The organism is Streptomyces sp. NPDC026672, from assembly GCF_040638185.1.
GTDB lineage: Bacteria > Actinomycetota > Actinomycetes > Streptomycetales > Streptomycetaceae > Streptomyces.
In genome coordinates this window covers 1-55,106 of sequence record NZ_JBEZXS010000052.1, presented here as the reverse complement: position 1 = coordinate 55,106, position 55,106 = coordinate 1, and the positions used below count along the sequence as shown (strand labels likewise).

General features: G+C 69.0%; 52 protein-coding genes and 6 pseudogenes. 28 read left to right on the top strand and 30 right to left on the bottom strand.

Going from position 1 to position 55,106, the window contains the following annotated elements:
• Both AB0F77_RS37515 and AB0F77_RS37510 read left to right on the top strand, forming a co-directional pair.
• Window positions 1–932: pseudogene (locus AB0F77_RS37515) on the top strand (ATP-binding protein); the annotation flags it as partial.
• Between the two features lie 38 nt (window positions 933–970).
• Window positions 971–1,696: an SDR family oxidoreductase gene (locus AB0F77_RS37510; RefSeq protein WP_361957458.1), complete on the top strand. Its 726-nt coding sequence runs from the start codon at window positions 971–973 to the stop codon at window positions 1,694–1,696.
• Window positions 1,697–2,033: 337 nt separating this feature from the next.
• On the opposite strand, the pseudogene AB0F77_RS37505 reads toward AB0F77_RS37510, so the two are convergent.
• From AB0F77_RS37505 to AB0F77_RS37490, 4 genes and pseudogenes are all read right to left on the bottom strand, one after another.
• Window positions 2,034–2,345, bottom strand: a pseudogene (locus tag AB0F77_RS37505) (CBS domain-containing protein); the annotation flags it as partial.
• 63 nt (window positions 2,346–2,408) lie between these two features.
• Window positions 2,409–2,831: an arsenate reductase ArsC gene (locus AB0F77_RS37500; RefSeq protein ID WP_361957455.1), complete on the bottom strand. Its 423-nt coding sequence runs from the start codon at window positions 2,829–2,831 to the stop codon at window positions 2,409–2,411.
• Between the two features lie 31 nt (window positions 2,832–2,862).
• Window positions 2,863–3,597, bottom strand: a complete 735-nt coding sequence (locus AB0F77_RS37495) for an MIP/aquaporin family protein (RefSeq protein WP_361957452.1) — start codon at window positions 3,595–3,597, stop codon at window positions 2,863–2,865.
• Window positions 3,594–3,974: a metalloregulator ArsR/SmtB family transcription factor gene (locus AB0F77_RS37490; protein ID WP_361957449.1), complete on the bottom strand. Its 381-nt coding sequence runs from the start codon at window positions 3,972–3,974 to the stop codon at window positions 3,594–3,596. Before AB0F77_RS37490 ends, AB0F77_RS37495 begins: the two co-directional genes overlap by 4 nt.
• Before the next feature lie 105 nt (window positions 3,975–4,079).
• Here AB0F77_RS37490 and arsM point away from each other — a divergent pair, with 105 nt between their 5' ends.
• Entirely contained in the window at window positions 4,080–4,970 is an 891-nt protein-coding gene (gene arsM, locus AB0F77_RS37485; RefSeq protein WP_361957446.1) for an arsenite methyltransferase, read from the top strand.
• Between the two features lie 30 nt (window positions 4,971–5,000).
• Window positions 5,001–5,127 (top strand): annotated as a pseudogene (locus AB0F77_RS37480) (phosphate transport system regulatory protein PhoU); the annotation flags it as partial.
• A 159-nt stretch (window positions 5,128–5,286) separates the two neighbouring features.
• Here AB0F77_RS37480 and AB0F77_RS37475 read toward each other — a convergent pair.
• Window positions 5,287–5,764, bottom strand: a pseudogene (locus AB0F77_RS37475) (SDR family oxidoreductase).
• 320 nt (window positions 5,765–6,084) lie between these two features.
• On the opposite strand from AB0F77_RS37475, the gene AB0F77_RS37470 reads away from it, so the two are divergent.
• Entirely contained in the window at window positions 6,085–6,912 is an 828-nt protein-coding gene (locus AB0F77_RS37470) for an SDR family NAD(P)-dependent oxidoreductase (protein ID WP_361957443.1), read from the top strand.
• 248 nt (window positions 6,913–7,160) lie between these two features.
• Here the strand turns inward: AB0F77_RS37470 and AB0F77_RS37465 are convergent.
• A pseudogene (locus AB0F77_RS37465) lies at window positions 7,161–7,301 on the bottom strand (IS5/IS1182 family transposase); the annotation flags it as partial.
• Window positions 7,302–7,710: 409 nt separating this feature from the next.
• Here AB0F77_RS37465 and AB0F77_RS37460 point away from each other — a divergent pair.
• The 3 genes from AB0F77_RS37460 to AB0F77_RS37450 all read left to right on the top strand — a co-directional run bounded on the left by AB0F77_RS37460 (window position 7,711) and on the right by AB0F77_RS37450 (window position 9,436).
• Entirely contained in the window at window positions 7,711–8,130 is a 420-nt protein-coding gene (locus AB0F77_RS37460) for a MerR family transcriptional regulator (protein WP_361957440.1), read from the top strand.
• On the top strand, window positions 8,127–8,546 hold the full coding sequence (locus tag AB0F77_RS37455) for a carboxymuconolactone decarboxylase family protein (RefSeq protein ID WP_361957437.1): 420 nt from the start codon (window positions 8,127–8,129) through the stop codon (window positions 8,544–8,546). Before AB0F77_RS37460 ends, AB0F77_RS37455 begins: the two co-directional genes overlap by 4 nt.
• Before the next feature lie 69 nt (window positions 8,547–8,615).
• Window positions 8,616–9,436, top strand: a protein-coding gene (locus tag AB0F77_RS37450) for an IS5 family transposase (protein ID WP_361957468.1) whose coding sequence is annotated in 2 segments (ribosomal slippage) — window positions 8,616–8,955 and window positions 8,955–9,436 — 822 coding nt in all. Because the reading frame shifts where the segments join, the coding sequence is not laid out codon by codon here.
• Window positions 9,437–9,622: 186 nt separating this feature from the next.
• Here the strand turns inward: AB0F77_RS37450 and AB0F77_RS37445 are convergent.
• The 3 genes from AB0F77_RS37445 to AB0F77_RS37435 form a co-directional block, all read right to left on the bottom strand.
• Complete coding sequence (locus tag AB0F77_RS37445) at window positions 9,623–10,138, bottom strand: RICIN domain-containing protein (protein WP_361957434.1); 516 nt, start codon at window positions 10,136–10,138, stop codon at window positions 9,623–9,625.
• Between the two features lie 316 nt (window positions 10,139–10,454).
• Window positions 10,455–11,039, bottom strand: a complete 585-nt coding sequence (locus AB0F77_RS37440; protein ID WP_361957431.1) for a DinB family protein — start codon at window positions 11,037–11,039, stop codon at window positions 10,455–10,457.
• A gap of 67 nt (window positions 11,040–11,106) precedes the next feature.
• Window positions 11,107–11,760: a TetR/AcrR family transcriptional regulator gene (locus tag AB0F77_RS37435; RefSeq protein ID WP_361957428.1), complete on the bottom strand. Its 654-nt coding sequence runs from the start codon at window positions 11,758–11,760 to the stop codon at window positions 11,107–11,109.
• 315 nt (window positions 11,761–12,075) lie between these two features.
• Here AB0F77_RS37435 and AB0F77_RS37430 point away from each other — a divergent pair, with 315 nt between their 5' ends.
• From AB0F77_RS37430 to AB0F77_RS37410, 5 genes are all read left to right on the top strand, one after another.
• Window positions 12,076–13,497, top strand: a complete 1,422-nt coding sequence (locus AB0F77_RS37430) for an aldehyde dehydrogenase family protein (protein WP_361957425.1) — start codon at window positions 12,076–12,078, stop codon at window positions 13,495–13,497.
• The gene (locus tag AB0F77_RS37425; RefSeq protein WP_361957422.1) at window positions 13,497–15,050 is read left to right on the top strand and encodes an MFS transporter; all 1,554 of its coding nucleotides are present in this window, start codon (window positions 13,497–13,499) and stop codon (window positions 15,048–15,050) included. The genes AB0F77_RS37430 and AB0F77_RS37425 overlap by 1 nt, the downstream gene beginning before the upstream one ends.
• 40 nt (window positions 15,051–15,090) lie before the next feature.
• The gene (locus AB0F77_RS37420; protein ID WP_361957419.1) at window positions 15,091–15,642 is read left to right on the top strand and encodes a CGNR zinc finger domain-containing protein; all 552 of its coding nucleotides are present in this window, start codon (window positions 15,091–15,093) and stop codon (window positions 15,640–15,642) included.
• A 204-nt stretch (window positions 15,643–15,846) separates the two neighbouring features.
• A complete protein-coding gene (gene ligD, locus AB0F77_RS37415) occupies window positions 15,847–16,785 on the top strand; it encodes a non-homologous end-joining DNA ligase (protein ID WP_361957416.1) in 939 nt (312 codons plus the stop codon).
• Window positions 16,786–16,834: 49 nt separating this feature from the next.
• Window positions 16,835–17,491 (top strand): endonuclease, encoded by a 657-nt coding sequence (locus AB0F77_RS37410; protein WP_361957413.1) that lies wholly within the window; start codon window positions 16,835–16,837, stop codon window positions 17,489–17,491.
• 153 nt (window positions 17,492–17,644) lie between these two features.
• Here the strand turns inward: AB0F77_RS37410 and AB0F77_RS37405 are convergent, their stop codons facing one another.
• Window positions 17,645–17,863 (bottom strand): hypothetical protein, encoded by a 219-nt coding sequence (locus AB0F77_RS37405; protein WP_361957410.1) that lies wholly within the window; start codon window positions 17,861–17,863, stop codon window positions 17,645–17,647.
• 777 nt (window positions 17,864–18,640) lie between these two features.
• Window positions 18,641–18,943 carry a hypothetical protein gene (locus tag AB0F77_RS37400; protein WP_361957407.1) on the bottom strand — a complete coding sequence of 101 codons (303 nt, stop codon included), beginning with the start codon at window positions 18,941–18,943 and terminating at the stop codon, window positions 18,641–18,643.
• Between the two features lie 609 nt (window positions 18,944–19,552).
• On the opposite strand from AB0F77_RS37400, the gene AB0F77_RS37395 reads away from it, so the two are divergent.
• From AB0F77_RS37395 to AB0F77_RS37380, 4 genes are all read left to right on the top strand, one after another.
• Window positions 19,553–20,002: a cytochrome P450 gene (locus AB0F77_RS37395; RefSeq protein WP_361957404.1), complete on the top strand. Its 450-nt coding sequence runs from the start codon at window positions 19,553–19,555 to the stop codon at window positions 20,000–20,002.
• Between the two features lie 341 nt (window positions 20,003–20,343).
• The gene (locus AB0F77_RS37390; RefSeq protein ID WP_361957401.1) at window positions 20,344–22,023 is read left to right on the top strand and encodes an NAD-dependent malic enzyme; all 1,680 of its coding nucleotides are present in this window, start codon (window positions 20,344–20,346) and stop codon (window positions 22,021–22,023) included.
• Window positions 22,020–23,486 carry a class II fumarate hydratase gene (gene fumC, locus AB0F77_RS37385; protein ID WP_361957398.1) on the top strand — a complete coding sequence of 489 codons (1,467 nt, stop codon included), beginning with the start codon at window positions 22,020–22,022 and terminating at the stop codon, window positions 23,484–23,486. The genes AB0F77_RS37390 and fumC overlap by 4 nt, the downstream gene beginning before the upstream one ends.
• Before the next feature lie 63 nt (window positions 23,487–23,549).
• The gene (locus AB0F77_RS37380) at window positions 23,550–24,251 is read left to right on the top strand and encodes an alpha/beta hydrolase (RefSeq protein ID WP_361957395.1); all 702 of its coding nucleotides are present in this window, start codon (window positions 23,550–23,552) and stop codon (window positions 24,249–24,251) included.
• A gap of 32 nt (window positions 24,252–24,283) precedes the next feature.
• Here the strand turns inward: AB0F77_RS37380 and AB0F77_RS37375 are convergent, their stop codons facing one another.
• From AB0F77_RS37375 to AB0F77_RS37355, 5 genes and pseudogenes are all read right to left on the bottom strand, one after another.
• On the bottom strand, window positions 24,284–24,790 hold the full coding sequence (locus AB0F77_RS37375) for a hypothetical protein (protein WP_361957392.1): 507 nt from the start codon (window positions 24,788–24,790) through the stop codon (window positions 24,284–24,286).
• Window positions 24,791–25,116: 326 nt separating this feature from the next.
• A complete protein-coding gene (locus AB0F77_RS37370; RefSeq protein WP_361957465.1) occupies window positions 25,117–25,626 on the bottom strand; it encodes a hypothetical protein in 510 nt (169 codons plus the stop codon).
• A 176-nt stretch (window positions 25,627–25,802) separates the two neighbouring features.
• A pseudogene (locus AB0F77_RS37365) lies at window positions 25,803–25,925 on the bottom strand (dioxygenase); the annotation flags it as partial.
• A 134-nt stretch (window positions 25,926–26,059) separates the two neighbouring features.
• Window positions 26,060–26,335: a 4-oxalocrotonate tautomerase family protein gene (locus AB0F77_RS37360; protein WP_361957389.1), complete on the bottom strand. Its 276-nt coding sequence runs from the start codon at window positions 26,333–26,335 to the stop codon at window positions 26,060–26,062.
• A 1-nt stretch (window position 26,336) separates the two neighbouring features.
• Window positions 26,337–27,041 carry a 4-oxalocrotonate decarboxylase gene (locus AB0F77_RS37355; RefSeq protein ID WP_361957386.1) on the bottom strand — a complete coding sequence of 235 codons (705 nt, stop codon included), beginning with the start codon at window positions 27,039–27,041 and terminating at the stop codon, window positions 26,337–26,339.
• Window positions 27,042–27,079: 38 nt separating this feature from the next.
• Between AB0F77_RS37355 and AB0F77_RS37350 the strand changes: the two genes are divergently transcribed.
• Window positions 27,080–28,030 carry a VOC family protein gene (locus AB0F77_RS37350; protein WP_361957383.1) on the top strand — a complete coding sequence of 317 codons (951 nt, stop codon included), beginning with the start codon at window positions 27,080–27,082 and terminating at the stop codon, window positions 28,028–28,030.
• A 225-nt stretch (window positions 28,031–28,255) separates the two neighbouring features.
• Here the strand turns inward: AB0F77_RS37350 and AB0F77_RS37345 are convergent, their stop codons facing one another.
• A complete protein-coding gene (locus AB0F77_RS37345) occupies window positions 28,256–29,236 on the bottom strand; it encodes an MBL fold metallo-hydrolase (RefSeq protein WP_361957380.1) in 981 nt (326 codons plus the stop codon).
• A gap of 464 nt (window positions 29,237–29,700) precedes the next feature.
• Between AB0F77_RS37345 and AB0F77_RS37340 the strand changes: the two genes are divergently transcribed.
• From AB0F77_RS37340 to AB0F77_RS37325, 4 genes are all read left to right on the top strand, one after another.
• Window positions 29,701–30,048, top strand: a complete 348-nt coding sequence (locus AB0F77_RS37340; RefSeq protein WP_361957377.1) for a helix-turn-helix domain-containing protein — start codon at window positions 29,701–29,703, stop codon at window positions 30,046–30,048.
• 131 nt (window positions 30,049–30,179) lie between these two features.
• Window positions 30,180–30,959: an alpha/beta hydrolase gene (locus AB0F77_RS37335; RefSeq protein ID WP_361957374.1), complete on the top strand. Its 780-nt coding sequence runs from the start codon at window positions 30,180–30,182 to the stop codon at window positions 30,957–30,959.
• Between the two features lie 150 nt (window positions 30,960–31,109).
• Window positions 31,110–31,955, top strand: a complete 846-nt coding sequence (locus AB0F77_RS37330; protein WP_361957371.1) for a PrsW family glutamic-type intramembrane protease — start codon at window positions 31,110–31,112, stop codon at window positions 31,953–31,955.
• Between the two features lie 2 nt (window positions 31,956–31,957).
• The gene (locus AB0F77_RS37325) at window positions 31,958–32,947 is read left to right on the top strand and encodes an amidohydrolase family protein (protein ID WP_361957368.1); all 990 of its coding nucleotides are present in this window, start codon (window positions 31,958–31,960) and stop codon (window positions 32,945–32,947) included.
• 144 nt (window positions 32,948–33,091) lie between these two features.
• On the opposite strand, the gene AB0F77_RS37320 is transcribed toward AB0F77_RS37325, so the two are convergent.
• Together AB0F77_RS37320 and AB0F77_RS37315 are read right to left on the bottom strand one after the other, a co-directional pair.
• Window positions 33,092–33,382, bottom strand: a complete 291-nt coding sequence (locus tag AB0F77_RS37320) for a transposase (RefSeq protein ID WP_361957365.1) — start codon at window positions 33,380–33,382, stop codon at window positions 33,092–33,094.
• 80 nt (window positions 33,383–33,462) lie between these two features.
• Complete coding sequence (locus AB0F77_RS37315; protein ID WP_361957362.1) at window positions 33,463–34,119, bottom strand: hypothetical protein; 657 nt, start codon at window positions 34,117–34,119, stop codon at window positions 33,463–33,465.
• A gap of 457 nt (window positions 34,120–34,576) precedes the next feature.
• On the opposite strand from AB0F77_RS37315, the gene AB0F77_RS37310 reads away from it, so the two are divergent.
• Window positions 34,577–35,242, top strand: a complete 666-nt coding sequence (locus AB0F77_RS37310) for an HD domain-containing protein (RefSeq protein WP_361957359.1) — start codon at window positions 34,577–34,579, stop codon at window positions 35,240–35,242.
• Window positions 35,243–35,378: 136 nt separating this feature from the next.
• On the opposite strand, the gene AB0F77_RS37305 is transcribed toward AB0F77_RS37310, so the two are convergent.
• The 4 genes from AB0F77_RS37305 to AB0F77_RS37290 are packed head-to-tail and all read right to left on the bottom strand — an operon-like array spanning window position 35,379 to window position 39,307.
• Window positions 35,379–36,002 carry an ATP/GTP-binding protein gene (locus AB0F77_RS37305; RefSeq protein WP_361957356.1) on the bottom strand — a complete coding sequence of 208 codons (624 nt, stop codon included), beginning with the start codon at window positions 36,000–36,002 and terminating at the stop codon, window positions 35,379–35,381.
• Window positions 35,983–36,381: a DUF742 domain-containing protein gene (locus AB0F77_RS37300; RefSeq protein WP_361957353.1), complete on the bottom strand. Its 399-nt coding sequence runs from the start codon at window positions 36,379–36,381 to the stop codon at window positions 35,983–35,985. Before AB0F77_RS37300 ends, AB0F77_RS37305 begins: the two co-directional genes overlap by 20 nt.
• A complete protein-coding gene (locus AB0F77_RS37295; protein ID WP_361957350.1) occupies window positions 36,378–36,803 on the bottom strand; it encodes a roadblock/LC7 domain-containing protein in 426 nt (141 codons plus the stop codon). Before AB0F77_RS37295 ends, AB0F77_RS37300 begins: the two co-directional genes overlap by 4 nt.
• Complete coding sequence (locus tag AB0F77_RS37290) at window positions 36,800–39,307, bottom strand: nitrate- and nitrite sensing domain-containing protein (protein ID WP_361957347.1); 2,508 nt, start codon at window positions 39,305–39,307, stop codon at window positions 36,800–36,802. The genes AB0F77_RS37295 and AB0F77_RS37290 overlap by 4 nt, the downstream gene beginning before the upstream one ends.
• 718 nt (window positions 39,308–40,025) lie before the next feature.
• Between AB0F77_RS37290 and AB0F77_RS37285 the strand changes: the two genes are divergently transcribed.
• Window positions 40,026–41,642 (top strand): metallophosphoesterase family protein, encoded by a 1,617-nt coding sequence (locus tag AB0F77_RS37285; RefSeq protein WP_361957344.1) that lies wholly within the window; start codon window positions 40,026–40,028, stop codon window positions 41,640–41,642.
• A gap of 66 nt (window positions 41,643–41,708) precedes the next feature.
• Here the strand turns inward: AB0F77_RS37285 and AB0F77_RS37280 are convergent, their stop codons facing one another.
• The 4 genes from AB0F77_RS37280 to AB0F77_RS37265 all read right to left on the bottom strand — a co-directional run bounded on the left by AB0F77_RS37280 (window position 41,709) and on the right by AB0F77_RS37265 (window position 48,110).
• On the bottom strand, window positions 41,709–42,950 hold the full coding sequence (locus AB0F77_RS37280) for an MFS transporter (protein WP_361957341.1): 1,242 nt from the start codon (window positions 42,948–42,950) through the stop codon (window positions 41,709–41,711).
• Window positions 42,951–42,992: 42 nt separating this feature from the next.
• Window positions 42,993–43,787 carry an alpha/beta hydrolase gene (locus tag AB0F77_RS37275; RefSeq protein WP_361957338.1) on the bottom strand — a complete coding sequence of 265 codons (795 nt, stop codon included), beginning with the start codon at window positions 43,785–43,787 and terminating at the stop codon, window positions 42,993–42,995.
• Between the two features lie 207 nt (window positions 43,788–43,994).
• A complete protein-coding gene (locus AB0F77_RS37270) occupies window positions 43,995–47,111 on the bottom strand; it encodes an AAA family ATPase (protein WP_361957335.1) in 3,117 nt (1,038 codons plus the stop codon).
• A 345-nt stretch (window positions 47,112–47,456) separates the two neighbouring features.
• Window positions 47,457–48,110: an NAD(P)-binding protein gene (locus tag AB0F77_RS37265; RefSeq protein WP_361957332.1), complete on the bottom strand. Its 654-nt coding sequence runs from the start codon at window positions 48,108–48,110 to the stop codon at window positions 47,457–47,459.
• 219 nt (window positions 48,111–48,329) lie between these two features.
• Here AB0F77_RS37265 and AB0F77_RS37260 point away from each other — a divergent pair, with 219 nt between their 5' ends.
• The 3 genes from AB0F77_RS37260 to AB0F77_RS37250 all read left to right on the top strand — a co-directional run bounded on the left by AB0F77_RS37260 (window position 48,330) and on the right by AB0F77_RS37250 (window position 50,651).
• A complete protein-coding gene (locus AB0F77_RS37260) occupies window positions 48,330–49,052 on the top strand; it encodes an alpha/beta hydrolase (RefSeq protein ID WP_361957329.1) in 723 nt (240 codons plus the stop codon).
• 251 nt (window positions 49,053–49,303) lie between these two features.
• Window positions 49,304–49,708 (top strand): DUF4188 domain-containing protein, encoded by a 405-nt coding sequence (locus AB0F77_RS37255; RefSeq protein ID WP_361957462.1) that lies wholly within the window; start codon window positions 49,304–49,306, stop codon window positions 49,706–49,708.
• A 199-nt stretch (window positions 49,709–49,907) separates the two neighbouring features.
• Window positions 49,908–50,651: a class I SAM-dependent methyltransferase gene (locus AB0F77_RS37250; RefSeq protein WP_361957326.1), complete on the top strand. Its 744-nt coding sequence runs from the start codon at window positions 49,908–49,910 to the stop codon at window positions 50,649–50,651.
• 88 nt (window positions 50,652–50,739) lie between these two features.
• Here AB0F77_RS37250 and AB0F77_RS37245 read toward each other — a convergent pair whose 3' ends face one another.
• From AB0F77_RS37245 to AB0F77_RS37235, 3 genes are all read right to left on the bottom strand, one after another.
• Entirely contained in the window at window positions 50,740–51,651 is a 912-nt protein-coding gene (locus AB0F77_RS37245; protein WP_361957323.1) for a DJ-1/PfpI family protein, read from the bottom strand.
• Window positions 51,652–51,661: 10 nt separating this feature from the next.
• On the bottom strand, window positions 51,662–52,261 hold the full coding sequence (locus tag AB0F77_RS37240) for an isochorismatase family protein (RefSeq protein WP_361957320.1): 600 nt from the start codon (window positions 52,259–52,261) through the stop codon (window positions 51,662–51,664).
• A gap of 293 nt (window positions 52,262–52,554) precedes the next feature.
• Entirely contained in the window at window positions 52,555–53,691 is a 1,137-nt protein-coding gene (locus AB0F77_RS37235) for a PQQ-dependent sugar dehydrogenase (protein ID WP_361957317.1), read from the bottom strand.
• Between the two features lie 514 nt (window positions 53,692–54,205).
• On the opposite strand from AB0F77_RS37235, the gene AB0F77_RS37230 reads away from it, so the two are divergent.
• The gene (locus AB0F77_RS37230) at window positions 54,206–54,919 is read left to right on the top strand and encodes an N-acyl homoserine lactonase family protein (RefSeq protein WP_361957314.1); all 714 of its coding nucleotides are present in this window, start codon (window positions 54,206–54,208) and stop codon (window positions 54,917–54,919) included.
• Window positions 54,920–55,106: the final 187 nt, after the last annotated feature.

Sequence of the window (55,106 nt, the reverse complement as noted above, 5' to 3'; positions counted from 1 at the left end):
TCTGGCTCACGAGACAACCGGAGGCCTTCTACGTCTACCGGTCGCTCGCCACGGGCGAGGCCGTCGCGTTCATGGCCTGGCTGCGGCTGGGCGCGTGCGAGGACGAGGAGGTCGGCACCGACGCCGTGGTGGCCGCGGCCTGGAACCACAGTCGCTCGGCCGGCCCGATCCGGAGCGGCGAACACATCGCGCTGGCCCGGTTCATGGTGTACCCGCCCGTCTATCAGCGCCCCTCGCCGGTCACGGACCTCGTGCAGATACGGATCCTGTCCGAGTGGATGCGAGCGCGCCACCTCGCCTGGTCCTACATCGTGGTCGCTGATCCGGCGTTCTGGGAGCCGCAGATGGAATACCTCGACCAGCACCGGGTTGCCGTCGACGCGACGGTCGGGAGCCGGACGTACGGGCTGTACGCGCACGACTGGAGGGCCGTGCCGCTCGAACCCTGGCTGGACCGGCACGTGGAACAGGAACTGTTCGGTGCGCGGCGGCAGCCGGCCGCTCTCCCTGCCGATCTGGTGGTGCTCTCCCGGGAGGAGTTCGACGACGCCGTGCACGACGCGCTGCGTTCGTGGCGGAACCTCGACCGGATCGCCGTCAACCCGCTGACACGCAGCAGGCTCACGGCCGGCCTGGACGGTGAGCCTGCCGCGGCGCTGCGGGACGTGCTGGCCGACGTCGTGGAGGAGCTGGGGCAGGACCCCCGGAGCAGGAAGCTCCACACGGCTCTGGTCACGGCGTTCTTCCGAGGTGTGCCGACCCAGGAAGCCATGGCCGCACGGCTCGGACTGCCTCTGAGCACCTTCAGGCGTCATCGGGCCCGTGGCCTCCAGGAGGTGTGCGACAGGCTCTGGCACGGGGAGCTCTACGGAGCGCCGCTGAAGGACGGTGGCCGGAGAGCGGCCGCTGAGCAGAAGTCGAGCGGTGTTTGACCTGTGAAATGAGCAGGTGTGCGGGCGAGAGTTTCCGTATGACTGCCGACACTGTTCAGCCCTCGTTCTCCCTGCGTGGCGCGGTTGCCCTGGTCACCGGTGCCAACCGCGGCATCGGCCGGGCCTTCGCGCGGGAACTGACCGCGCGGGGAGCCGCCAAGGTCTACGGCGCGGCCCGTGACCCCGCCACGATCGTGGACCCCGGCATCCTGCCCGTCCGGTTGGACGTGACCGTCCCCGAGCAGGTCACCGCCGCAGCCGACCAGTGCGGCGATGTGACCGTCCTGATCAACAATGCGGGGGTCTTCCACCGCGGACCGCTGCTCGGAGCCGCGTCCCTCGACGACCTTCGCGAGGAGATGGAGACCAACTTCTTCGGCACACTGGCCATGATGCGGGCCTTCGCCCCGGTGCTCGGCCGCAACGGCGGGGGCGCCGTCGTCAACGCGCTGTCCGTCCTGTCGTTCATCAACTACGCCCCGTGGGGTTCCTACAGCGCCTCCAAGTCGGCGGCCTGGTCGTTGACCAATTCGGCACGCGACGAGCTGGCCGGGCAGGGGACACGCGTCGTGGCGGTGCACTCCGCCCTGATCGACACGGACATGACGGCCGGCCTGGAGCTTCCCAAGACGACCCCGCAGGTGTACGTCACCGCGGCGCTGGACGCCCTTGAGGAAGGGCGCGTCGAAGCGCTCGTCGACGAACACACCCGTACCTTCAAGGCAATGCTGGCCGACCATCCCCACGGTCGACCGCCGACCTGAAGCCCTCTCGGCCGCGTCGCCGGGCCCGGGACCGCGGGGTGTTGTGCGGGCCGGCGCGCGAGACCGGGTGTGGTCCACCGCCCGGCGGGAGGCAACCCGGCTCACCGGCCTGCGGCGGGTCGGGCCAGGCGTCCCCGTTCCGCTCATGCCGTGCCCGACCGTGCGGATCGGACGAAGTCCTCGCCCCTGTGCGCGATCGGGGGCCGTGGGGCATCGGTGCCCACGTACCCAGCACCGGCACGCCAAGGTCCGCGATCCCGGCCGCGTCGCCGGGCCGGGAGTGATGAGGTTCTCCGGGGCCGGAGAACCTCATCACTCCCGCTGCTCCGCGGGTTCCCTACCGGTTCGGCTCGGCGGCGCTGATGTCGCCGAGCACGGACGTCGCGTCCCGCTCGATCGCCATGTCGCCGAGGGAGACGATGCCCACCGGGTGCCCCTCGTCGACAACAGGCAGACGGCGCACCGAGTGCTCACGCATGATCTCCACCGCACGGTCGAGATCCTCATCGAGGGTCACGGTGACAAGATCCTCGCTGCAGGCCGAGGCGACAGTCGTCCGTTCCGGGTCGCCGCCCTCCGCCAGAGCCCGGACCACAAGGTCGCGGTCACTGACCAGACCGCGCAACTCGTCGCCCTCGGTCACCAGCACGACCCGCCGTTGCAGTCGCCTCCGTCACACGGCCGGAGGCAAGCCTCTGACGGTGGCGCCGCCTCAGGCCGCTGTCGGAATGCCGAGTTCGGCGAGCAGACCGCGCACGCGCTGTTCGATCCGGTCCCGGATGGGCCGCACGGCGTCCACGCCCTGGCCCGCCGGGTCGTCCAGTTGCCAGTCCAGGTACCGCTTGCCGGGGAAGACCGGGCAGGTGTCTCCGCAGCCCATGGTGATCACTACGTCCGAGGACCGCACGGCCTCGGTGGTAAGGATCTTCGGGGTCTCGGCGGAGATGTCGATGCCGACCTCGTTCATCGCTTCGACCACGGCCGGGTTGACGGTGTCGGCGGGCGCGGAGCCGGCTGAGCGGACTTCAATCCGGTCACCGGCGAGGTGCGTGAGGAAGGCGGCGCCCATCTGGGAGCGCCCGGCGTTGTGGACGCAGACGAACAGCACCGAGGGACGGGTGGTGGGAGTGCTCATGGCGGAGGGCTTTCTCGATGGCAGGGCGGGGTCAGGGTGAGGCGAGTTCGGGTTCGTTGTGCGGGACGGTGACCCCGGTTCCGGCCGGGGCGGGTCGGCCGTACGTCATGGCAACGGCGCCCAGCCCGAGCGCGGCTCCGAGTAGCTGGGCCGCGATGAAAGGGGTGACGGACGCGGGCGCGATTCCGGCGAAGGTGTCGGTGAAGGCGCGACCGATGGTCACTGCCGGGTTCGCGAACGAGGTGGAGGAGGTGAACCAGTAGGCGGCCCCGATGTAGGAGGCCACAGCCGCCGGGGCGAGTGCGGGGCGGCCGATCCGGTCGAGGCCGAAGATCAGGAGGATGAGCCCGGCCGTGGCGACGACCTCGCCCAGCCAGAGGTGGCCGGCGGACCGGTCGTGGGTGGAGAACTTCACCAGCGGTTCGGCGAACATCGCGTCGGCCAGGATCGCCCCGCCGATCGCGCCCGCGATCTGGGACGTCACGTAGGCGGCGACGTCCCGCAGGGCGAGGGCGTCCGGGGTGCGGCGGCCGGTGAACCAGGCGGCGAGGGTGACGGCGGGGTTGAAGTGCGCGCCGGAGACGGGCCCGAGCAGCAGGATGAGCACGCCCAGGCCGAAGACGGTGGCGAGGGAGTTGGCGAGCAGCTGCACACCGACGTCGTGCGACAGCTCGGTGGCCTGGATGCCGGAGCCCACCACCACCGTCACCAGCAGCCCGGTCCCGATCGCCTCGGCGGCGGCACGGCGGCCGAGGGAGGTGTTCACGCGGTGACTCCGGCGGGCTGCGCGGTGGCCAGGAACGCGGCCAGCCGCACCAGCACGCCGGGCAGTGCCCAGTAGTACACCCAGGTGCCGCGGCGCTCGCAGTCGATGAGTCCGGCCTGCCGCAGGAGCTTGAGGTGGTGGGAGATCGTCGGCTGGGACAGGTCGAAGGCCGGTGTCAGCTCGCACACGCAGATCTCGCCGTCCTCGCCGCGCGAGGCGATCATCGACATCAACCGCAGTCGGACCGGGTCCCCCAGGGCCTTGAAGACCTTCGCCAGGTCGGCCGCCCGGTCCTCGTCCAGCGGCGCGGCGGACAGGCCCGGGCAGCAGGCGGCGTCCTGGTCCTGGCCGATCACCTCAAGCTCTTGTTTCGACATTCCTCTATGTTGACATCCTTCGATCCAGGGCGCAAGGTTGCATCAACGAACGTCAATACAAGCCGTTCCGGGCCCCTGCCGTGGCCCGTCGCCTGGGAGTGAGACATGAGCGAGCAATCCACCGACCTGCGCGAAACCGTCCGTCAGCGCTACGCCGCGGCAGCCGTGAAGGTCGCCGAAGGCGGCGCCTGTTGCGGACCGCAGCCTGTCGAGGTCGACGACAACTTCGGCTCCGCCCTCTACGCCGCCGACGACCGCGACGCCCTGCCCGCGGAGGCCGTCGCCGCCTCCCTCGGCTGCGGCAGCCCCACCGCCGTCGCCGAACTCCGCGAAGGCGAGCACGTCCTGGACCTGGGCTCGGGCGGCGGCATCGACGTCCTGCTCTCCGCCCGCCGCGTCGGCCCGACGGGGAAGGCGTACGGCCTCGACATGACCGACGAAATGCTCGCCCTGGCCCTCGCCAACGCCGCCAGGGCGGGCGCCAGGAACGTGGAGTTCCTCAAGGGCGCCATCGAGTCCGTCCCGCTGCCCGCGAACACGATCGACGTCGTGATCTCCAACTGCGTGATCAACCTGTCCACCGACAAACTCGCCGTCTTCGCCGAGACCTTCCGCGTCCTCAAGCACGGCGGCCGCATGGGGGTCTCCGACATCGTCGCCGACGACACCCTCACCACCGAGCAGCGGGCCGAACGCGGCGACTACGTCGGCTGCATCGCCGGCGCGCTCTCCTTCGCCGAATACCGGGCAGGTCTGCAAGCCGCCGGATTCACCGACATCGAGATCACCCCGACCCACCAGGTCGCCGACGGCATGCACTCCGCCATCGTCCGAGCCACCAAGCCGGTGCCCGCGGGCGCCTCCTCGGAAGCGACACAGTCGGCCGGCGCGTGCTGCGGCGTCAACCTGTGCTGCACCTCCGGCGAAACCGCTGTCGCCCCCTCTCAGACCGTCGCCGAGGCCAAGACGGCTTTCGGCTGCGACTGCCGGAACTGAGGCCACACGAGCAGGGCTCCGCGCGCCACCGAGCACGGAGTCGAGACCGCCGTGAACGTCACTCCGGTCGGCCGCGCCTACGAACCCTTCGTCAACCACGCCGTATCCGTCGCCCAGGGAGGTCGCCCACGTCGTCACCGGCGAACACGCCAATCAGACAACCAGACAACCAGCCGACCGGGCGACCGGGCGACCGGGCGACCACGGACGCCGAATGACCTCCCCGCCCCCGGCCCGGCGCCCCGGCGGCACCTCGCCGATGTACGGGCCCATCCCCTCGTACGCGACGAAATCCTGCCGGGCTCGGACGTGCTGCCTACGCAAGGCCACCGTTGCTCATCAACAGCTGGCCGTTGATCCACTCGCCTTCCCTGGAGCACAGGAAGTCCACGAGGTGAGCGGTGTCCTGCGGAGTGCCCAGACGGCCGAGCGGGGTGCTGCGGACACAGTGCTCCCGGGTTTCCTCGGACATCCAGCCGGTGTCAACCGGTCCGGGGTTGACGGCGTTTGCGGTCACGCCGAGGTGGGCGAGTTCGCGGGCGGCGGCCAGGGTGATGCGGTCCATGGCTCGAAGCGACTTCCGAACTCACGTATGAGAAGCCAGGTGGCGCGCGCGTTGACGGCGAAATGCCGGTCGAAACTCTCGACGGTGGTGTCGAGCAGGCCGGAGTCAACAGACTCACAGTGGCACATCACCAGCGCGGTGACAGTGCCCAGCCGTTGTTCGACTTCGTCGAAAATGCGTGCCACCCCGATGCGGCCAGCAGACGTGCAATGCCGGCGCCGATACCCACGGTGCGGGCTGGTCATGATCGGCACTCATCGTCACGGTCCGTAACCGTCGGCGGCACCTCCTGGAAGTGCACTACGTGGTGAGGGGGTGGAGGTCGACGAAGTCCAACGGCTGCCCTTCAGGCTGCCGAGATGCGCCTCGGCGGCTTCCGTCAGCCGCTCTGGCACACCGGTTCCTTCAGATCCAGGCGCGTGACGTAGTTCGACCCCTGCCCGTCCCACCCGTACCAACCATGCCGCGAGCCTTGCCATACACTTATTTGAAACACTTGATCGGGAAACACTCAAGTCCCGTGCAACCAAGCTCGATCGGAGCGTCAAGATGAAGGACTTCGCAGGTAGGACGGCTCTCGTCACCGGTGCCGCACAGGGCATCGCCCGCGCGCTGGCCGCGCGCGGAGTGAACGTCGCGATCACCGACGTGGACGCGGACGCCCTGACCGAGGCGCGGGAGTCGCTGGCCTCTGAGCGGGGCGAGGTCCGCACCTTCGTCCTGGACGTACGCGACCGCACCGCCTTCGAGCAGGTCGCGGACAAGGTGGAGGATGAACTGGGCCCGGTCTCGCTGCTGTTCAACAACGCGGGCCTGGGTACGCGGGTCGCCGTGGACGCCATGTCCTACGAATCCTGGGACTTCGTGATGGGCGTCAACCTGGGCGGAGTCATCAACGGACTCCAGACCTTCCTGCCGAGGATGCTGGAACGCGGCACCACCGGGCACATCGTCAACACCTCATCCGCCGCCGGCCTCGTTCCCGAGGGCGGCGGTTACCTCTACCACGGCTCCAAGTTCGCCGTGGTGGGCATCTCCGAGTCGCTACGCCAGGAACTCGCCCCGCACGGCATCGGGGTCAGCGTGCTGTGCCCCGGTGCTGTCGCCACGGGCATCGTGGACAACTCCGCCTCACTCGTCGCCCGCGAGAGCGGCGGGGACGCGCCGGAGATGAAGGAGTGGCGCGAGGCCATGCGTACCCTGGTCGCGAGCGGCATCTCGGCTGCCGAGGTCGGGGAGATCGTGATCGCGGGGATCGAGGCGGACCGGGCGCCGTGGATCTTCACCGACGACATGGTCAAGCCGCTGATCAGCGCGCGGACAGCCGCCATCCTCGACGTCATGCCGTCCGCGGAATCGGCGCCGCGGGTCTCCTGACCCATGACGGGTCGGCGACCCCGGCCGTCCGCCGCCCCGGCCCACAGCCGGGGCGGCCCCGTCCCGCACGGCTTGCGGGTGTCCGCCCAACTCTCCCTTGCCGTCCGCGAGTCGCGCGCCCGGCCGGTCACACAGCTCACACCCCGGGCGCCCCCGATTTCTGGGACATGTGAGCGACGGCGAACGGCTCGAACGCTGCACCCTCCAACTGACGGACGCAGGAGTGCGGACCACACTCGGAGGGTGTCTCACGTGGCAAGTTTCGCGAGCTTCTTGTAGCAGGTCAGGGCGGCGGCCAGGCCGAGGAGGGCGAGGAAGTGCGAGCCGTTTCGTTCGTATCGGACGGTGAGGCGGCGGCGGTCGAAGAGCCAGGCGATCGACCGTTCGATCTCGGCCCGGTCAGTGGTCCCGCCCGGTCAGTGGTCCCCACTTTGGGCGCGAACGGAGGCCGCGTCGGCGATCGCCGGGGTCCGGTCCACCTCGGCCCGGGCCGCGAGTTCGTCCAGCACCGCCCGGTGCAGCCGACGCCACAGGCGGGCCTAGGTCCAACGGCAGCAACGGGGCGGCCGACTCCCGGAGTTCATCAGGAACCAGACGCTTCGACAGATCAGCACCCCCACGACCGGCGTCGTGCCGCACGCACGTCAAGTCACGTCAGACCCTCCAAGAGGTTGTGCACATAGGCGGCGATCGGTTTCCTGTCTCAGCGTAGGCAGAGCAGTCCGACCGACAGGGTGACGTGAGGTGCTCGACCCAAGCGCTTGACCTGGAGCGCGCTCCAAGTTCTACGGTCGTTTCATGACCGCGGGACACGCCCAGCCTCAGCAAGAGCCGACCCTCACGATCGCCCAGGTCGCCGAGCGGACCGGCCTTTCACCGGACACCCTGCGCTACTACGAGCGCGCCGGGCTCATCCAGCGGATCGACCGGACCACGGGTAACCAACGCCGCTACGCCGCGGCCGACCTCGCCTGGCTGGAGTTCCTGATCCGGCTGCGCGAGACCGGCATGTCGATCAGCGACATGCAGTGTTATGCCCAGCTCCGGGCGGCCGGCGATGCCACCACTGCCGACCGTCTGACCATGCTCCGCGATCACCGCCGCGACCTCGCGGAACGCATCCGCGACCTGCAGCGCAACGCCGTCGCTCTGGACGACAAGATCAAGCACTACGAGACGCTGCTCGACCAGCAGCCAGAAACGGACACCCCCGTATGAGTTCCACCCCCGCCGCCAAGGCCCGCCAGGAGCGTTTTGAGCACGGTCTGGACATCCTCACCCGCATCGATGGCGAGGCCGGCCAGAAGGTCGTCGACTCCCTCGCCGACATCAACCCTGAGCTCGGCCACCAGGTCGTCGCTTGGGCCTTCGGCGAGATCTACGACCGTCCGGGCCTGGCCCCGCGCGACCGCCAGTTGGTCACCCTCGGCATGCTCACCGCCCTCGGCGGCTGCGAACCGCAGTTGGAGGTGCACATCAACGCCTCCCTCAACGTCGGCCTCACACCCGAAGAAGTAGTTGAGGCCCTGCTTCACTCCGCCGTCTACTGCGGCATGCCCAAGGCACTCAACGCCACTTTCGTCGCCAAGAAGGTGTTCGCCGAACGCGGACTCCTCCCCGTCGACAACCAGTAACTGATCATTTCAGAATGGCTTCGCTTGGAGAGTTTGGCAGTTGGGCCGGGAAGCGGCAGTGTTCTGCAGGTGTCGGATGATCTTGTACCTGATGATCTGTGGGATCGTGTCGCCCCGCTGCTCCCGCCCCGGCCACTGCGGCGTCGGCGGTATCCGGGCCGGTTGCCGGCAGACGACCGCGCTGCCCTGCGCGGAATCATGTACGTCCTGCGCACAGGCGTGAGCTGGGCAGACGTGCCGACCGAAGCAATCGGCCGCGGTGGGGTGACGTGCTGGCGGCGCCTGCGGGGCTGGACCCGGGCCGGTGTCTGGCCCCGCCTGCACGAGGTTCTCCTCGCGGAACTTCGCGGAGTCGGCCTGCTGGACATGGACGACGCCGCGATCGACGGCTCACACGTGCGGGCTCTGAAAGGGGGGCTCATACCAGGCCTTCGCCGGTCGAGCGTGTACGTCCAGGCAGCAGACGCCACCTGATCACCGACCGCCACGGAACACCCTTCGCGGTCTCGCTGACCAGTGGAAACCGACACGATGTCACCCAGATCATGCTCCTGCTGGACATCGTCCCCCGCATCCGCATCCGCATCCGCGGCCGGGTCGGCCGGCCCCGTCACCGGCCACGGCGGCTGTTCGCCGACCGCGGCTACGACTACGACAAGTACCGCAGACTCCTCCGGCTCCGCGGCATCACGCCGAAGATCGCCCGCAGGGGAGTCGCCCATGGATCCGGCCTGGGCAGGACACGGTGGGTCGTCGAGCGCACCTTCGCCTGGCTCCACCAGTTCAAACGGCTCCGGATCCGCTACGAGATACGAGCCGACCTCCACCTCGGCCTGCTCCCACTCGCCTGCAGCATCATCTGCTTGAGACGCCTCCGAACCTCATTCTGAAATGATCAGTTAATCGATCACCGCCGGCAACGAGTCGTGGTGATCCGGCACTCGGCAATGATCCAATTCCCTGCCCTAACCCCTAGAATGCCCGGTTCAACGAGTTGCGCGGGTACCAAGCCACGTTCAACCCGTGCGCGAAGTCGTTAGCTGCGGATGTCTAGCGCCGTGGCGCGACTGTTCCACTCAGTACCAGGACCACTCTTCGTAAAGGATCTGCCCGTTGCAGGTCCACGCGGTTATCTGCGCATTATCCTCGAAGCTTCCACCGAGCACTGACGCGCAGAGGTTTCTTCCGCCGCCGTCAGGAATGTACCGCCAGCCGTCGTAAATGATGTCGCCAGCCGTGTCCGTAACCCAGACCTGGGCTGTGGAGTTGTTGCATCTGTACTGAACAAGATAAGTGCCGGGGTCGGTGGCACCCCCAAAAAGAGTCATGCATTTTCCATTGTTATTGACTATTGTGTTCCGACCTTGATTATCCGTCCCCATGTGCCACTTTTGATCCACACTCCCAGAACACCGGTACTGGACGAGGTTGGCACCGTCTGAATCGCTATTTCCATACGGAACAAGACATTTTTCTGTCTCGTAGTTATGGAATGCGCCTGCCGTGGTGGCCTGTGCCGAACCTGGAGCGGAAAATAGAACCGCGGTGGCCATCGCAACCACAGTGACCCCGACGGAAATGAAATTCTTCACGATATCCCCTCACTGCGCCTCGTCAGGAGGGGCAGGTTGAGATGAAGTTCTCCCCTTGCATTCACCGAACGAGCACAATGCTGCCCCGTCCGCTGAAGAGTCACAAGAGGATGATCAGGAGGCAGGGTCAAAGTATAGGCAAAATCAGAGGATAGATCACCCCGTCCGATGCAGTGATATTTCCGCTGAATACGGGACAATCTCTACGGCGCGGATTTCGCGCCGTGCATTTGGGTTCGCCGCCCGGCTTGGGGGTCGGTCTCGCTCGTGCCATTAACCATGGATCTTTCGGCGGGCAGAAAAGTGTCGCCACGGCTTAAGCCTTGATGGGTGCCGCCGACCTGGCGGCCTGCTCGATCTTCGCGCAGTAGGCTGCACGGGCTTCCTCGTCGATCTGCTTCTCGTGTTCGGCGCGCAACCCGGTCCGGCCGTCGAGGCCCTCGCGCAGGATATCGGCGTGCCCGGCATGCCGGATGGACTCGCCGAGGACATGGACCATGATGGCGAACAGGTTCGTGTCGGCATAAGGCTCCGTCCACCACGGCACGTGGCCTGGGGCGTCGAGGGGAAGCTCGTTGATCGTCACGTCCGAGTGTTCCCACGTGCGCCGGTAGAACCCGATGATCTGATCGCGGGTCTCGTCCTCGGTCGCCCACAGATCGCTGCCGTTGGAGTCCTGCCACCGGGGCAGCGGTTCCGGGGAAGGGCGGTCGAAGACCTCGCCGAAGTACCTGGCCTCGACGGTGGCCACGTGTTTGACCAGGCCGAGGAGGTTGGTCCCGGTCGCTGTCAAAGGTCGGCGGGCGTCGTACTCGGACAAGCCGTCGAGTTTCCAGAGCAGCGCCTCGCGGTCCCGCCGCAGTCTCCCGTGCAGGTTGTCCTTCGCGAAATCATCGATCATGCGGCATGAGCCTGCCATGGGCCGCTCGTGGTCTCAAGATCCCGCACATGGTGCGCAACGACCGCTTCTACGGGACGGTGGACTTCTCCGTCGGAGTCTCTTTCAGACTCCGCACCGACGAGACGGCGAACACGACAACCTCGTCACGGAAGTCCAACCCCGCCGCCGCTGCCCGCTGCCGGAGGCCGGTCGCGCTGCCGAGCAGGGAGAGGATCGCGATGCTCATGAAGTTCCAGCGCAACCTCACCCGCTCAGGCATCGCGTCCGGAAAGGCACGGATCACCTGCGGAAGCACCGAAGCCAGACTGTCCCGGGCGAGCCGCCACAGCAAATCGTCGTCAGCATTGGCCAGTTGACACACGATGTTCATCCACCGCGGCCCACGCTCCGGCTCGGCGTCGATCAGCTCGAAGTAGGGATCGGTGAGCATCGCGACAAGCGCCTCCTCGGACGGCGGCTCAGGCCGCACGGCCAGCTCGGCGGCACCGGCGATCAACTGGTCGTTGACTCCCTTCCCGAGGTCCATCAGCACGGCTTCCAGCAGCCGCTCCTTGGAATCGAAGTGGTAATGGACCGCAGCCGGACCGAACCCCGCAGCCGTATTGATGGCCCGCACCGACACGGACCCCACTCCCTGCTCGGCGAAGAGCCTCTCGGCGACTTCGAGTAGACGCCGCCGGGTGGCGGCTCCCTGGCTCTTTCGACTCTCGGACTTCGACACGACGACAGGCTATCCGGCCGGGTGAGCCGGGTGCTCAGCGGTGACACCGCCTCGGCTGGTGGGTTCCTTCTGCACTGAAGCCGAAGAGTTTCCGGACCCGGAACCGGGACCACCGTGACGGGTTCACGGCCGCCACGCTGTACGCCCACCGCCCCGACAGCACGGCCTTCGGCGTCGCCAAGGTGTCACCGCGCATCAGCCCCACATCAGACCTCCCGAAATGGCCTAAGCCTTGAAGAACTTTACAGTCGGGCGCGCTCCGGTCTAGCCTGAAAAAGTCTTCAATCGCTAGACCCTTACAGGAGGGCCGTCGCCATGCCCGTCCAGGACACCGTCGACTTCCGCCTGACCATCGATGGTCAGGCGCATGACACACAGAACACGTTCGCCGTCGTCAATCCGTCCACAGGGGAGACAGTCGCGCATGCGCCCGAGGCGTCGAAGGAGCAGGTGGACGAAGCCTTCCGCGCCGCGGCGCACGCCTTCCCGGCCTGGTCCTCGGAGGAGGACCCGCGCCGCAGGGCACTGCGCGAGGCCGCCGGAGTGCTGGCAGGAGCCGCCGAACGGATCGCGCCCACTCTCACCGCCGAACAGGGGAAGCCGCTGCGATTCGCCGTGGGCGAGATCCTCGGCGCGGCGGCCTGGCTGACGTACTACGCGGACCTCGACGCCCCGGCGACCGTGCTCCAGGACGACGCGCACGCCTACGCGGAGGCGCGGTTGCGTCCCCTCGGAGTCGTCGCGGCCATCACACCGTGGAACTTCCCCGTGTACATCGCCATGGCGAAGGTGGCCATGGCCCTGCGGGCGGGCAACACGGTCGTCCTCAAGCCCTCGCCCTACACCCCGCTCTCCACCCTCCAGACGGTGAGCGCTCTCGCGGACGTCCTGCCCGCCGGCGTGCTGAACGTGGTGACCGGAAGCGACCGGATCGCCCCCTGGGTGACCCGGCACCCACTCGTCCGCAAGATCAGCTTCACCGGCTCCACGGCGACCGGCCGCAGGATCGCGCAGGCGGCGGCCGCGTCGTTCACGCCGCTGACGCTGGAGATGGGAGGCAACGATCCGGCCGTCGTCCTCGATGACGCCGACGTCCGGCACACCGCGGACCGGCTCTTCGCCGCCGCCTTCGACAACTGCGGCCAGGCTTGTGTGGCCCCCAAGCGGGTCTACGCCGACCGGCGCATCCACGCCGACCTGGTCGACGCGCTCGCGGAGCGCGCCCGCGCGGCGCGCATCGGCGACGGCATGGACCCCGAGACCGAGTTCGGCCCCCTCAACAACCGCGCTCAGCGCGACCGGGTCGCCGACCTCGTCGAGGACGCCGTCGACCGCGGCGCCACCCTGGTCACGGGCGGCAGGGCGCCGGCGGGCCGGGGCTGGTTCTACGAGCCCACCATCGTGACCGGCGTCTCCAACGGGATCCGTCTGGTGGACGAGGAACAGTTCGGCCCTGTGCTGCCGGTGATGAGCTTCGACGGCATCGACGAGGCGGTACGGCTCGCCAACGACACGTCCTTCGGTCTGGGAGCGTCGGTGTGGGGCGCCGACACCGCCCGTGCGAGCGACGTGGCGCGGCGGCTGGAAGCGGGCAACTGCTGGGTGAACACACACGTCGCCCTCGCTCCGCACCAGCCGTTCGCCGGCTGGAAGTCCAGCGGGGTGGGCATCGAGGGCGGACACTGGGGGCTGGAGAGCTTCAGCGCCGTCCAGCTCGCCTACCGGACCGACCTCTGATGGCCGCCTCCGACGGCATGGCCACATCCGACGGCGCGGACCACACCCCGCCCACCCCGCTCAAGCCCCCGCCCGCCCCGCTCACGTCCCCACCCGCGCCGCTCATGTCCCCACCCGGCACGGCGCCCCCGCAGACCGACCCCGCGACGCGCCGCCCGGCGAGAGACGGCGGTCGCCGAGCGTCGGCGGTGATCGCGATCGCCTGCGCAGGGCAATTCCTCGTCGTCCTCGACGTCTCCGTGGTCAATGTGGCGCTGCCCTCCTTGAAGACCGGACTCGGGCTGTCCGACGGAGGGCTCCAGTGGGTGCTGAACGCGTACGCGATCGCCTTCGCCGGCTTCATGCTGCTGGGCGGCCGGGCCGCCGACCTGTTCGGGCACAAGCGGGTCTTCCTCGTCGGGCTCGGCCTGTTCACCGCGGCCTCGGTCGCCGGCGGGCTGGCGGAGACGGACTGGCAACTGCTGGCCGCTCGTGTCGTCCAGGGCCTGGGCGCCGCGGTGCTCTCCCCCACGACGCTCACCATCGTGATGTCCGCCGTCCCGCCCGGACCGGCCCGGCTCCGTGCCGTGGCCACCTGGTCCGCGGTGGGAGCCGGCGGCGGCGCGGCGGGTGGACTGGTCGGCGGTGTGCTGACCGACCTGCTCTCCTGGCGCTGGGTATTGCTGATCAACGCTCCCATCGGCGTGCTCGTCCTCGTCGCGGCCGTCCTGTGCCTCCGGGAGAGCCGGACGGCCGGGGGCCGGCGCCTCGATCTGACCGGCGCCGTCCTGGTCACGGCCGGGAGCGCCGCCATCGCGTACGGCGTGGTCCAGTCGGAGCGGACCGGCTGGACAGGGGCTGCCGCCATTGGGGCGCTGCTCGCCGGAACCCTGCTGCTGGCCGCCTTCGTCACCGATCAGGCACGCGCCCGCGAACCGCTGATGCCACTGAGGATCTTCCGCTCACGGGCGGTGTCGGCCGCCAACGCCGGCGTCTTCGTCCTCGGTTCGGCGTCCTTCGCCTCGTGGTTCTTCGTCACCGTGTACGCGCAGGGGGTGCTGGGCTACAGCCCTCTCGAGGCCGGTCTCGCCCTCGCGCCCAGCGCGCTGAGCATCGTGCTGGGCTCGAAGGCGGCGCCCCGTCTCATGTCCCTCCTGGGCATGCGCTCGACAGCGGTGCTGGGCACCGTCGTGGCCGGCGTCGGCTACGTCCTTCAGTCCCTCATGACCGCCGACGGCTCGTACGCCACGACGCTGCTGGGTCCCGGGATCGTGATGATGACGGGCATGGGCGTGGCGCTCACCCCGCTCGCCGCGCTGGCCACCAGCGGCGTCGACGCGGCGGACGCCGGTCTCGCCTCCGGCATGGTCAACATGTCCCGGACCATGGGAGGCGCGCTGGGGCTGGCCGTCCTGTCCACGATCGCGGCGGCGAGAACCGCCGGGAGCGGTACGGCCCAGGACCTGACCTCCGGCTACGCCCTCGCGTTCCGTACCGCGTCGATGGTCCTGCTGGCCGGCGCCGCACTCATGTGCGTGTGGCTGCCCCGCCCCTCGAAGACACCGGATGTATAGGTCTTTCCATTTTAGACCATTTCACGTACCGTGATGTGTCATGGAGACCAGTACAACAGCCGCATCATCGGTCCCGGAGAGTGCCCGCATCCTCATCGAGATCGCGAACAGCCGGGAACTCTCGGTACGCCCGGACCTGCTGGAGGGCCCGCCTGCCGTCGCCTTCCTGCGGGAGCTGTCGCTCCTGCGGGAAGGTGTGCCGCTCGACGAAGCCGCGTTGGAGGATGTCCGCCGGTTCCGTGACGTGCTCAACCGCCTCCTCGTCGACCGCGGCGACGCGGATGCCTGGCAGCGGCTCAACGCGCTCGCGCGGGAAGTCTCCCTCCGGGCGGTCTTCAGCCCCGACGAGGTGGAACTGGTTGCGGAACCCGGCGCCGACCGCCCCGTGGGCGACCTGGTGATCCATCTCCACAGGGTGATCGGCGACGGGAGCTGGCTCCGCGTCCGGCTCTGCGCCAACGACACGTGTGCCGCGGCCTTCTACGACGCGACACGCAGCCGGACCCAGCGCTGGCACTCCTATGCCGACTGCGGAAACAAGAGCAACGTCGCCGCACACAGGGCGCGTGTCCGCTCGGCGGGAACACACTGAGCTTCTTGAGGCCCGGCCCGTCCCGGGTGGCGCAGGGAGGCCCGGGTCTGGTGTCCGGTGGAACGCGCCGAGGCTCGTCGTTTTCCCGGTGGCCGGACGGGTCGTTTTCCCGGTGGCTGGACGGGCACCCGGCAGGTGTCCACAGGGACCGACGTCGACTCGTTCCCCTGCGGGCCGCCCGTCGTGATGTGCCAGGAGGTGCGGATGAACGCGACAGCGGAAGGGACTGTGCGGGTAGGCAGGCGCCGGGTGCCGCTGACCAACCCCGACAAGGAACTCTTCCCGGACGACGGGATCACGAAGGCCGAACTCGTCGACTACTACCGCACTGTCGCCCCCGTCATGCTGCCCTTCTTGCATGACCGGCCCCTGGTCATGGAGCGGTATCCCGACGGCTACGGCGGCCGGTCCTTCTTCCACAAGGACCTCCCGGACTACTTCCCCGACTGGATCCACCACCACGAGGTGCCCAAGCAGGGCGGCACGGTGGACATGGCCGTCTGCGACGATGCCGCCACGCTCGCCTATCTGGCCAACCAGGCGTGCCTGACACCGCACCCGTGGCTCAGCCGTACCGACCGCCTCGACCAGCCCGACCGGCTGGTGTTCGACCTCGACCCGCCGACCGCCGACGACTTCGAGACCGTACGGTGGGCCGCGCGCGAGCTCGGCGAATTCCTCACCGGGCTTGGTCTTCGCCCTGCTGTGATGACCACCGGCTCACGCGGACTGCACCTGGTGGTGCTCCTGAACCGCCGCACCGACTTCGACACCGCACGCGCCTTCGCCCGCCGCGTCGCCGATCTGCTCGCCGCCCGCCATCCTGACCGGCTGACCACCGCCGCGCGCAAGGCCGACCGAGGCGACCGCCTCTACCTCGATGTCCAGCGCAACGCCTATGCCCAGACCTCCGTCGCCCCCTATGCCGTACGAGCCCGGCCGCACGCCCCGGTCGCGACACCGCTGGCCTGGAACGAACTCGACGACCCCGACCTCGGACCCCAGCACTGGACGCTGCGCACCCTCCCGAACCGCCTGGCCGAGGTCGGCGATCCCTGGAACGGCCTGGGCCGGTGCCGCCGTTCCCTCGCCACGGCCGTACGGCGCATCGACGCGATCGTGGAGGACGACCGCACGGAGTGAAAGGAGCGAGTGGAGGACGACCGCACCGGGTGAAAGGAGTGAGGCCATCATGCCGACCGCGACGGAACAAGCCAGGGCCGATGCCCTGCTCACCACCCACGGGCAGACCTACGCGCAAGAGGCCGGCGTGAAACTGCGCGACACGCCGCAGCCGCTCTACCAGTTGCTGGTGCTCGCCCACCTGCTCAGCGCACGGATCAGGGCGTCCGTGGCCACGGACGCCGCGCGCGCCCTGTTCGACGACGGGATGCGCAACCCGAAGCGCATGAGCGAAGCCACCTGGCAGCAGCGTGTGGACGCTCTCGGCAAGGGCCACTACCGCCGCTACGACGAACGCACCGCCACCCAGCTCGGCGAGGCCGCCGATCAACTGCTGGAACAGTACGGCGGCGACCTGCGCAAGCTCCGCGAGGCCGCCGGCGGCGACGTCGAGGAATGCAAGCGCCTGCTGCGCGAACTACCCGGCATCGGGCCCGCCGGTGCGGACATCTTCCTGCGGGAGGCCCAGGGCGTCTGGCCCGAGGCCGCGCCGTATTTCGACGCCAAGGCCCTCCAGGGCTCCGCCCGGCTCGGCCTCCCGAAATCACCGAGCGCCCTCGCCCGCCTGGCGAAAGAGAAGGATTACCCAGCGCTTGCGGCCGGCCTGGTGCGATCCGCGCTCGACAAGCGAGTGGCAGAGGACGTCACCGCGCGCGCCGACAGGTGACGGCAGCGGACCACGAAGAACGTAAGTAGCCCGTCCACGGCAGATCCTCGGGATCGAACCCGGCGCCGTGAACAAGAGGTGGATGGGGCGGCGTCATTGAGTGGCTGCGGGTGGGTCTGGAGACACCGCGCAAGCAGCGGCACACCTCGATGGCTAGATCCAGTTCGCCCACCCGAAGGTGAAGAGGTATGCCCGCCGCAGCGCGTCCTCTCCCCGCAGGAACATGACCAGCAGCGTCGCGAGGAACAGCAGGGCAAACGCTCCACCGATGCCAGCACCGACCACGGCTCCTGCGGCAAAGCCCGTGACCACGCTGACCACGATCACAATCCCCAGACCGAAGTTCGCCGCAGGCAGGTCAGCACGAAGCACCTCTCGCACCGCCCCACGAGCCGCCCTCATGTCGGAGACATACCGCTCTCGTGCCGCCGCCGGATCTGCTTCGGGACCCTCAGGCCACTCCTGCACCAAGTCACCCCCTACCTGCTCGAGCCATACTCTCCGCCGGTCCCAAATCGAGCCGCCCGACGGGGACACACCACGAAGCCCCAGCTTCACCGATTATCCACAAACCGGAGCCACCTCAACTCGCCCCGGCGAGGCCACCAGTGAACGCTCTGGGACGTGTCTTCAAATGACATCGGATGGTGGATCAGGGGCGGGTGATACGCCGCCATGAACTGTGCGATGCTGAATGGGAGTTCGTCCGGCCGCTGCTGCCTGCGTCCGCGCGGGGGCGGAAGCGGTTGAACGACCGACGGGTCCGCAATGGGATCTGGCTGCCCGACGGGCCGTCGCGCGTCTGGTTCGGCCGACACCCACCGCCGCATCCCCCGCCGACCTGACAGCCGACCCCTCCCTTCCCCCCAACAGGGCACAGAGAATCTCAGCCCACCACCGGATGGCCAATCCGTACGCGGCGTGGCACCGGTCCGATGGTCACGTCAAGTGACCTTACGTGGCCTGCCAGCTACGACAACAGGTCAACAACCCGCTGCCGAGTGGCTCGCCACGTGTGCCCACCTGGCCAGTCAACGGTGCGCATCGCCTCTGTCAGCCCGCCCCTCGTCCGAAACCGTCCGCAGCCGCGGGCGGGGCCGCCAAAAACCCACCCTTGGCCGCGAGACGGCGTCGGATGGGTCAGGGCGGTCAGGCAATGCGCTCGCAGGCGTAGCCGGCGGTCATGCCAGAAAGCGGAAAGTCGTACACCCACATGCGGCAGCCCCAGGTCTGGCTGCCGTCCGAAATCGTGCGGTAGGAATTGACGGTCGTGTCCTGGGGGCCGCTGCACCAACCAGACACGTGCCACCCGAGATAGGGGGCCGCCTCGGCCGTCAGAGAGCTGCACGAGTACGTGGGGGCGGCGGGAGCGGCGTCGGCCGCCGGGGCAAGCGTGAAGCCCACGGCGAGAGACGCGATCAGCCCCGTGCCCAGGCGAGAAAGCAGTTTCATGAGGGAGCCCTTCTTGTTGTTGACGGAATCTTGTTGCCGGTGGGGTGCGGAAGCCCGGCGATCCGCCGGGCCCCGTCATCCAGCCGGTGGGGCACTTTCGCCACGCCCCGGGCCGAGACTAGAACGAAGGTTGTGGACAAAACGTGGGCGTGAAGTACCGGCCGTCCAGCGGGCGTTGCGCCATGCACGGCCCTGGCACGAACGGTCACCGTGTGATCCCGCGGTAGGGGGACGGGGTGTTGGTCTCGTCGTCGAGGTCCGGTCGAGGCCGGATGGTCAGCGAGCCAGACGCATCGCCGGACAACGGGCCACCGGGTCGTCCCGATCGAGAAGCCGCGGCACGTCGTATCAGGGCTGACAAGCGGCCGAGAGTTGCGCCTCTCCTGGCGCCGTCGGGCATGTCGCCCCGGCGTCGTGCAGCCCCGCGCGCTGTACGCGGTCAGCCGGTCGGCCGGTTTCGCCGGGTGCCAAATCCGGATGCCCGGGTCCGGTCCTGGGCATCGGACACGTCGCACGACCAGGGTGAGCGGACCGCCTGTGTGGCCGGGCTGAACGGGTCCGTCCGGTCGTGGCCCGATAGAACGCTCGGCTCCGGCGGAGCCGTATCCCGTGCGCGGCCCGGCCGGGTTCCGTCCCCGGAGCACGGCCGCTCCCCCGGCTCCAGCCCCGGTTCGACAGGAGACGCCGTGCCGCCCCACTGCGCCCCTCACCCTAGGCGGACACCAGCAGCCGGCCGGGACGGACCTGCTGTTCAGCCCGCAGGCCCTGCACCGGGACGAGGGGACCTACCACAACGTGCTCGCCTTCGATCCTGACCGCTGGGCGGACCGAGACGTGCGCGGGATGCCGCGGGGCACCTATCTGCCGTTCGGGGCGGGCCGCCGGGCCTGTATCGGGGCGGCCTTCGCGCAAGCGGAGATGACCTTCCTGGTCGCCACCGTGTGCCGCCGCCGGCGACTGACGGCCCGACCGCCGCTGGAGCTGACACCGGTGTACCGGGCCGTGTCCCGCTTCGACGACCTCACCTTCACCGCCGAGCCACGCCGTCCAACCCGGTAGTGACCGCCTCCGCCGTGACGACCCCCGTCGCTGTGTGCTGCCTTACGGCGTCGCCGGTACCCCGACACCCGAACGGCGCACACCGGATGCCGTGCTCCGTCCCTTCAGGTATGTCGCCCGTTGGTAGGCGACATACCTGAGACGGAACAGGACTGCCCGGATGCCCGTCCAGTGGCGGGGCCAGTCACATGACAGATGTGGGAGCTGTCCGTTTTCTTCACAATGGAGGACACATACACGACCGCTCCCCCGGCACGACACGGGTGAGGGGCGGTCGGTCCGCGCGAGGGCGAGGCGGCGCACCCGTTCCGGCTCGTCCAGAGCTCACGAGGAGTCCGACCATGGCAGAGGGCACTGAGCACACCCCGGCCACCCCGAGCGTCCTGAACGACCCGCTGCTGAACCACGGCGTCGGGTTCACCGAGGCCGAACGGGAGAGCCTGGGCCTGACCGGACGGCTGCCCGCCGCGGTCCTCACCCTGGAGCAGCAGGCCGAGCGCGCCTACCGCCAGCTGCGGGCCCAGGGAAGCGACCTCGCGAAGAACATCTACCTCGAACAACTCCACGACCGGAACGAGAACCTGTACTTCACGGTGCTCCGCGGTCACCTCCCCGAGCTGCTGCCCATCGTGTACGACCCCACCGTCGGCGAGGCCATCGAGCGCTACTCGCACGAGTACCGCCGCCCGCGCGGAGTGTTTCTCTCGATCGACCGGCCCGACACCATCGAGGAGTCCTTCCGCACGCTCGGCCTCGGCCCGGACGACGTCGACCTGATCGTCTGCTCGGACGCCGAGCAGATCCTCGGCATCGGCGACTGGGGCGTGGGTGGCGTCCAGATCGCCGTCGGCAAGCTGGCCGTCTACACGGCCGCCGCCGGCATCGACCCCCGCCGCGTGATCGCCGTCTCCCTGGACGTCGGCACCGACCGCCAGTCCCTGCTGGAGGACCCGCTGTACCTCGGCAACCGCTTCCCGCGCGTACGAGGCTCCGAGTACGACTCCTTCATCGAGAAGTACCTGAGCACCGCCTCCGCGATGTTCCCGGGCGCCCTGCTGCACTTCGAGGACTTCGGCCCCGGCAACGCGCGCCGCATCCTGGAGCAGTACCGCGACCGGTACCGGATCTTCAACGACGACGTACAGGGCACCGGCGCCATCACCCTGGCCGCCGCCCTGGCCGCCGTGCAGGTCAGCGGCATCCCCATGCGCGACCAGCGCCTCGTCGTCTACGGCAGCGGCACCGCCGGAGTCGGCATCGCCGACCAGCTCCACGACGCGATGGTCCGCGACGGCGCCACCGAAGAACAGGCCACGGACCAGATCTGGCTCATCGACAAGCCGGGCCTGCTCACCCGGGACATGACCGACCTGCGCGACTTCCAGCGGCGCTACGCCCGCGACCCCGGCCAGGTGGACGGCTGGGCGTCCGCCGGCAGCGGCGTCCGACTGCTGGAGACCGTGCGGCACGCCAAGCCGACCATCCTGCTCGGCACCTCCACCGTCCCCGGAGCGTTCACCCGGGACGTCATCGAGGCGATGGCCGCCGGCACCGAACGCCCCATCGTGCTGCCGCTGTCCAACCCGACCTCACGGATCGAGGTCATGCCCGCCGACGTCATCGCCTGGACGCGGGGCAAGGCGCTCGTCGCCACCGGCATCCCGGTGGACCCGGTCGAGTACGGTGGGGTGACCTACCGCATCGGCCAGGCCAACAACGCGCTGCTCTACCCCGGACTCGGTCTCGGCACCGTCGTGGCCGGCGCCTCCCGCGTCACCGACGGCATGCTGCTGGCCGCCGCCGAGGCCGTCGCCGGACAGGTCGATCCCGCCGAGGCCGGTGCCGCGCTGCTGCCGCCGGTCGAGGAGCTGTGGGAGTCGTCCGCCGTCACCGCCGCCGCGGTCGTCCGCGCCGCGATGGCCGAGGGCGTCGCCGAGAACCGGCCCACCGACCCGGAACGGGCGGTCCGTGACCGCATGTGGGAGCCCGGCTACCAGCGCAAGGAGCGTGTGACGGCATGACCTCCCACGACACCGACAGCAGCGCCCCGGTGATCCGTGACGTCCCCATCGGCATCAACGCCACCGGCACCCGCCACGAGACCGACTCGATGGGCGCCGTCGACGTGCCCGCCGACCGCTACTGGGGCGCCCAGACCCAGCGCAGCCTGGTCCACTTCTCCATCGGCGACGACCACATGCCGAAGGCGGTCTACCACGCGTACGGGCACGTCAAGAGGGCCGCCGCCATCGTCAACGGCCGCACCGGGCGGCTCCCCGCGTGGCAGGCCGCGCTGATCCGGCGCGTCGCGGAGGAGGTCGTCGCCGGGGAGCTCGACGACCACTTCCCGCTGTACGTCTGGCAGACCGGCTCGGGCACGCAGTCCAACATGAACACCAACGAGGTCATCAGCAACCGGGCCATCCAGCTCACCGGGGGCGACCTCGGCAGCAAGACCCCGGTCCACCCCAACGACCACGTCAACATGGGGCAGTCGTCCAACGACACCTTCCCCACCGCCATGCACATCGCCGCCGTACAGGCCGTGCACGAGCGGGTGCTGCCCGCCGTCCGCGCCCTCCAGCGGGCCATCGCGGACAAGGCCGACCAGTGGCGGGACGTGGTGAAGATCGGGCGGACCCACCTGGAGGACGCCGTCCCGCTCACCGTCGGACAGGAATGGTCCGGCTACGCACACCAGTTGGAGCAAGCGGCCGAGCGGGTCGCGCACTCGGCCGAGGGACTGCTCGAACTCGCGATGGGCGGCACCGCCGTCGGCACCGGCCTCAACGCCCCGGACGGGTTCGCCGAACAGGTCGCGGACGAGATCGCCCGCGCCACCGGCTACTCCTTCACCACGGCGAGGAACAAGTTCGCCGCGCAGGGCGGGCTGGACGCGATGGTCGGCGCCTCCGCAGGACTGCGGGCACTGGCGGTCCCGCTGATGAAGATCGCCAACGACATCCGCTGGCTGGCCTCCGGACCGCGCTGCGGCCTCGGCGAACTCGTCCTGCCGGCCAACGAACCGGGCTCCTCGATCATGCCCGGCAAGGTCAACCCGACCCAGTGCGAAGCCCTGGTCATGGTGTGCATCCAGGTGCTCTCCGAGGACCAGGCGATCGCCTTCGCCGGCTCGCAGGGCAACTTCGAACTGAACGCGATGCGCCCGGTCATCGTGAACAACTTCCTGCACATGGCGGTGATCCTGGCCGACGCCTGCGACAAGTTCCGCGAGTTCTGTATCGAGGGCGTCGAGCTGAACCGGGAACAGGTCGAGGAGTACATCAACCGCTCGCTGATGCTGGTCACCGCCTTGTCCCCGGCCATCGGCTACGACAAGGCGTCCGCCATCGCGCACAAGGCGAACGACGAGGGCACCACGCTCAGGGAGGCCGCGCTCGCCACCGGCTACGTCAGCGCGGAGGAGTTCGACCGGATCGTCGAACCCGCCGCGATGGCCGGCCTGACACCGCACCGCGCCTAGAGCTCACGATCACTTCTGTCTGGAGGTGTGCGCGCATCACGGATGTCCAGTAGAAATTGCGCCATGCCTACTCACCCTTCCCTCCTGCTCGTCCATGGCGCCTGGCACGGCACATGGTGTTGGCAGCCACTGATCAACCACCTCCCCGGCGTGGACGTTCACACGGTCGCCCTGCCCAGTAGCGGCCCGGACCCCCAGGCCCTCGGAGACCTGTACGACGACGCAGCGGCGATTTCGGCCGCGCTGGAGGCCATAGCCGGCCCCACCGTCGTCGTCGGCCATTCCTACGGCGGCTGCCCCGTGAGCCAGGCCGCCGGCTCGGCGGGTGACGTACGCCGGGTCATCTATCTCACCGCGCTGATGCAGGATGTCGGTGACGCGCTGCTGACTCTGGTGGGCGGGGCGTATCCGCCGGATTGGGACGTGCACGAGGACGAGGAGGGCAAGGAGGAGTACTTCGACGTACACGACCCGCTGCGAGCCCTCTACGCCGACGTGGAGCCGGACCTGGCCGCCCGGTGCGTCGCCCGACTCGGTCATGAGTCGCTGCGCGCCGTGAAGCAGCCACTCACGGAGGCCGCGTGGCGCAGTGTGCCCAGTACCTACATCGTCTGCGAGGACGACGTCGCCATTCCGCCGCCTCTTCAGGAACAGATGGCGGTGCGTGCGGAGCGCGTGCGGCGCATTCGCTCGTCGCATTCCCCGTTCCTCAGCCGCCCCGCGGAACTGGCCGGCCTGCTGCGGGAGGAGATGGCGGCGATCTGAAGGAACGTCGGCGGTGAGGCCCTTGGAACTCGTCAGCAGACTTGTTCGAGGGTGCCGTCGCCGGTGTCGAACAGGCAGCACAGTCCTCCGCCGGCGACGGTGAGGTCGGTGAACGTCTTCCTGATGTTGGCCGACCGCGCGAACAAGCGGCTCATCTCCGACGTCGCTGCCCAGCACTCCACCGATGTGTGGCCGGGGTGCAGATCGGACTCGAACCGGATCGTCGCGTAGATGTACCCGATCCGGATGCGCCCGCCCGCGTCGGGTTCAAGGCCGTTCCTCTGCGCGTACTCCCGCAGCGGGTCATCGACGTCGAACATGAGGGACATGTCGAGTTCGAGTCTGCTGCTCGTGGAGCAGTCGACCGGCTCGCTCTTGAAACGGGACGTGAACGGGAGGACGAGCCGGTCACCGCCGGGCAGGGTGACCTCGAGCGGCGGCACGGCACGGGCCGGTGGCGCCAGCTCGGCCAGATCGGCCAACAGCCTGGCGACGTTCCGAGGAGGCAGATAGATGTCGTAGCTGTAGATCAGCCCCATGTTTCCCCCTGTCCCAGATCGAACCGCACTGTCTCACACCCCGGCCCTCGGGGGCTTGTCGGTTTTGAGCTCGCAGCACGTTCATGAGTGGTCCCTCCCGAGGCGCCGTCGGCAGATCAGACTGCGGGCCAACGAGAGGCAGGCGTCGTGGAGTTCGAGATGTCGCGCCCATCGGACGGGGATCATCTCGCGTGACACGGGCGCGACGGATCTCACCGCGGATCAGCCGGCCCCATCATCGCCACCCGCTGCGGAGCACCGACGGACCCCTCCACCGGCGTGCGGCGACGTAGGACGGCAGGAGGCGCTGCCGGTCGGTGGACGCGCTAGTCGATCGGAGGCTGCGGCAGCTCCGCCTTCCCCTCCTCCATGTGGAACGTGTACGCCAGCGAGTACCAGGGGGCGTCACCATGGGCTCCGGACGGATGCGGTTCCTCACGGCGGCGGAAGTCACCCATGAGAGCGCGGGTGACTCCGAACTGGACGTCCGACTCGAGATGCGGGTCGTCGTCGCAGTACACCTGGGAGATCAGGGTCTTGAAGCCTTCTTTGAAGACCAGGGCGTGCAGGTGCGCGGGCCGGTACGGATGGCGGTTCTGGGCCTTCAGCAGCCGTCCGACGACCGCGTCCGTGGGGATGGGGTACCCGGCCATCCGTACGGTGCGGAACCAGAACCGGCCGTTGTCGTCGGTGGTGAACTTGCCCCGCAGGTTCATGGGTGCCTGGTCCGGGTCCTGGTTCTCGTAGAGCCCGACGGGGGAGGAATGCCAGATGTCGACCTCGGCGCCGGCCACCGGCGTGCCGTGCGGATCGACGACGGTGGCATCGACGTACAGAGGGGCGCCGGGGTCGGGGACCTGACGATCGTTCCCCCGTTCTCGACGCGGGGGGAGTTCATCCGCCAGAACGGACCCAGGAGGGACTGGTTCGTCTCCGTGGCGCCGCCGTCGCCGTTGTTGAGCAGGCAGACCAACGTGGACAGCCCGAGCGAACCCGCCATCAGCACGGCCTCGTTGTGCCGGTCGTCGCTCGCCTGGCCGATCTCGTTGACGAACCGGGCGGCGGCCCTGAACTCGTCCTCGGTGAGGCGCGACTCCCGTACGAAGTCGTGGAGGTGGCTCACCAACGACGTCATGATCTCCCGCAGTCTGGGGTCGCTGGTCCGTTGCATCACCGCCAGCACGGCAGGGGTCACTTCACGGTGATCGTTGAGGATCATTTTCCTCGTTCTTCCGGACGGACGGGCGGACGGGCGGACGGACGGGCGGACTACTGGCGGTGGGGGTCTGTCGCGGAGCCGGCCTGCCGGCCCGGCGACGGTTCAGCGGTCGTGCCGGTGTGCGCGGTCGCGGCCTCGCCACGGCGTTCCTCCAGGGTCCTGCCTCCCGCGCTCCACAGGGACGGGGGCACTTCGGTCAGCACCACACGCACCGTCGAATCCGGTGCGCCGAGGGTGTCCCGGACGGCCTCGTGGACCGCCCGGAGACAGGCCCGAAGGGCTTCGGGGTCGCGGCCGGCGGCCACGGAGATGGCTACGAACGGCATGTCAGCCACCCACCTGAACACGTCCGAGCGAGCCGAAGTCGGCGGCCACGGTGGCGCCCTTCCCCACAGGAACGGCGTCGGTCATGCCACCGGTGAGCACGAGCCAGCCGGCGCGCAGGGAGTGGCCGCGCCTGGCGAGTTGGTTCGCCGCGAACACCAGGGCCAGAGCGGGGTCTCCCAGCACTGCCGCGCCGGTGGCGGCGTCGACGACGATGTTGTCGACCTCCAGGACGCACCGCTCCCGAACGGCGTCGAGGTCCGCGGTCGACCGGGTGACCGAGCCTGTGACGAAGCCCCCTGAGGAGGCGTTGTCCGCGACGACGTCCGGCAGGGTGAAGCGGAAGTCCCGGTACCGGCTGTCGATGATCTCGATCCCGCCCCGGACACATGCCACGGCGCGCAGAGCGTCGGCGGCCGTGATTCCCGGGCCCGTGAGGTCCTGGCCGAGGACATAAACGATCTCCGGCTCCGCTCGGGGATGGATGTACCGGTCCATCGGCAGCGGTTCCCCCGCGGGGAGGACCATGGCATCCGTCAGCCAAGCGGTGAAGGGGCTGTCCACGCCCATCCGCCGCTGCTTGGCCCGGGAGGTGAGGCCGAGCTTCACTCCCACCACCGTCTCGCCCCGGGCCTGACGCAGCCGCAGTGTCTCGTCCTGTATCGCGTACGCGGTCTCAAGATCCAGGTCCGGCCATTCCTGTGTCACCGGATCACCGTCGACTACGGAGTCCTCCCGCTCCAGCAGTGCTGAATGAGCCGCTGTACGAGCTGGCCCACCTGGGCCACGCCGAACTGTTCACCCCGGTGTACGAGGAGAGTCTGGCGTTCTTCGTCGACGTCTACGGACTGGACCTGGTGGCGGAGGCCGGCCAAAGCGCCTACTTGCGTGCGTGGAGCGACCACGACCTGACCACACTGAAGCTGACCGCCGCCGACCGCGCAGGGCTCGGTCATGTCGGCTGGCGCACGGTCAGTCCGCAGGCACTGGATCGTCGTGTCGCGGCGTTGGAGGAGCGCGGCGTCACCGGGCAATGGATCGACGGCGACGTGGGGCACGGCAAGGCGTACAGGTTCCGTGCGCCGAGCGGGCAGCTGATGGAGCTGTACTACGAGACCGAGAAGTACCGGGCGGCCGCCGGCAAGGCGTCGTATCTGCCCAACCAGCCGCAGTCCTCGGTCAGCCGGGGTGTCGGCGCCGCCCGTATCGACCACATCAACGTCCTGGCCCGGGAGGTCCCGGACGCGCGGAGGTTCATGTGCGACACGCTCGGCTTCAAGCTCCGTGAACACCTGGTACCGCCGGGTCAGCCCGAGGTCGGCGCCTGGCTGAGCCTGATGAACAAGGCCCACGACCTCGCCATCACCCGCGAACCGGCCGACACCACCGGCCGGCTGCACCATCTCGCGTACGCGGTGGAGAACCGTTCGGACGTGCTCCGGGCCGCCGACGTCTTCTGCGAACTGGGTACCCCGATCGAGTTCGGGCCCGCCAAACACGCGCGGACCCAGGGCTTCTTCCTGTACGTCCTGGAGCCCGGCGGCAACCGGATCGAGATCTTCTCCGGCGGCATCCACATCTTCTCGCCCGACTGGGAACCGGTCACCTGGACCACCGAGGGCGAGGGCCGGTCGACGGGCTGGGGCCTGGCCGTGCCGAACAGCTTCCACACCCATGCCACTCCGACGCTGCCGTAATGATCCGCGCCGGACGGACAGGGGCCGCCAGCAGCATCGGGGCCGGTGGACTCACCCCTCTCGTCGAGCGGCAGCTCGAGAACAGACCGCTGTCGGGCATCCTGTTCGCCCTGTCCGCCGAGCCCCGGGCTTCGACCGGCCCCTGCGCCCGCCCGTGGTCGGAGCACGGACCGGTCGAAGGTCCCTCGGAGGTGGCGCAGGCCGGGCCTCGGGGCCCGGGACGTGCTAGGGGAAGTTGACGGTGGCGTCGGTGGAGATGGAGACGACGACCGAACCGGCGGTGTCGGCCGTGAACGTGTCGACCGCGGCGATCTGCTTCCCCCAGCGTTCGACGAGTTCGGTCTGCGTCGCCTTGGCGATCTCGTCGATCCAGACCTTCTGGGCGGCCCAGGCGTTCTCCGCCTCCACGCTCGCGGCGGCCTCGGAGAAGGAGATCGCCGACATGTTCTTCTTGACGGTGTTCCAGAAGTCGACGAAGAACGCCCGGGACTGCTTGACGTCCGCGCGGGTGCCGGTCCGGTAGACGTGGCCGCCGACGTAGGTGTCGAAGTCGAGTTCGAGGATGGCGTCGTGGCCCAGCAGGATGCCCGGCAGGTAGTCGGCGTTGCCCCAGCCCCGGTAGGGCGCCCAGCCGGGCATGACCACATCGGTCATGACCGCGAGACGCTGCCGTGGGAAGTAGGTGAGGATGTTGCCGGCCTCGTGGTTGGCGCCCGGGTAGATCAGGCGGATCTCCTCACCCCCGATGTACAGGGTGTTGTACCTGCCGCTCACGACCTTTTGCGGCATGGGCCGCGCGGGGTCCTTGTGCAGCGCCAGGATGGTGGCGCAGTCGGCGTGCGCGATGCGGGTCACGTTCGGGAAGTCGGTCACCGCGCCCACGTGGTCCAGGTGGGAGTGGCTGTAGATGAAATGCGTTACCGGCTTGGCGGTGACCGACGCAATTGCCTCCTTGAGCTTTCCGCTGGAGGCCGGCGGCGCGTCCACGAGCACTACGCCGTCCTGGGTGACGACGAACACCGACTGCACGAATCCGGTGACGACGACGTACGCATTGCTGCCGACGCGCTGAATACGGTAGCCCTTGCCGTTGTCTGGCAGTGGCTTCGCGTTCGGCGGAAGGGGCAGGAAAGCGGGGGTCCCGGCTGCCGCGGCAACCGCGTCACGGCCGTTCGTGTCCTGGTCCGACGGCGTGGCGGCTGACACGTTGTCGCCGTCCACCGCGAGCGTGAGTGCGCCGGCACCAGCCGCAGCGGCGACGGCGGCGCTTCCGCCGCGTATGACGGTACGACGGTTGACCATAATGGTCCTCTGATTCGAGTGGTGGGCTGCATTGGCCGGCCGCAGCCGAGATTAGGGGCCGCTCAGATTTCCATCAAGTTTTTCAGAAAGGTCTCTTTTTAATGACCGGGTCACCTCGAAGTGACTCGGTCATCAGCAGATGACAAGGTTACGAAAGATTACTTCCCGAGCCATTCGATAAACCACGCTCGCTCGCCGCACCGGACGATCGTACACATATCCACTTTGTCAGGGAATCATTGAAAAGTGAGAATTTGGCCCGCTGGGGGCGACAAGGGAATTCTGACCAAAGCCGGGCAGGTCGAAACAGGGCGTTGTAGGCTCACCACGTGAGTGCAGCACTTCGAAAAGAAGCAGACATTTACGGCATGGGCACGCCGACGCGAGAGGCCCTCGACCGGCTCGCCAGCCGATGGACCGTGCTCATCACGTCCGCTCTCGAAGACGGGCCCACGCGGTTCAACGACCTCAAGAACCGACTCGGGGTGAGCGCTCAGGTGTTGACCCGGACACTGCGCGAGCTCGAGAGGGACGGCCTGATCACTCGCGTCATCTACGCCGAGACACCGATTCGCGTGGAGTACGAACTCACGCCCCTGGGCGGGACCATGTGCCCGGTCGTCCGCGAGATCAGGCAGTGGGCGGAGCGCATGGCTCCCGCCATCGGCGAGGCCCGGGAGGCGTACGACCAGCGGGACACCCCGATCCAGCTCTGACCCGACGGCGCAGCCCTCCGGCGCCGTATGCCTACGGCGGCGGTCCTTTGGCGCGGCTCCTCACGACGCGATGCGCGAACGCCTGGCGCCTTCCTCCCATGTGGCCACAACTCGAAGAAAGAGGAACCGCCTTGATCAGCCGACGCCGGTTCACCCTGCTGAGCGCATCCGCCGCAGCAGTCTCGACGGCTTCCGTCCCCGCGGTCCAGGCGGCCGGGTCGCGACGCCGCACCCCTCGGGTACGCAATGTCGTACTGGTCCACGGCGCCTACGCGGACGGCTCCTCGTGGGGCAGGGTGATCCCCTTGCTGCAACGCGCGGGCATGAACGTGACCGCCGTGCAGAACCCTCTGACCTCCCTCGCCGACGACGCTGCCGCGACGAGGTTCGCGCTGGCGCGGCAGGACGGCCCCACCCTCCTCGTGGCCCACTCCTACGGCGGCACCGTGATCTCCGAAGTGGGACTCGCCGACAACGTCGCCGGACTCGTCTTCGTCGCCGCACGGGCTCCGGAGGCCGGGGAGGACTTCGCCGCCCTGGCGGCCGGGTTCCCCACCCCGCCGGTGTCGTCGGGCATCGTGACGTCCGGCGGTTTCAGATGGCTGAGCGAGGACGCCTTCCTCCGGGACTTCGCCAACGGAGTACCTCGCGCGGACGCCCTTGCGCTCTACGCCGCTCAGGGACTGCTGTCCACGGCGCCGCCGACCACGAGCGTGGCCGCGTGGCACGAGAAGCCGTCCTGGTACGCCGTCTCGAAGGACGACAGAACCATCAACCCCGATCTGGAACGGTTCATGGCCCGGCGCATGAAGGCCGAGACCATCGAGGTGGACGCGGGGCACCTGTCCCTCGTCTCCCGTCCCGACAGGATCGCCCGGCTCATCCTGACAGCGGCCACCGCGGTCGGCTGAACCCTCACCGGCCGACCCGTCCGATCACGGCTCCGACCGACCGCCGGAGCACCGCGGACAGTCACATGACCGATGCGTCCCGTACGTACCGTCGCGCAGCCTGTCGTGACAGACAGTTCTCAGGTGCACGTTCGGAATGAGGGAGGAATCGTGTCCGTGACGTTCGCGCCGCACGTCGGTCGCGCACCCGACGGTCCATGGGCCCGCGCCGGCCGCCGCTGGGGGTGGCTCGCCGTTCTCGTCGTCGGTCTGCTGCTGTTCTGGGCGATCCACGCGGCTCTGGTGTCGACGCAGAACCCGAATCTGGTGCCCGCTCTCCTCTTCTTCGGCGCGACGCTGATCCCGGCGTCGTTCGTCGCGTTCGTAGCGGGCCGGCGCCTGGACTTCGGCGTGGGCCTCGGAACGGTGGCCGGTACGGCGATCGTTGGCGGTGCGCTCGGTGTCACCACGGCCGGTGTGCTGGAGTACCGCACTCTGATGCTGCTGGACGTGATGCCCATGATCGCCGTGGGCGTCATCGAGGAGGCGGCCAAGCTCATCGTCCCGGCATTGTTGCTGCTCGTGATCCGCGACCGTCACCCCGGCGACGGGCTGTTGGTGGGTGTCGCCTCGGGCGCCGGTTTCGCCGCGTTCGAGACCATGGGGTACGCCTTCGTCGAGCTGATCCGGTCGAGTGGCGATCTGACGGACGTGGACCATCTGCTCGTGATCCGGGGCCTGTTGAGCCCCGCGGCTCATATGGCCTGGACCGGGCTCACGGCCGCCGCACTGTGGGCCGCCGCCGCACGGGGCCGGCGCCGCCGTTCGGTGGGACTGTTCGTGCTGGTGTACGCCGTCGCGGTTGCCCTGCACGCCGCGTGGGACAGCTTCGACACCGACCTTTCGTACATCGTGCTGGCCGTCATCAGTCTCTCCCTGCTGATCGCCGCAACCCACCGACTGGCCTCCCGCAGGGGGCAGTTGGAGAACCGAGCGTTCCACCCCGAGGAGGGCTGATCATGACGGCGAACGCGGAACCCACTCCCCTGGTCGACGTGCACGCCCACTTCCTGACCCCGCGCTATGTGCAGGAGGCGCGGGACGCGGGGAACGACCGTCCCGATGGCATGGCCGCCTTCCCCACCTGGGACGCGTCCGTGCACCTGGAGCTGATGGACGAGTGGGGCGTGGCGACGTCACTGCTGTCGATCTCCTCTCCCGGCGTCCACTTCGGGGACGACGCGGCATCCCGCTCACTGAGCCGACACGTCAACGAGGCCGGGGCCGAGATCGGACGCCGGAACCCGGCCCGCTTCGGCCACTTCGCCTCGCTCCCGCTCCCGGACGTCGACGGCGCCCTCGCGGAGCTGGAGTACGCGATGGACCAACTCGGCAGCGACGGCGTGACGTTCGAGACCAACGCACACGGCATGTACCTGGGGAATCCGCGTCTCGAACCGCTGCTCGAAGAGCTGAACCGCCGGCGGACACCGGTCTTCGTGCACCCGACCTCGCCGCCGAACCAGCAACAGGTCGCACTCGGCCGCCCCCGGCCCATGCTGGAGTTCATCTTCGACTCCACCCGCACCGTCAGCGACCTCGTCTTCAGCGGTCACCTCGCCGCGTACCCGGACATTCCATGGGTGTTCACGCACGGAGGCGGCGTACTGCCGCTGCTCACCGACCGGATGGAGCTGTTCCGCAGTGTGTTCGCCGGGGACAGCGACCCCAACGGGACCGCTCCGCCCATCGGCCCGGTCCCGGACCAGGTCCGCCGGCTCTGGTTCGACATGGCGGGCACACCGTTCCCGCACCAAGTACCCGCGCTGACCGCGGCGTTCGGCTCCGAGCGGCTGCTGTACGGCAGTGACTACTGCTTCACGCCCGCGGTGGGCACCAAGGCGCAGATCGCATCCGTCGACGCCGCTCCACAGCCGGACGGCGACACCTGGCGAGCCCTCACCACGCGCAACGCCCGCCGCTTGTTCCCCCGCCTGGACACGGACTGAGGACGGCACGACCTGACAGTGACACCGGGTTCGACATCGTCCGCGGGCTTCAGATCTGCCGCAGAGTCCCCCGGTGCAGTTCCGCGACGCGTCCGTCGGGGGTGTCGTAGGTCCAGAAGGCGTCGACCGTCATGGTGTCGAGGTTCATGGCGTGTGCTGATGGGCCCGGACGACGGTGGAGTCGATCTGGACCAGCTGGTCGATCCCACCGGCGGCATCCACCCGGGCCTGGATCTGTTGCAGGGCCCGGGTGGACACGCCGTCGATGGCGCAGCGGCGGAAGCGGGTGTAGACCGTCTGCCACGGGTCGTAGCGTTCCGGAAGCTCACGCCACGAGATACCGGTGCGGATCTTGTGGACCATGCCGTTGATGGCTTGCCGGCCCTCCACACGCGGCCTGCCCGTGGCGGCCCGCGGTGTCAGCGGAGCGAGCAACTCCCGCTACTGGTCCGTGAGTTCATGGCGGCATATCACTCCACCACGATCCACCACCCGATGATCCTCGGAGACCGATCCTAGAAGTGCCGCAGGCGCAGCTGGAGCTGGCAGCCCCCGGAACGGCCATCGGCATCGATCTTCACCGTGAGCGGAGTGCCGGCGAAGGCCGAGCGGTACTGGCCTGCGGGCTGAGCATCCGGGCACTGGCCCACGTCGCCGTCGGCGTAGAACTGGACGTCGAGGACGATTCTGCCGGTCACGGCGAAGGTGAGGTTGCACCACCCGGGCTGGTTGTCAGTGTCGACCCGGACGGCCTGCCCGAACACCGGGATGGGAAAGATCGGCGCCGAGTAGGGGCCCCGCGCGCTCCCGCACTGAGAGGCAGCGTCGCTGGTGCTGGGCTGGAGTGAGTAGCTGATGGAGGAACCCGCGAGCGTGCTGTCCGGGTCGTAGACGCCGAACGCCAGTTGGCAGCCGCCGGCGCGGTTGTCGGTGTCGAAGCGGATGGCCTGCGTCCAGTCCGGCGAGGCGGCCCACTGCTCACCCGTCGCCCCGCCGCACTGGCCCGCATCACCGTCGGCGTTGAACTGGATGCCGAGCTGGGGAGCGGCGGCGAGCGCGGCCGTTTCCGTCGCGTACGCCGCTGTACCGGACAGACCAGTGACCATGAAGACGCCTGCGACCAGAACGCCGGCCAGCGATCTGAGACGTCCGGTCTTCCATAAACCGCTCATACGAGAGTCTCCTCGATGATCCGTGGGTGCGACGGCCGGTCCGCCGCACAGTTGTCGAATGCGGACCGGCCGGCACGCCTGGCTGGTCCAGACTGGAGTATGAACCACTGACACCGTGCTCATATCGCCGTGAACACGCCATGTTTTGAGCCCCGGCCAAGGCCTGCTCACCCTGCCGCCGCGGCTGCCGCGGTCACTGTGATCTGACGTCGCCGGCCGCGGATGACGACCTCCGGGCGGAGCGGACCATCCATGTCTGCATCTGACATAGATCCGTCATTGCAGACATGCGGACGGAGCCCGACCATAAAGGCATGGAAGCAGAGCCGATGGACAATCTGCTGCCTCCGCCTGGACGACCGCGTCATGAGATCCCCTGTCGGACCGTCCCGCGAAGCCGCCCGGTGCCCAACCTGCCAACTGTCCGACCGGAAGAACCACCTTCATGCCCCACAACTTGCTCCCGCCGGAGCTCGGCCCCTGGCCAGACACCAGTGCCGCGCACGCCGCCGTCGATCTCATCACCGCGCACGAACCCGTCTACCTGGTCCACCACAGCATCCGCAGCTATGTGTACGGCCGTCACTTCGCGCAGGCACAAGGCCTGCGACCGGATGTCGACTACAGCGACGAACTGCACTTCCTCGCTGCCGTGCTGCACGACATCGGGCTGACGGACCAGGCCGACGGATCGCAGCGGTTCGAGGTCGACGGTGCCGATCGTGCCGCCGAGTTCGTGCGGTCCCAAGGGTTCTCGCAGGACGACGCCGAGATCGTCTGGGACGCCGTCGCCCTGCACACCTCGGCAGGCATCGCGGACCGTAAGCGGCCCGAGATCGCGTTCACACACCGGGGCATCACGGCCGACATCTTCGGTCTCGACGCGGAGCACCTCGACCACAACCTCGTGGAGGCAGCTAACCGTCATCTCCCCCGGCTGGCACTGCCCACGCGTCTGATGGCGGACGTCGCGCGGCAGGTGGCGGCCAATCCCGCCAAGTTCGTGCCCTTCACCTTTGTGAGCGGCGCGGTTCAGTACGCCGCGCCGCATCTGTCTGTTCCCGACACGCGGGCCATCCTCTCGGCCAGCCACTGGGCCGACGCCGATTCCGCAACAGCCTGAACCGCGGCGACGTGCATGCTCCTGGCCCGAAGATGTTCATCTTCCTGCGCCCGAGCGACGGGGCGCAGGGGACGTCCCCGGTGAAGCGGCGCCGGCGCCGTCCTGGTCTTCGGTGCCGGCGCCGGCGCCGGCGAGGCTAGTGGGACGTGGCGGACTGGCCGGCCATCAGGTGCTCCACGAGGGCCAGCAGCACATCGCGGCTGTCCGTCCGGTCGCGGGCGTCGCAGAGCACCAGCGGCACCTGGGGGTCGAGAGCGAGTGCTGTGCGGATCTCCTCCGTGGTCCTGTCCCGGACGCCGTGGAAGCAGTTCACGCCGACGACGAAGGGGATGCCACGGCTCTCGAAGAAGTCGATCGAGGCGAAGCTCGAATCCAGCCGCCGGGTGTCGACCAGGACCACCGCCCCCATCGCCCCGTTGACCAGGTCGTTCCACATGAACCAGAAGCGTTCCTGGCCGGGGGTGCCGAAGAGGTAGACCACGAGGTCGCCACTGATGGTGATCCGCCCGAAGTCGAGTGCGACGGTGGTCGTGAACTTGCTGTTCAGACCGTCCAGGTCGTCGACGCCGACACTGGCCCGGGTCAGGTATTCCTCGGTGTGCAGCGGCGCGACCTCGCTCACCGAACCGACCAGAGTTGTCTTCCCGACGCCGAACCCGCCGGCAACCAGAATCTTCACCGCCAGGGGGGCGGTGTCCGCATGGTCCGCCGTACGGTCCGAAGCACGGCCGGACGCGTGCTCAGAGCTTGCGTAGTCCATCTCTCACCGCCTCGAGGATCGCCATGTCAGAGAGTTCGCCCTGCGCGGTGAACGGCTGTGGCGAACGGGCCCACACCTGCCCCGCGTCGAGCAGATCACCGATGAGGATCTTGGTCAACGCCACCGGGAGGCCCAACTCGGCGGAGACTTCCACAACCGCTTTGGACTCCCGGCACAGCGTGAGGATCGTGCGGTGCTCCGGTTGCATCCTGCGCACCGCGAGCGTTGCTTGCGTGGTGCCCTCGGGCACTGTTGTCACCAGGGTGATCAGTGTCAGATCCGCTCGCTCGGGGCTGGTACGCCCGCTGGTGATGGTGTACGGACGGACCAGTTGCTCGTCGGCGTCATCGTCGTCGAACACCTCGGTCCAATGCCTCATCCGGCTCTCCCGGAATTGTCCGGAGTACGCGCGTCGGTGCCCAGCCGCTGACCGACCTGCTGGACCAGGGTGTGCATCGCAACGCTCATCAGCTCGGCGTCGACGTCCTGGGAGGCGATCACCGCCAGGTGGGTACCGCGGCCGGCGGAGATCACGAACAGCCACAGGCCGGCCATCTCGACGATGACCTGGTGCACCGGGCCGCCGCCGAAAAGCTGACCGGCGCCGCGGGCGAGGCTCTGCTGACCGGTGGCGATCGCGGCGAGCCGCTCCGCGTCCGAGCGTTCGATGGTCTGCGAACGACTCATCACCAGGCCGTCGTCCGAGAGCAAAATGGCGTTCAGGGTCCCCGTCACCTGGTCGACCAGGCCGTCCAGAAGCCAGTCCAGGTCCACATTGGTGGCCGTCGTTCGCTGCGTCATTCTCGATCATCCGTCCTAGAAAAGCCAGGCGAGTCGGGCGAGGTGGGCACTTCACCGTTGCCGTCGCTGTAGCCATCACCATTGCCATTGGCATAGCCGGTGCCGTAGCCATGGCCGGTGTCATAGCCGTGGCCGGTGTCGTAGCCCGTGGCGTAACCGCCGCTGTCACCAGCGCCGTTGTCGAAGTCCCCGCGGACGCCACCGTCGCCGAAATCGCTGCCGAATCCTCCTGCGCCGCCGCCGTCCGAGCTGTTTCCGCCCCGGGCCAGCCGGGACTGCCGCTGGAACGCGCCGATCGTGGCCCCGGACCGGCTGGGCCGGTCGGGAATGGCCCAGGGGGCCGGCTCGTCCGGAGTCTCCGACTCCGCGGGGAGCTGGAGTTCGGGCGCCAGACTGGCCTGGCGGACCCGCTGGGGCAGCGGCCGCGCTTCAGTGGGCCCGGACGGGGATTCCTCGATCTCCTCCGGAGACCGAGGACCGGGGGCGGTGATGTTCGCCATCGCGTGTCCCCTGGCGCGGAAGGGCAACTGCCCTTCCTTGTGCGGCGCCCGCGGGCCGACACCGGCGGCGTGCCGGTGCGGTTTCGGACCCGTCGGGAGCGGCGGGCGTGCCGGGGGGAACGCGACCGGCTCGGGCGCCGTGTCAGGCTGTTCCACCACCACTTGTTCCGGCAGCAGCACGATCACCCGGGTGCCGCCGAAAGCGGACGGCCGCAGCTCCACCCGCAGGCCCAGGCCCGCCGACAGCCGGGCGACCACGTACAGACCGAGCCGTACGTCATCGGCCTGGGTCATCACATCGAGCTGCGGCGGCGACTCCATAAGGGCGTTGGCGGCGGCGTACTGCTCGGGTTCCATGCCCAGGCCGCGGTCCTCGATCTCGACCGCGATGCCCCGGCTGACCATCACGGCCCGTACCTCGACCGGGGTCGGCGGTTTCGAGAAGACGGCGGCGTTCTCCATCAGCTCCGCCAAGATGTGCGCGAGCGGGCCCACCGCCCGCTCGGACACCCAGGGCTCGCCCTCGACCTCGATGGAGATCCGGTCGTAGTCCCTCACCTCGCTCTGCGCGGCGCGCAGCACGTCCATCAGCTGCACCGGCTTGCGCCAGCGGCGCTGCGGCTGGCCGCCGCCGAGGATGACCAGGTTCTCCTCGTAGCGGCGGAGCCGGGCGGTGAGGTGGTCGAGGGCGAACAGGCCGTTCAACAACTCCGGGTCGTCGTGCGTGCGTTCCAGCTCGTCCAGCTTGCGCAGCTGAAGGCCGATGAGGAGCTGGGTGCGGCGGGCGATCCGCTGGAGCAGACGCTCGAAGCCGCGGTGCTGGTCGGCCTGGCGCACGGCGGTATACACGGCGCTGCGGCTGGCGGCGTTCAGGGCCCGCCCGAGCTCGCCGAGTTCATCGGGAGTGGGCTCGACCAGCCGGACCTCGCCGTCCACGTCGACGTTCTCGCCGCGCTCCAACCGGGCCACCACATCGGGCAGTCGCTGCTGGAGTTCCACGGCTTCCCCGCGCAGGGCGTAGATGCGCCGGCGCAGCGTGACGGTCAGGCGCCAGCTGGTGAGGATGACCAGGATCACGGCGAGCAGGCCGATGGCACTGACGATGACGAGGGTCTGCCGGAGCTGGCTGACGCTGTCGGCGGCGACCTTGTCGACGTTCGCCACCCGCACGTCGACCAGGTCCCGCAGCATCGGGTAGTTGGCGTCCACCGAACTGCGCCACTGCGAGTGGATCCGGCCGAGCACCAACTCGCCCTGCGAGTGGTGGGGACCGGCGACGATGATCTGCTTCTCCAGATCCCGCTGGGTCGCCCATGACTTGGCGGTCGTCAGCTTCTTGTACGTGTCGCGTTCGTCATGGGTGAGGCTGAGAGCGGCCCGTTGGAGCAGGTAGTTCTGAGCGCCGACGGCATCGACGAACACGTCGTACTCGGCGACCGTCAGATGCCCCGTCTCCCAGTCGCGGCCGAGCAGGGCGTCCTCGCGCCCGATCATGTCGATGACGCCGTAGAGATCGACGCTCGTGTGCGCCAGGAGCGTCACATCGGCGTTGCTGGTGCGGCCCAGCGCGGTGAAGACGGTGAGCAGGGAGTCGACGGTGCCGTTGTAGTAGTCGAATGCCGCCTTTTCGTCGGCTGACCCCGTGTCCACCGCCTGGCGCTGCATAGAGATCTTGTCAAGGTCGTGCGTGGTGTCGCTGAGGGCCCCGCTGAGTCCCTGCTGACCGTGCGAGGTGCTCTCGGCCGCCACCGAACGGAAGTCCGCTATGGCCTTGTCGGTCACTTTGCGCGCGGCGACCAGCTGACCACGGGTGCTGTTGCCGGGCTCGGCCTGTGCCTCCGCGGTGATCCGCCGCTCCTTCTGGAGGGACTGGAACAGGAGGAACGAAGGCCGGCTCAACGAGACGGTCAGGTTCCCCTGGGTCCTCTCCGCCTGCCAGCTGGTGGCCAGCTGATACGTGCTCAGACCCCACAGGGGTGCGAGTGCGAGGCTCGGTACGACCACAAGAATGATCAGAACAGTACGCAGGGGCAGTCGACGGGGACTGCCACCTGATCCGACCGCCCCTGAGGGAAGGTTGTTCGACATCGAAGCAGGGGCCGAGGCCTGGTCCTCAACGGCCGTGATTCTGGTTCCCCCGCCACCGAACCTTCCCAATCTGGTCATTTTAGGGACACTCCCCTCGCCATGCGGCGCATCCATGAGGAAAAATCGCCAAATCCCAGCGACTAGATGGCTGATAGTAGCCACTATCCTCGCAGTCTGTAGGCCTTTCGTCGCACTCTGCGGAACTGGTATCCCAGGGTTCACTTCCGGCAGGGTTCGGTCGGGTTCATACGCCGCTCCGCCGGACCCGGCACCTCAACCACCGACGAATGGGCCGACATCGCCGGCCACCGGGCCGGTCCATGATCGTCGGCAGACTCTACAACAACGTCAGGTGCTGCGAACAGCACTGAGGTTGCGGTTCGGGCGCAAGGACGGCGGCGCAGCGGCATCGGTGGTCGGTATGTACAAGACGGGGCCGGGCCGCCGGGAATTGCCGTCCGTTGCGTTGACCGCCATCTGGCGTTCATACCTGACTCACCGCGCCTGTCGACCTTGCTTCCTAGCGTCCGTGAGTGCGCGCGCACCACTGACCTGCCGCAGCCCGCTGTCAGGTTCGGAGCGCTGCTGTCCGGTCGGTGTTCGACTGAACCCGACGACGTGAAAGGCCCCTGGAATGTCTGAAGAACCCAAGCAGACTCGAATCTCTCGTCGCAACGCGCTCGGCCTGTTCGGCGCGACGGTGTCCGGCGCCGCCGCCGGGCCACTGGTCCTCGGTGCCGGAACCGCCGAGGCGGTCCCCGCGCAGTCGGAGGTCACCGGTCTCACCACCGGCTCGGCCACCACCCCCGTCCAGGGCCTGCACCTGACCTTCGGCGCCGACCCGCGCAGCCAGATGGTCGTCTCGTGGGTCACCGACGCGGCCGTCAAGAATCCGCGCGTCGTCTACGGCACGCTGAGCGGCGGCTTCGGATCCACAGCGCACGCGAAGACCAAGACCTACGTGGACGGCACCTCCGGGCGGACCGTCTGGGTCCATCACGCGCTGATCAGCAAGCTCAAGGCCGACACCGACTACCTGTACGCGGCCCAGCACGACGGCGCCACCCCCGACGCCGGCACCTTCCACACGGCGCCGCACGGCAGAGCTCCGTTCACCTTCACCAGCTTCGGCGACCAGGGTGCGCCCAGCGTGACGTGGAAGACCGGAGCGAACCCGGCCGACGCCTCGGGCCGGGACTTCGAGCCCAACGCCACGCCCGCCGCCGCCGACATCGTCACCGGTATCGAGAAGGTCGGCCCGCTGTTCCACCTCCTCAACGGTGACCTCTGCTACGCCAACACCGGGCCCGACCGCGTCCGCGTCTGGCGCGACTTCCTCACCAACAACAGCCGCTCGGCGCGATTCCGTCCGTGGATGCCGGCAGCCGGCAACCACGAGATCGAGCTCGGCAACGGCAAGCTCGGTCTCGACGCGTACCAGACCTACTTCGAGCTGCCCTCGACCGAGACCCAGCCCGAACTCGACAACCTCTGGTACTCCTTCACCGTCGGCTCGGTGAAGGTGATCACCTTGCAGAACGACGAGATCGCCCTGCAGGAGGGCGGCGACATCTACATCAAGGGCTACTCCGGCGGTCGGCAGCTCGCCTGGCTGGAGAAGGAGCTCAAATCGGCACGGGCTTCGAAGGACATCGACTGGATCGTCATCTGCATGCACCAGGTGATGATCAGCTCGGCGACCGCCGCGAACGGCGCCGACCTCGCGCTGCGCGCGGCATACGGCCCGCTGTTCGACAAGTACGGCGTCGACCTGGTGGTCTGCGGCCACGAGCACGACTACGAGCGCTCGTTGGCGGTGCGCGGCGTCGTCCCCGGCAGCGTCACCCTCACGCCCAACCCGAGCCAGACCGCACTCGACGTGATTGAGAGCGAGCACGGCACCACGCACATGGTCCTCGGCGGTGGCGGTGTGTCCGGCATCACCAACAACAGCTTCACCACCGACGACGCCGACGGTCACGGGCACCACTCGGCATTCGTCCAGACGGAGCACGTCGGCAAGTTCAACTCGGTCAAGGAGAAGGAGACGGCGGTCTGGATCGGCGTCCGCGACGCGGAGCACCCGTACGGCTTCGCCGAGTTCGCCGTCGACCCGGGCCGTCGCCCTGGTGACATGACCCGCATCCACGTCACCTACTACAACATCATCACGCCCACGGGTGAGCTGTCGGTCTTCGAGAAGTTCACGCTCCAGCGCCGTCGCAGCGACGGCGGCCACGGCCAGCACTGACCCACCGCGAGCAGCGGCAGTAGCAGTCAACGCCTGGGGCCGGGACGACGTCCCGGCCCCAGGCGTTCAGACGCGCGCGGGAACGGGCGTCGGCTTCACCCGAGTGACCGTCGTGACGTACAGGAGCAGGCCGACCGTGGTGAGGACGAAGCCGGCCCAGACGGTGGACAGGGTGCCCCAGCCGGCGTCGAGAATGATCGCGCCGCCGATCGCGCCGAGTGAGTTGGCCAGGTTGAGGGCGGCCAGGTTGAGCGTTCCCATCAAGGTCGGGGCGTCCGGTGCGAAGTCGGTCAGCCGGACCTGGATGGTGGGGATCGCGACCATCATGGTGGCGCCGACGCCGAACAGACAGGGCAGCAGAACCACCAGGTCGCTTCCGGCCACACCGATCAATGTCAGAAGCGCCAGAACACCCCCGTACCCCCAGATCAGACCGCGGTTCTCGTACCGGTCGGCGACACGGCCGCCGACGTGGTTGCCGACCGCCATGCCGAGGCCGAAGACGGCGAGCGCGATCGGGACGAGCGAGGCGTCCCGCAGCGCCGCGTCGGTGACGAACGGGCCGATGAACGTGTAGACGGCGAAGATGCTGGAGATGCCGAGCGCCGCGACGGTGACCATGAGCCACACGCCCCGCCGTCGGAGGGCGCCCAGTTCGCTCGTGACGGAGCTGCCGCGCAGGTCGTCGGTGCGCGGCAGCCAGGACATCAGGGCCGCTCCGGCGAGCAGTCCGACGGCGACCACGGTCCAGTACATGACGCGCCAGCCGGCGTTCTGGCCGATGAAGGTGCCGAGCGGCGATCCGGCGATGGTGGCGGCGGTGAGTCCTCCCATCACGGTGGCGAACGCCTTGCCGCCCCTGCCCGGACCGTACACGTACGCGGCGACGACGGCCCCGGCGCCGAAGAACGCCCCCTGCACGCTGCCGGTGACGAAGCGGAAGGCCACGAGCAGCGCGATGTTCGGCGCCACGGCGGAGAGCGCGTTGCCGACCAGGAACAGCACGACCAGGCCGAGCAGCAGGGTGCGCCGGTTGACCCTGGCCGCCAGCAGGGTGATCGCCGGAGAGCCGACCATCACCCCGAAGGCGTACGCGGTGATCGCGTATGTCGCGACCGGAACGGACACGTCCAGGTCGGACGCGATCAGTTGGAGGATGCCGTTGCTGCCGAACTCGCCGGTGCCGATCGCGAAGGTGCCCAGTGCCAGCGCGAACAGGGTGAGCTTCGGATTGCGGATGGTCGAGGTCGCCGAGGTGTGCCGGTTCTCCTCGGCGGCGCACTGGCCGTCGTACGCACGCTGATGCATCGGCTTGTCCTTTCCAGGGAATCGGCAGGCTCCTCGGCCGGGTCAGCCTGCGGCGCGCTTGATGAAATCGGCCGCCACGGCGGGGTGCGAGACCATCGCGACGTGCGAGGCGCTGACCTCCCGGACGTGCGCGCCGGCCCGCTGCGCCATGAACCGCTGCGCCGCGGCGGGCAGCACCCGGTCGTCGCGGGCCACGAGGTACCAGGACGGAATGGTCCGCCAGGCCGGGGTTCCGGAGGGCTCCCCCAGGGTGCGGGCGTCGGCCGGCCGCTGTCCGGCCCACATCAGTTCGGTGGTCGCCCGTGGCACGTCGGCCGCGAAGACGTCCCGGAAGACCGCCTTCTTGATGTAGCCGTCGACCAGGCCGTCGCCGTAGGGACGGAAATCCAGTGCGGCCTCGTCGAGCCGGCTTCCCGGGTACCGGGTCTGCAGGTCCAGCAGCGTCTCACCCTGGTCCGGCATGAACGCCGCCACGTAGACCAGCGCCCTCACGTTCTTGTTGCCGGTCGCGGCGTTCGTGATGACGATCCCTCCGTACGAGTGCGCCGCCAGCACCACCGGTCCCTCGATGGTGGCCAGGACACTGGCCAGGTATGCGGAGTCGGAGGACACGCTGCGCAGGGGGTTCGCCGGGGCGAGAACGGGATAGCCGTCGCGGATGAGCCGGTGGGCGACGTCGTTCCAGCCGGAGGCGTCGGCGAACGCGCCGTGCACGAGCACGACGGTCGGCTTGGGGCCGTTCGCCGGGGTGTGTGCCTGCGCGGCCGGTGCACTGAGCACACTGCCGGCCGCGATCACGGCGGACCCGGCCAGCAACGTACGGCGAGTGGTCGTCATCAATACACGCCCTTTGGATGAATCGCTCTCTGAAGTGACGGTGGATGAGCGTAGGGGCGGGTTCTTGACGTGCCCTGGACGGTGCCCCGGCGCGCGTCGGACGGCGCGTCCAGGCACAGTTCAGTCCTCGTCAAGTACGGGGATCGGGTGGTGCCGTGTGTGTCGGCCGACCCCACTCGGTGACGGCCGACGTCGTGAACGCGGATGTCAGCGGGGTGTGGTGTCCGCCGGTCCAGCCATCAGTTCCTCGGCGCGGCGGACGAACAGGTGTGCTTCGCGCTCGACGGACAGTGCGTGCGCCCGCTCGGCCACGGCCCGGACGGTGGCGACCGGCTCACCACGTGCCTGCAGCACCCGCGCCCGGAGCAGAAGCAGCAGGCCTTCGGAGTAGCGCTGCCCGTACCTGTTGATGGCCGAGTCCGCCCGGTCGAGCGCCGCGACGGCCTCGTCGAGCTTCCCGGCCGCCAGCCACATCTCGCCGAGGAGCCCGTACCAGGTGGCCAGGCCCGAGCGTGGCGGGTCGGACAGCGACGCGGCGATCAGGTCCTGTGCCTCCGCGGCGGCGCCTGCCGGGTCCTCGCCTGTCACGGCACGCGCCCAGCACCGGGCCAGCCGCTGGTAGCTGCCCAGGAAGCCGAACGAGAAAGCGGGGTCCGCGGCGATCCCGCGCTCGGCCGCGCGCAGCGCCCGCGCAGGGTCACCGATCAACGCGGCGACCCGTGCGGAGTAGGTCGCCCAGACCGTGATCACGTAGGGATCGTCTCCCGCGGCGGTCTCCAACGTGTCGAGCAGGGCCAGCGCCGCGTCGGTGTCGCCGTGCAGCGCGGTCGTCATCGCGAGCATCCCGGCCGCTATCAGCCGCAGATCGCGCCGGAGGGGGTCCTCCTCCTGATGGGCCAGGTCGTCCAGCACGGTCCGCTTCGTCCGGCTCAGGTAGCGGAACGCCTCCCCGATGTTGCCGACACCCCACTGGTGGATGCCCCAGGCGTACCAGCCATAGGTGCGCACGACCGGGTCGTCGGACACCTCGCCTTGATCCAGCAGCCGGCGGGCCAGCCGGCCGGCGCGGTCGAGTTGCAGACCTTGGGCGTAGGCGGCCCAGCGGGAGTAGAGGAAGACGGCGGCCTCCCGTTCCCCGTCGAGTCCACGGGAAAGCTGTTCGGCCCGCTCCAGCAGGTCGACCGCCGAACCGACGAACCCCGCCCGCATGCTGTCCACGGCGGTGAACAGTGACAGCGCGTCCAGCTCCAGCTCCGCCAGGCCCGCTGTCCGTGCCACCTGCGCGGCCGAGTGGAGCTGGCGCGCGGCTGCGTCGAGGGCCAGTTTGGACGCCGCGCAGCGGCCGGCACTGACGAGCGCGGTCGCGGTGCGGGCCGGATCCGCGAGCGGGCCGGCGGACCACAGGTGATGGGCGAGGCGCTCGGCCACCAGCTCGGTGTCCGCGGCCCTGTGCTCCAACCCGTCGGCGACCAGCAGGTGCAGCCTGGCCGCACGCGGTGGCGAGATGGCCTCGGCCACCGATTCGCGGACCAGGTCGTGCGGGAAGCCGAACGAGTAGGGGTCCCCGGGGGAGGGTTCGAGCAGGCCGAGCCCTTCGCACGACTCGAGGCCGTTCAGGCACGTCTCGTGGTCCAGACCGGCGGTGCGGGCGAGGAGGGCGAGGTCGACGGTACGGCCGATCAGCGCGGCGATCTGTAACAGGCTTCTGGCGTCCTCCCCCAGTCCGGTCATCCGGTCGCGGACGATGTCCCGGACGGTGGCCGGTACGGCGGTCCGGGCCGCGGTGGCCTCCGTGAGGACGTCGCCGTCGGCGAGGAACCGGGACAGCTCGCGGACGAAGAAGGGGTTGCCGGCGGTGCGGGTGTGGATGAGGCGGGTGGCACCCGGGCCCGGTGCCCGGCCCGTTTCACGGCGGACGAGTTCGGCCACCTCGGCCGGGGCGAGCGGGCCGAGCGGGATCCTGCGGTGACGGGGCAGCCGACTCGCCGCGGCGAGCATCCGCCCCAGTTCCGAGCTCGGCGCGGGCGCACGGTCGCGGAGCGCCCCGATCACCACGGTGCCGTCCGGCAGCCTGGCCATCAGATGACCGAGCAGGTCCAGCGAGGCGGCGTCGGCCCACTGGAGGTCGTCGACCACGAGCACCACGGGTCGCCGCGCCGACACCTGACGGACGAGCGCGACAGCCTGCTCGAAGAAGCGGAACTGGACGCCGCTGTCCGGCAGCACCGACGTCGTGTGACCGCCGGCGTGCGGTGTCACGAGACGACCGAGTTCGCCGGCGTGCCAGCCCTCCCGCTCCGTGGCCGGCACGTCGTGCAGGAGCGCGCCGACGACCTGCACCCAGGGCCACATCGACGGCGTGCCGTCCCCCGGCAGGCAATGGCCCCGGACGACGAGCGCGCCGCGCCGGTTCGCGTCGGCACCGGCTTCCTCCAGCAGGCGCGTCTTGCCCACTCCGGGTTCTCCCTCGACGACCACGAGACCCGTCGAGCCGGCGAACGCCGACTCCACCGCGTGCCGCACCATCGCCAGTTCCTCGGCCCGGCCGACCAGGCAGTCCGCGGTGGGCACTCCGGCGGTGGGCGCCGCCGGCCGTTCACGGGGCGTGTAGTCGGCCGGTGCCCGTTCCAGCACGCGCGCATGGGCGTCCACCAGCGCGGGGCCGGGATCGATGCCCAGTTCCTCGGCCAGCCGGGCACGGACGGTCCGGAACACCGACAGCGCTTCGGCCGGACGACCGGCGGCAGCCAGGGTCGTGATGAGACTCGCCTGCACCGTCTCGTGCAGCGGCGCCATCCGGGCGGCCATGTGCAGGGCCGGGAGCACACGTTCAGGCTGTCCGAGTGTTGTCGCCAACTCGGCCGCCGCGATGCATGCCTGGCGGAACTCGTCGTCCAGCCCCGCGAAGATCGCCATGCCGGTCGAACCGTGGGCGACGCCGTCGCCGGCCGGGCCGTGCCAGAGCCCCACCGCCTCCAAGTAGCCGTCGAGCGCCGCTTCGAGCCGCTGCTCCACGACGCTGCCCTCGGCCGCGGCGACGAGTTCACGGAACCGGACGACGTCCAGTGTCCCGGAGTCGGCCACGAACAGGTACGCGCTCCCGCGACGTCGGAGGTACGAGCCGGGGTCACGCGCGGGCAACGCCGGCTCCAGCAGCCGCCGCAGCGCGCCGACGTACTTCTGGAGAATGTTGACCGCCGAGGCCGGGACGTCCTCGGCCCAGATGAGGTCGACCAACTCGCTCATGCTGACGGGCTCACCCGCACGGGCGAGGAGGACGGCGAGCAGATACGCCTGCTGCGGAGGCCCTGCGTCCAGTTCCACTCCGCCCCGCCAGACCCGTAAGGGACCGAGAACCTGCAGACGCGGAGACGCGCCGGAGGAAGCCATGCCTTGTCCCATTCCCCGTGCCGGGCCGCCCTCGCCGCCATCCGCGGTCCATGGTGGCTCAAGTCCCGTGACAGGAAAAGCGATTACGGGTAATTGCTGGCAGGAAACGCAAAGCAAACGATCAGAAGCGACCAGGGATGACAGCGGTAATCGCGGCAGGTTCCTTCAGGCGGGCAATACGTCACGTGCCCGTGGACCGCACGGACGGGAACCGGAAGCCGCCCGCCACCGGTGTCCTCGACGCCGACGCCGGCCACCTTGCCATTCTCGACGACGACCTCATGGACCTTTTGCCGGGCGCGCAGCACCACGCCGTACCGCTGGAGGATCTCCAGGACGACCCGGTTGAGCTCCTGCGGGCCGCCACCGCGCGGCCGGCACGGCCCGCAACTGCGGATCGCGGAAACTGCGGGCGACCTGGTCGCGCAACGATCGGTACGTCGACGGGAAGAGCCGCTCGACGACGGGCGCACTCGCTCTTCGCAGCCCGGCGGGGAACGACGCGAAGACATTGCGCACGGTCGGCCCGGCCATGGCCCGGCGCGTGGCCCGGAAGAATCCGTCGATCGCGTCGGCCTCGGCGGGGAAGCGCTCCTTCAGCCGCACACGGAACCGTTCCTTGGTGGCGGGGACGGCGAAATCGAACCCCGGGAAGGGCAGGGCGTCGTACTCGTCCGGCAGCGGCCGGAGTTGCGCCCGCCCGTCCGCCATGAACCCGAGGAACGGGCCGGCGCTCGCGCTCATGCAGTGCAGCCCGGTGCCGAACCGGTACCGCCCGGCGCGGGAGAACTCGTGCGTCATCCCGCCGAGCGTGTAGTGCTGTTCGAGGACGAGAACCTGCTTCCCGCCGAACTGCGCGATCGCGGGTGCCGCCGCGAGACCGCCCATGCCCGACCCGATCCCCACGACATCGGCTTCCTCGTCCGACACCATCTGCCACCCCCTGGTCATCCGGCCTGCGCGGGCTCAGGCCGGCCGAACCGGCTTGACGTCGACTGAATGATCCGTGAAGTCCCCCCGGAACCGCGTCCCGGTCACATTCAATTCCCGTCCAGAACGACGCCATAGCTTTGCGTCGAGCGCGACGGTGTCGGCCGTTGTCGGTGTCGGCAGTCGTCAGTGTCGGCCGTCGTCCGAAGGAGAGGTTGGTCCATGGTGAGCGGGAATCCGACGATCGTGCTGGTGCACGGAGCCTTTGCCGACAGCAGCGGCTTCAACGCCGTCGTCAAGCGGCTTGTCGCCGACGGCTATCCGGTGGTCGCCGCGCCGAATCCGCTTCGAGGGCTCGCCTTCGACGCGGCCGGCGTCAAGGCGCTGCTGGACAGCATCGAGGGACCGATCGTGCTGGTCGGGCACTCGTACGGCGGTGCGGTCATCTCCACCGCCGCCGAGGGAAACACGAACGTGAAGGCACTGGTCTACCTGGCGGCGTTCGTGCCGGAGACGGGCGAGAGCGCGCAAGCACTGGTCGAGCGGTTCCCGGGCAGCACCGTGGGCGAGTCCTTGAAGCCTGTGCCGCTGCCTGACGGACAGGTGGACCTCTACATCGACCCCAAGGTCTTTCATCCCCATTTCGCGGCCGACGTGTCCGCCGAGGAAGCCGCCGTCCACGCGATCACGCAGCGTCCGGCCACCGGCGCCGCCCTCGGTGAGCCCGCCGGTGGTCCGCAGGCCTGGCACACGATCCCGAGCTACAACCTGATCAGCGGCGCCGACAGGATCATCCCGCCGGCGGCGCAGGAGTTCATGGCTGAGCGTTCCGGCGCGAAGACGCAGGTGGTCGAGGGTGCTTCACACATGGTGTTCGTCTCCCGGCCGGGCGCGACGGTGGCCCTCATCGAGACGGCCGCGCAGGAGCAGGCGCTCCCTCGGTAACACCGCTGAGCACCGAAAGCTGGGCTGGGGCATCGGGCTGGGGACTCACTTCCGGGTGATTCGGGTGATTCAGGTGATTCGTTCGAAGTCCCGGTCAGCCGTCCGGCCGGTCTGAGTCGTTGTCACGGGGGAGCAAAGTTGCGACGGGGAAACAAAGGGGAATGATGTCTGCGAAAGTGGTTCCGGGTCGTCACACCGCCGCCATCGAAGGCGATGTCGTCGTCTTCCACATCGGATTACGGATCAACCGGCTGCGAGCGTTCTCCAGCTGGTTGCCGGCATTCATGTCGATGCCGCGCATGCTGCGTGAGCTGTCACAGGAGAAGAGCAGCGGGCTTCTCGGCTACAAGGTGCTGTACGGCAGCCTCCGGGACTTCTACGTGGTCCAGTACTGGAGCGACAAGGAACGGCTCCTCGCCTACGCCCATCAGCAGGACGCGCAGCACCGGCCCGCGTGGACGGCGTTCAACCGGCGAGCACGCGACGGGAAGGGGCACGTGGGCATCTGGCACGAGACGTTCATCGTCCCGGCGGGCTCCTACGAATCGGTGTACGTCGACATGCCCGCATACGGCCTCGCTGCCGCGACAGGTGTCGTACCGGTCGGTCGACGCGGCGACACGGCGGCCCAGCGGCTGAAGGCGGCCAAGGAGTAGTACCAGGGCGTCGGCCAGGCGGGCCGATGGGCTGTGGGTGGGTCGAAGGGGGTACGAGAAGACGGTCGGCGCCGGGATGAGCCATCCCGGCGCCGATGTCTCTTCGCGTCGTTCAACTCCACCACATCGACAACGTGGTCAGAGCGGTTGCGAGAAAACTCGTTGGACATCGCACGGGCCGGCGGCAAGCGTTGGCGGAATGCAGCAGGAGAAGATCTGGGACGCCGCTGTCGCCCAGCGCTACGACACGCCCGGCTCCGGCATGTTCGCGCCCGAGGTCCTGGAGCCGACTGTGAACCGTCTCGCCCGGCTCGCCGGCGGCGGAGCAGCGCTCGAGTTCGCCGTCGGGACCGGCCGGGTAGCCGTTCCGCTCGCCGAGCGAGGAGTCCCTGTCACCGGCATCGAGCTGTCGCTCCCGATGGTGGAGCAACTGCGAACCAAGGCAGACGAAGCGACGATCCCGGTGGTCCATGGGGACATGGCGACCGCTGTCGCCTCCGGGACGTACACCCTCGTCTACCTGGTGTACAACACGATCTCCAACCTGCTCACCCAACACGAGCAGGTCCAGTGCTTCCGCAACGCCGCCCGCCATCTCGAGCCTGGTGGTCGGTTCGTGATCGAGCTCTGGGTACCAGAGTTGCGCAAGCTCCCACCGGGCCGGACGGCCACTGTCTGGCAGTCCGAACCTGGCTGCATCGGGTTGGACACCTACGACGTCCTGCGCCAGCACGTGGTGTCGCACCACTTCCGTTTCGATGAGACTGAGCAGGCCCGGTTGTTCCGGAGCCCTCATCGCTACATCTGGCCGGCCGAACTCGACCTCATGGCCCAGCTGGCCGGATTCGAACTGGAGACGAGGCACGCGGACTGGGCCGGCGCCGAATTCACCGCCGAGTCGCGCTCTCACGTCTCCGTCTACCGAATCCCGCCACCGCAGTAGCTCCGCAGGGCCGGGACCGATGTCGCGTCTTTGGCCTTGCCCCGTGTGGGCGTCGCGGTTACCGCTCGATCTTCGGCGCGGTCACAGGTCAGGTCTCGCGGGCTCGCAGGCGGCGCAGCATGCGGGGGTCCGTGAAGCCGACCGCTCGGGCGGCGGTGTCGACCGTGGCGCCGTGGCTGATGAGGTGTTCGGCGCGTTCGAGACGGAGGGTCTGCTGATAGCGCAGTGGGGTGAGGCCGCCCGTGGCACGGGTGAAGAGGCGGGTGAGGGTGCGTTCGCTGACGCCCACGGCCGCGGCCAGGGCGGGCAGGGGCAAGGGCTGGTCGAAGCGGGCGTCGAGAAGGTCCTGGGCCTGGTGCACGGTGTCGTCGAGGTGGGAGCGGTGGCGGAGCATGGCGCTGGCCTGCGGTTCGTGGCCGTTGCGCCGCGCGTGGACAACCATGTCCCGGGCCACCTGGGCGGCGACGGCGGGGCCGTGCCGGGTGGCGATCAGATGCAGGGCCAGATCGATGCCGCTGGCGATACCGGCCGAGGTGAGCACCCGGTCGTCGGCGGTGTACAGGACGTCGCGGATCACCGTCGCCCTGGGGTAGCGGCGTGCGAGTTCGTCCTGCACGTCGTGGTGGGTGGTGCAGCGGCGGCCGTCGAGCAGGCCGGCCCGGCCGAGCGCGTCGGCTCCGGCGCAGACGCCGGCAACGGTCCCGCCCCTGGCGTGGTGGTCCCGGAGACGCCGCAGGGAGGCCGCGCCGATGGCAGGACCGCCGGCCGGGGCGAGCACCCGCCAGCCGGGCACGACGATCAGGTCCTCGCGGTCGAGCTCCGGCCAGTCGAGCCGGGCCACCAGTGGCAGGCCCTGCGCGGTGGGAACCAGCGGCTGCTCGGCGAGATAGCTGAGTGTGTAGGGGTGCCCGAAGTCTGCGGCCGTGGAGAAGACCTGCGCGGGGCCTGCCAGGTCCAGGAGATGGAGTCCGGGCATCAGGAGGAAGACGGCGTGGTTCACGATTCGGTCATCATGCCGGGAGACCGGCCGCAGCCTCCAGTTCCCCGACCGTGGCGATGGTGGCGAAGCGTCCGGCAAGGGCGTACTCGGTACGCCTGATGATCTCCTCGGCGCTCAGTGTGCGGGGGTCCGCCAGCAGTTCGGCGATGCTCTGGTCGGCGGGAGCGTCACGATGCGGGATGGGGTCGGTCGCGGTGGCGTCGATGACGAAGGTGACCGGATAGCCGAAGTCGCTCGCGACGCGGGTCGTGGTCTCCACGCACTGCTCGGTGCGGATGCCGCAGACGGTGAGCTCGCGGATGCCGTGCTCGGTGAGGAGTTGCTGCAGGTTGGTGGTGGTGAAGGCGTTGTGCGAGGTCTTGCGGATCAGCGGTTCCGTGTCCCGGCGCTCCAGCTCCTCCATCAGCCGGACATGGCCGAGGGCGGGGTCGAAGACGGTGCCGCTGCCGGGCTCGGAATGCAGCACCCACACCACCAGGTCCCCGGCCCGGCGGGCGAGCCGGACCAGTCGGTCCACCTGCTCGGCGATCTTCGGGTTGGAGATGGTCTCCCACAGTGGGCGGGCGCGGAAGGACTCCTGGACGTCGATGACGATCAGTGCTCGGGTCATGCCCCCAGCCTGACCGGCAGGTATGGAGCGGCGACAGGTCTCATCGGGTCCGGGTGCGGACCGATCCGGTCACGGCCGGCGCCGCGGCGGCACGGCGGCACGGCGATGCGGTGATGCGGCCAGGTCGTTCCGATCGGCCGGGGGCCAGGCCGATGAGGGCCTGGCCGCCGGGTTCTCCTGTCTGTACGGCTCCGGGCGGGGAAGCCGGGGTGGGAGGCCGGAGCTCCGGGAGGTGATCCCGCCTGCCCCGGGTGGTCCCGGCCGCCCTGTGGCTCGGTCCTTGTGGTGGTCGTTTACGCCGCGTCGATACGGAAGACGCTGCCGCCGATGGCGAGCACGTACAGTTCGCCGTTGCCGCCCTGCGCGAAGGAGATGACCTCGCCGCCGTTGGCTCCGAGGTCGTTGACGGCGGTCACCTTGCCGTTCTTCAACTTCAGGGAGCGGATGGTGCCGTCGCAGTAGTCGCTGAACACGTACTGGCCCGCGAGGTCCGGGATCGCCTTGCCGCGGTAGACGTAGCCGCCGGTGACCGAGCAGCCGAAGTTGGTGCGGTCGTACTCGTGGACCGGCGGCACGTGGTTGGCGGGTTCCGTGCCGCCGCGGAAGGGATGGGTGCCCTCCATCTGGGACCAGCCGTAGTTCTCTCCGCCCTTGCTGCGTGCCGGGGCCCAGTCGATCTCCTCCCAGTCGTTCTGGCCGACGTCGCCGATCAGCAGGTCGCCCGAGCCCGCGTCGAAGGAGAACCGCCACGGGTTGCGCAGCCCGTACGCCCAGATTTCACCCCTGGCGTTCGCATCGTTCACGAACGGGTTGTCCTTCGGGATCGCGTACGGCGTGCCGCCGCGCGGGTCGATCCGCAGGAGCTTGCCGAGCAGCGTGCCGAGGTTCTGTCCGTTGCCGTGCGGGTCTCCGCCCGAACCTCCGTCGCCGAGCGCGATGTAGAGGTAACCGTCGGGGCCGATCTTGATGTCCCCGCCGTTGTGGTTCGCGTAGGGCTGCGTCTGGGTCAGGACCGTACGCCGGGTGTGCGGCTGGATCTTGCCGTTCCGCAGCGTGAACTCGTCCACGGTGCTGGTGCCTTCGAGGTTGGTGAACGAGATGTAGAAGTGCGCGAACCCCTTGTCGAACGCGATGCCCAGCAGACCGCGTTCGCCGTCGGTGGTGGTCTCGGCGGAGATGTCGAGGACGGGCTCGCCGAGTCCCTTTCCGTCGAGGACCCTGATCGTGCCGGCGCGTTCGGCGATCCAGAGTCTTCCTCCGGGACCGGCGGCGCCGGCGGTCGGGTTCTTGGCCGTGGCCACGCTCGTGAGGGTGACCTTCGCCGCCTTCCGTGCGGCGGCCGGCTCATCGGCCGATGCCGCGGTCAGCGTGAGACAAGCGACGAGACCGATCGTGCCGATGATCGCCGAGCTTCTGGTGCGGAGTCTCACCGGGTTCCTCCTGGAGGCGGTGATCAGGTCACGCGGCTGCCGAGGCTCGAAGTGCGGTGCCGCTGGCGCCAACACGCAACCTGGTGCGGGTGGGGGGAGAGCGGTGCTACTGGCCGGCCACAGGTGAGAATACGGGGATACGGCCGCTTGGTATAGACCAGGTCAAGAAACACGCGCCGTTTCCGCCAGTGGCCCATCTCGGTGGCGGCGAGATCCCCACACCGAGTACTCGCTGGCAGGCGGCCGACCCTCCTGGATCCTGGGTCCGTCGCGGGCGCGGTGGGAGGCGGCGGCGTCCGGAGGATGTGTCGCAAACAGCAGCGGGACGCCCTCGGTCGGCTACCCGAGCCACCTGCGCCGGAGCCATTTCATCGGACGTCCGGCCTCTGCTGGGCGAACTCACCAGAGCTCGCTTGCTCACCGAACACACAGCCTCCCGGCCGGTGGCATCGGCCGTGGTTCTGCTCTCGGCAGTCTGACCGACGGGAACGTCCAGGCCCGCCAGGATGGCCGTATGGGGAAGAAGAAGATGTCGGTGCGTCGGCTCGATCTGGGGTACTTCGTCCGGCCCGCGTCGGAGACGGACGGCCCGCAGCCTCGGGTCGAACCCGTGCTCGCCTATCTGGTGCAGCACGATCACGGCCTGATCCTGTTCGACTCCGGTATCGGCAGGGCGGACGCCGGGACCGAGGCCCATTACCGTCCCCGACGCAGGGACTTGCGGGACGCCCTGTCCGCGGCCGGGGTCGCTCTCGGCGACATCTCCCTCGTCGCGAACTGCCACCTCCATTTCGACCACTGCGGCGGGAACCCTCTCCTGGGCGGCACGCCCATCCTGGTCCAGGACGTCGAGTTGGCCACCGCTCGCAACGGCGGCCACACCTTCGACGAGCTGATCGATTTCCCCGGCGCGTCCTATGAGGAACTCGCCGGTGAGGCCGAGGTCCGGCCGGGTGTCTGGATCGTTCCGACACCGGGGCACACGCCGGGGCACCAGTCGCTGGTCCTCCGGCAAGGAGACGGCACGGTGGTCCTCGCCGGGCAGGCGCACGACTTCGCTTCCCACTACGCATCCGACGAGTTGGCCCGCCGAGCGGCACTTGACGGCGTGGAGCAGCCGCTTCCCTCCTACCAGCACTGGCTGGAGCGACTCGCCGACTTCGACCCACGACGCGTTCTCTTCGCCCACGACAGCTCCGTCTGGGAACCGCCACAGAACACCTTCTAGCAACACCACCCACCGTCAACGCCTGCAAAGCCACGGCAGTGGTTCCCCACGGCGTACAGCGTGCAACTCCCCTCCGAGCGACCGGAGATACACTAGACGAGTAGTTCCGATCGCGGGGTTTTCAGACGTAGGGAGGGTGTCCAACATCGGGTTGTGACGACCGATTTAGACACCCTCTTGACGGCAC

Coding starts and splice junctions, on each gene's coding strand:
- AB0F77_RS37510 (WP_361957458.1), top strand. CDS start 971: ATGACTGCCGACACTGTTCAGCCCTCGTTCTCCCTGCGTGGCGCGGTT.
- AB0F77_RS37500 (WP_361957455.1), bottom strand. CDS start 2,831: ATGAGCACTCCCACCACCCGTCCCTCGGTGCTGTTCGTCTGCGTCCAC.
- AB0F77_RS37490 (WP_361957449.1), bottom strand. CDS start 3,974: ATGTCGAAACAAGAGCTTGAGGTGATCGGCCAGGACCAGGACGCCGCC.
- arsM (WP_361957446.1), top strand. CDS start 4,080: ATGAGCGAGCAATCCACCGACCTGCGCGAAACCGTCCGTCAGCGCTAC.
- AB0F77_RS37470 (WP_361957443.1), top strand. CDS start 6,085: ATGAAGGACTTCGCAGGTAGGACGGCTCTCGTCACCGGTGCCGCACAG.
- AB0F77_RS37460 (WP_361957440.1), top strand. CDS start 7,711: ATGACCGCGGGACACGCCCAGCCTCAGCAAGAGCCGACCCTCACGATC.
- AB0F77_RS37455 (WP_361957437.1), top strand. CDS start 8,127: ATGAGTTCCACCCCCGCCGCCAAGGCCCGCCAGGAGCGTTTTGAGCAC.
- AB0F77_RS37440 (WP_361957431.1), bottom strand. CDS start 11,039: ATGATCGATGATTTCGCGAAGGACAACCTGCACGGGAGACTGCGGCGG.
- AB0F77_RS37430 (WP_361957425.1), top strand. CDS start 12,076: ATGCCCGTCCAGGACACCGTCGACTTCCGCCTGACCATCGATGGTCAG.
- AB0F77_RS37425 (WP_361957422.1), top strand. CDS start 13,497: ATGGCCGCCTCCGACGGCATGGCCACATCCGACGGCGCGGACCACACC.
- AB0F77_RS37420 (WP_361957419.1), top strand. CDS start 15,091: ATGGAGACCAGTACAACAGCCGCATCATCGGTCCCGGAGAGTGCCCGC.
- ligD (WP_361957416.1), top strand. CDS start 15,847: ATGAACGCGACAGCGGAAGGGACTGTGCGGGTAGGCAGGCGCCGGGTG.
- AB0F77_RS37410 (WP_361957413.1), top strand. CDS start 16,835: ATGCCGACCGCGACGGAACAAGCCAGGGCCGATGCCCTGCTCACCACC.
- AB0F77_RS37400 (WP_361957407.1), bottom strand. CDS start 18,943: ATGAAACTGCTTTCTCGCCTGGGCACGGGGCTGATCGCGTCTCTCGCC.
- AB0F77_RS37390 (WP_361957401.1), top strand. CDS start 20,344: ATGGCAGAGGGCACTGAGCACACCCCGGCCACCCCGAGCGTCCTGAAC.
- fumC (WP_361957398.1), top strand. CDS start 22,020: ATGACCTCCCACGACACCGACAGCAGCGCCCCGGTGATCCGTGACGTC.
- AB0F77_RS37380 (WP_361957395.1), top strand. CDS start 23,550: ATGCCTACTCACCCTTCCCTCCTGCTCGTCCATGGCGCCTGGCACGGC.
- AB0F77_RS37375 (WP_361957392.1), bottom strand. CDS start 24,790: ATGGGGCTGATCTACAGCTACGACATCTATCTGCCTCCTCGGAACGTC.
- AB0F77_RS37360 (WP_361957389.1), bottom strand. CDS start 26,335: ATGCCGTTCGTAGCCATCTCCGTGGCCGCCGGCCGCGACCCCGAAGCC.
- AB0F77_RS37340 (WP_361957377.1), top strand. CDS start 29,701: ATGGGCACGCCGACGCGAGAGGCCCTCGACCGGCTCGCCAGCCGATGG.
- AB0F77_RS37325 (WP_361957368.1), top strand. CDS start 31,958: ATGACGGCGAACGCGGAACCCACTCCCCTGGTCGACGTGCACGCCCAC.
- AB0F77_RS37315 (WP_361957362.1), bottom strand. CDS start 34,119: ATGAGCGGTTTATGGAAGACCGGACGTCTCAGATCGCTGGCCGGCGTT.
- AB0F77_RS37305 (WP_361957356.1), bottom strand. CDS start 36,002: ATGGACTACGCAAGCTCTGAGCACGCGTCCGGCCGTGCTTCGGACCGT.
- AB0F77_RS37300 (WP_361957353.1), bottom strand. CDS start 36,381: ATGAGGCATTGGACCGAGGTGTTCGACGACGATGACGCCGACGAGCAA.
- AB0F77_RS37295 (WP_361957350.1), bottom strand. CDS start 36,803: ATGACGCAGCGAACGACGGCCACCAATGTGGACCTGGACTGGCTTCTG.
- AB0F77_RS37285 (WP_361957344.1), top strand. CDS start 40,026: ATGTCTGAAGAACCCAAGCAGACTCGAATCTCTCGTCGCAACGCGCTC.
- AB0F77_RS37280 (WP_361957341.1), bottom strand. CDS start 42,950: ATGCATCAGCGTGCGTACGACGGCCAGTGCGCCGCCGAGGAGAACCGG.
- AB0F77_RS37275 (WP_361957338.1), bottom strand. CDS start 43,787: ATGACGACCACTCGCCGTACGTTGCTGGCCGGGTCCGCCGTGATCGCG.
- AB0F77_RS37265 (WP_361957332.1), bottom strand. CDS start 48,110: ATGGTGTCGGACGAGGAAGCCGATGTCGTGGGGATCGGGTCGGGCATG.
- AB0F77_RS37260 (WP_361957329.1), top strand. CDS start 48,330: ATGGTGAGCGGGAATCCGACGATCGTGCTGGTGCACGGAGCCTTTGCC.
- AB0F77_RS37250 (WP_361957326.1), top strand. CDS start 49,908: ATGCAGCAGGAGAAGATCTGGGACGCCGCTGTCGCCCAGCGCTACGAC.
- AB0F77_RS37240 (WP_361957320.1), bottom strand. CDS start 52,261: ATGACCCGAGCACTGATCGTCATCGACGTCCAGGAGTCCTTCCGCGCC.
- AB0F77_RS37230 (WP_361957314.1), top strand. CDS start 54,206: ATGGGGAAGAAGAAGATGTCGGTGCGTCGGCTCGATCTGGGGTACTTC.